Genomic DNA, 57,671 nt, shown 5'->3' on the forward strand with positions numbered 1-57,671 from the left:
GCCCAGTTAAACTGGCACAGTGTGAAGCATGAAATGGGCTTCTTCACCCCAGAAAAAACCGGCAAGATGCCAATGAATACAGAGGGTAGCGATTACAGCTATCAACTGCATTGGCGCTTACCTATGGGCGATAACAGCACACTACTCGTTGGGCAGGAATATTATAACTATCAACTCGATGATACTTGGCCAGCCGTGCCCGGCACTATGATGGCACCCAATGACTATATCAACATCAACGACGGTGAACGCCGCCGCGCCGCAGTTTATGGCGAATGGCAGCAAAACCTCACGCCACTCTGGTGGTTGTCTGCTGGGGTGCGTTATGAATATGTCACCACAGATACGGGCGAAGTGCAGGCCTACAGCAATATGCCCATGATGGGCATGCCGAATATGGATGCCGAAGCGGCAAAAGCCTTTAATGCTATGGATAGAAGCCGTGACGACAACCTTATCGATGCGACATTGCTGGCACGCTATCAATTGTCGGCCAAGCAACAATTGGAATTTGGCTTAGCCCGTAAAAACCGCGCGCCAAACCTGTATGAGCGTTACAGCTGGGGCCGTGGCGTGATGGCAACGACAATGATCGGCTGGTATGGCGACGGTAACGGTTATGTGGGCAATCCCGATCTTAAGCCTGAAACCGCGCACACCCTGAGCGCGGCCTACAAGTTTGCGGGCGATGAATGGCAATTCTCAACCACGGCTTGGTATAGCGCAGTCGCCGATTATATTGATGCCGAGGTGATTGGTAGCTTTAACCGTAGCGGCCTTGCCAACGGTAAACGCAATATCCTTAAATTCACCAACGAAGATGCCCATCTATATGGCGCTAAGTTGAGTGCGAACTACCTATTAGCCGATACCGACAGCGGTAAATGGCAGATGCAGGGCAAGCTGAATATCACCCGTGGCGAGCGCGATGAGGGTAACGAGCCGCTTTATCAAATCAAACCGCTACAAACCGAGTTAGCCCTTAGCCATCAACTGGGTGATTGGGAAAACCGCCTGTCATGGCAATGGGTAGCGACTAAGGATAAGGTCGATGAGCGCCGTTTAGAAAATGAGACCGACAGTTATTCGCTGTTAAATTTAAGCAGCAGCATCAAGTGGCAAGAGCTGAGTTTAACCTTTGCGATCAACAACCTGTTTGATACTTACTACGAACTACCACTGGGTGGTGTCAACCTTGCCGAATTTAAGGCCGATAGCAGTGGTGGCTTTAGCCAAGTCGCAGGCTCGGGTCGCTCATTTGAATTAGGTGCCAGCTACAAATTCTAATGACTACCGCCGCTAACAAGTGGTGATGCAATTTAGGGCGGGTCAGTTAAATCAAAAAGGGCAAATGCGAACGCATTTGCCCTTTTGTTTAAAGCTCATTCCGTTAACGCTGAACCGTTAGACTGAATGACTCAATTGGGTCAACTCAATCAGTTACCCGCGACCTTCATCTCGGATAATAAGATCCCGCCGGTGCGGATAGACGAACGTAAATCGAAGTCTTTACTGACCGCCTGAATCCCACGGAACATATCCTTCAAGTTGCCCGCGATAGTGATCTCTTCGACGGGGAACTGCACTTCGCCATTTTCGACGTAAAAACCAGCGGCGCCGCGGGAATAATCCCCCGTCACCATATTCACGCCTTGGCCCATCACTTCAGTGACAATCAGGCCAGTGCCCATGCCTTTGACTAGCTCATCGAAACTTTGGCCGGTGTGCGCCAGCGTCCAGTTGTAGATGCCGCCCGCATGGCCTGTGTTGGTTAAGCCTAGTTTGCGCGCCGAATAGCTAGTCAGCAGATAGCTTTCTAACATACCCCGGTCGATGATGCGTCTATCTTGCGTCGCTACACCTTCGCTATCGTAGTTGGCACTGGCAAGCGCGCCCAGCAGATGCGGCTGTTCTTCAATGTTGAACCAATCGGGGAAGATTTGGGTGTGAATCGCATCCAACAGGAAGCTGGATTTACGGTATAAGCTACCACCGCTGATCGCGCCGACTAAATGGCCGATAAGCCCTGTGGCGATTTCAGGCGAAAGCAGAATAGGTAAACGCGAAGTCGCAATTTTACGTGCGCCTAAACGGCTCACTGTCTTTTGTGCGGTTTTCAAGCCAACGGATTCAGGAGATAGCATCTCACTGAATTTACGGGCGATAGTGTAATCGTAATCCCGCTGCATGCTGCCATCTGAGTCTTCACCGATCACGCTGCAACTTAAGCTGTAGCGCGAGCTGCAATAACCATTTAAAAAGCCGTGGCTATTGCCGTAAACCTTGACCGAAGTGTGGGCGTTTGCGCTGGCGCCGTCAGAGTTATTGATGCGCGGATCGGCATCGAGCGCCGCAGTTTCGGCTCGAATCGCCAATTGGGCTAATTCGTCGGGAGAAATCTCTTCAGGATAATAGAGCTTAAGATCGCGGATCTCTGTCGCCATTAAGGCTTTGTCGGCTAAACCGCTAAAGGGGTCGGCAGAGGTGTAACGGGCGATATCGTCCGCCGCTTTCACCGCCAGGGCAATGGCTTCGGGGCTGAGATCGGAAGTCGATGAACTGCCCTTGCAACCATCGCGATAAACCGTAATTCCTAGGGCGCCATCTTTATTAAATTCAACCGTTTCCACTTCTTTTAAGCGGGTTGAAACCGATAATCCCTGTTGTTTACTGATCGCCACTTCGGCGGCATTTGTCCCTAATTTATTGGCATATTCGAGGGCCACGGCAACCGCATCTTTCAGCGCGGTCAATTCACTATCGATTCTGTTCAAAGACACAAAGCTACTCTTTCGTTGTCGGCAATGGCGTTAGCATAACAAACACCCATGCCATTCTCATTATTTATTGCGCGCTTATTTCGTCAATCTCAGCCATGGCGCACGCGCTTTCGTTAGGCGATTTTTGGCGGGAGATGTTATTATTAGGCCGTTATTTAACTGAGGTTTTATCTATATGAAGATTGTTGGTGATTCAGAGCATTTTAAACAACCCTATGACAGTGACGAAGAGTATGTCAGCAAAACCGAGGACAAGCGTGACTGCGAAGCTGCTCAAAAAGTCGGTATGGAATTGGTGTCGCTCAGCAAGACCCAGCTAGATAAAATCGAGCTGGACGAGCACTTGTACGACAGCATCCAGCAAGCCCATAAGATTAAGCCGAAGACCGAAGCCTATCGCCGCCATATGCAATATATCGGTAAGTTGATGCGTCACGTCGATATTGAGCCGATTAAAGCGGCGCTCGCTGTCGTGCTGAACAAAAACAGCAACGAGACAGCTAAGCTGCAAATATTCGAGAAAATGCGCGAGCGTTTACTGAGCCAAGGCGACAGCGAAATTCAAACCTTAGTGGAACATTACCCACAGTTGGACAGACAGAAGCTGCGTACCTTAGTGCGCCAAGCCACAAAAGAGTTGGCAAAAGGCCCTGAGTCCAAATCATCAAAAGAGCTGTTTAAATACCTACGCAGCGAAATCCAAGACTAATTAACTCAGCACCAACAAGGATGTTTGCTTATGCGATTTAGCAACACGTTTTGCAATCTTACTTTGCTTTCTATTGGTTTATTTGGACTTTGGGGCTGTAACGGCCCCTCTGACGAAGACAACGGTGGCACAGATGCCAGCGACGGTATTTACAAACTGTCTATCGACTTTAAAACCTTATCGGGTAGTCAATGCGGCAGTTTTACCTCACTTCAAAGTTTCCCTAAAGACGCAGGTTTTTGTGCTGTCGCCAAGTTAAACAAAGGTTCTGCAAAAGTCAGTAACCAGAGAGTTAACTTTACGACCGACCTTGGGGCGCTAACACCGGAAAGCAAACTCACGGATAGCAATGGTGAAGCCGTTGTTATTGTGAGTAATCCAGATTTGCTTATCAATGCAGGAACGATTACGGCAACCACCACCCCAAGTGATTCCAGCACAGCGCTATCGGCGACTCGCAACTTTGAATTTACAGGCACTATCGACGGCACTGGCGCATCCATCGCCCCAAAACTCAGCGCCAGTATTCAAAGCGGCGCGAATGTAGTGACTCGCTTTAAAGTTGATGAAGCCGTACAACTGCAAGCCATTTTCCTCGATGCCGAGAGTAAAGGCATTGCCGATGCTAAGGTCAGCTTCAGTGCGGGGTCAGCGACCTTAACCCCCACCAGCACGCTAACCGATGAGCAAGGTATTGCTCAGGTCAGTTATACTCCGAGCGCCACCGAATTAGGCGCCAACGCCTTAACGGTAACAGTGGAGTATCAAGGGCAATCGCTACAAAGCAGCAGCTTATATGAAGTACTCAGCAAAGATGCGGTTAACGAAGCCGGCACCTTAAAATTAGGCTCCTTTAATGGCAGCAGTTTTACAGAAGGAAAACTGGCCAGTACGTTAACGGCGCAGGCCGATGGCAGCTATAAAATCAGCGCAGGCGGCAGCTTTGGCGTGACTGCAAGCTTAGTGTTAGAGGCCAGCGATGGCACTGTCACTCGCGTACAGACGCCGTCATCCATCAGTTTCAGCTCTGACTGTACTGCCAGCAATAATGCGAGCTTAGACTCGCCTGTCACGACGCTATCGGGCAATGCCAGCTCGACCTTCCAAGACACCAGTTGCAGTGGGAATAGCGAACGTAACGATCAAATCGTCGCGACCACAGTCGTGGGTAATCAAACGCTGACGGCGAACTTCCCCTTTACGCTTCAACGTCAAACCTTAGCCAGTCTGAGCTTTGAAGCGGCCGAGCCCAACCAAATTCGCATTAAAGGCGCGGGCGGAACTGGGTCGAGCGAATCATCACTGGTGAGCTTTAAAGTCACCAGCGCCAATGGCCAGCCAGCAGCACAGCAAAAGGTTAGTTTTAGTTTAGATACTGTGGTCGGCGGTTTAAGTTTTGCCAATGGCAGCGCCAGCGCTGAGAGCCTGACAAACTCGCAAGGCATTGCGAGTGTACGTGTGCTCTCAGGCACTGTGCCGACCCCAGTTCGCGTGGTCGCCAGCGCAGTGGATGCCGATACCAAGGAAGTAATCACTAGCCAATCTGAGCAATTAACGGTTAATACCGGCCTGCCACAGCAACTTGGCTTTAGTCTTTCGACGACGATATTTAACCCCGAAGCGGGCGATTATGACGGTGAAACCGCGACTATTACTGCCAGACTGTCGGACAGCTTTGGTAACCCAGCGCCCGACAATACTACGGTTAACTTTACGACTGAAGGCGGTGGTATTACATCTTCATGCTTAACACTAGATGGTGCTTGTAGTGTTATTTGGACGTCTAAAAACGCACGCCTCACCGACCACCGTAGTACTATTCTTGCGTATGCCTTAGGTCACGAGACCTTCTTCGATACCAATGGCAATAACATCTTTGATGATGCAGATATCAGCAAAGATATCAATGGCGCGCCAGTGACAGATTTGGCTTGTTTAAATCGTGCGGGCATTGCCACAAAATGTACTGGCAACGGGATGGATATCGAAACCTATCTGCCTAAAGGCTTCAGTGATTTAGGAGATGCCTTCAGGGATGATAATGAAGATGGTATCTGGAATTCAGGCGAAAAATATTTAAATACTCAAAACAGTGGGACTTACCTTGCCGCCGATGGCAAGTTTAACGGCCCTCAATGTGAAGGCAGCCTCTGTGGCACTGGTCAAGCGAATAAAATCTACATTCGTAAGGCATTGGTGCTAAGCATGTCTGGTTCGCAAGCTTATATCAGTGTGCAGCAGGATGGCGTGTTACTCGCAAGCGTTAATGATATTAAACCCGTTGCCGCAGGTAGCGAGTCTGAGTTTGTGGTGTTTGTACATGACAATGCTAAACAAATTATGCCTGCTAAGACTCAAATCGAGCTCTGCGTTGATTGTAACGGTACGCCAGATATCATTGAGGTCGCTAACACTCTCACTGGCAAGAATGGCTTAGGCACACCACTCAGTTTCACCGCCTCTGCGGGGAGTCAAATCAGTGTCGTGACCACTACGCCCAAGCAAGTTAAGACCTCCCTCAGCTTTACAGTGCCGACACTGTAAAAACTAAAAGACCCGCAACTGCGGGTCTTTTACTTTCTAGCTCAATCTATTGGTTAATTCTGTAACTCTACCGCCTTGCGTAAACGCAGGCTTCGCAGTGCCAAGTACAAGACCCCAACTGCTGCCCAAATCAAGCCAAGCTCTAGGGACTGAGGTTCAAGGTTAAGCCACAGCACGCCAATCGTCGCCGCACCGCACAAGGGTAAGACGAAGTACTGAAAGTGGTCTTTCAAGGATTGGTTACGTTTCTCTTTGATATAAAACTGCACTATTACCGACAAGTTCACAAAGGTAAAAGCCACCAGCGCCCCGAAGTTGACCAGCGCCAATGCCATTTCGAGATCGAAGGACACCGCCGAAAGCGCCAGTAACCCCACCAAAATCACGTTAAATGCCGGCGTGCGCCATTTGGGGTGAATATAGCCAAAGCCTTTATTGGGCAGCATATTGTCGCGACCCATCACGTAGAGAATACGTGCCACCCCCGCATGGGCGGCCATGCCCGAGGCCAACACCGCAATGGTGGTTGCCACCAGCACCACTGACTGGAATAAATTACCGCCCACATACAGGGCAATCTCAGGCAGCACAGCATCTAACTGCTGGAAGCGAGAAATATCTGGGAAAAACAGCTGCAAGAAATAGGACACGCTGACAAAAATCACCCCGCCAATCAAAGCAGTTAGCACGATAGCGCGAGGGATGACTCGCTTAGCGTCCTTGGTTTCTTCACTCAAAGAGCTTAAGCCATCGAAACCTAAGAAGGAGAAACACAGAATAGTCGCGCCAGTAAACAGCGGCGCAAGGGTTATCTCTTCGGAATAGAATGGACGCACACTGGCAATCACACCTTCACCTTCGCCAAGGGACAAACTGTGGGCCATTAGACCGATAAACACTAAGATAATGGCTATCTGGGCGAATACGATAACGCCATTAAAATTCGCCACTAAATCTATGCCCCTCAGGTTTAATACCGTCATCACAGCGACTAAACCAAAGATAAAAATCCACGGCTCGACGTTAGGGAACATGGCCGTGAGGTAAATCTTTGCCAGCAACATATTGATCATCGGCATAAACATATAATCGAGCAGCGATGACCAGCCCACCATAAAGCCGACATTCGGGCTAAAGGTTTTTTGCGCATAGGTATAGGCCGAGCCCGCATAGGGATATTTACGCACTAAGTGACCGTAGCTAAAGGCGGTAAACAGGATCCCCGCTAACGCGAGCAGGTAAGAGGTGGCCACATGGCCTGAGGTGATCTCGGAGACAATGCCAAAGGTGTCAAACACGGCCATTGGCGTGAGATAGGCTAATCCCATCACAACCACTTGCCACAGACTAAGGCTTTGCTTTAAGCCAGGATTTTGTTGGCTCATATCCAACCTCCTTTTGCAGCAGGTGGAATTGCAAACGCAACAGATTGATTTACGGCAACTACCGAACATCCGGTAAACAACAGCCCCATTGAATTGTCCTCAGTAAAGTAGGTTCAAACGAACCTCATATCATTTCCGGATGTTTACCGGCCTCAATTGGTTTAAAACCTATACACACAAAAAGAAAATAACCGGGATACTGAATACCCCGGTTATTTTTGCGGCGCGCATTCTCCCCCAAAACAGAGTCGAAGACAACCCAATAAGGGCATTAAGTTGCCTATCTGTGTCGTCTGTACGGTAAAGGGAGCAAAGATATGTAAAAAGCCCCGCGTGTTGAGGCGAACAGCGCGAATAAACTCAACCCTAGTGGCACGCAATGAGGACTTATTGCTTGGAGACTTTTAGCAAAGTGACTTACCCCGGCATGGTCATTATGATGACCATGGGACATATAAAAGATACAGGGGCCATGTAGCGATATGTGGGATGCTTAGAAGTACAGGCTTTCGACGATTTTACCGTTAACCAGCATGTCGCATTTATCGCCAGAGCTGGATTTTGTCGATTGGATCACCCCAGCAATCGCACCAAATGCGCCACCTTGGCTACTCAGCACTGAGCCGAAATAACATTGGCTAGAGATGGTGTAACCCTTGTATTTACCACTGAGGTTTTGGGTTGGTGTGTACGGTGGGAAAGTGCCTTTCATCACTGAGTCGCCATTCACCGACAGTGAAATATTTTTGCGTTCAGTATCGTAGCTACCGCCAAAAACGAGGTTGATACCATCGACTTCAACGGTTTTTTCTTGTGCAACTATGGGAGGTTTAGCGGCGCAGGCGGCCAACAAACAAGTACCCATGGCCAAAGAGAGTAAAGTAATTTTACGCATTTCATCTTCCTTTTGATGCGATAAAAAAATGAAGCAACTGCTTCGAAATTAAACGGCCCCTGTTTAATTTTTTGCCGGACGATTATATCTATATCTGCCTAATATCCAATAACAAATTTAATACAAACATAAAAATCAGTATTCTGTCGGTACGAATAACAGCGCCGCCTAAGATGTACTGGGTTCAGCCAATGCCCGCGCACGACGTTTGATCCCAAAAACCGCAAGACCAAAAAACAGCACAAACAAGCCCCAAAGCTGTAACCATTTTGGCAGCACACTCGCCCAGCTTGCGCCCATTTGGTTCAACTCCAACATCCCCATAATAGCGGGCACCGCAGGGATTATCTGCGAGCCCAGCACCAAAGGCTCAGGGATTAAGGCAATCGGCCAGACAAAGCCGGAGACAAACAGAATCGGCATAGAAATCAACAGCAATACTTGAGTCGGTAGGTCACGGCGGCTAAACAGCGTGCTCATCGCAACCCCAGCCGCCGCCGTCGCCAATAAAAATGGCAGCAACCATAGCGCTACTAAACCAAGACTCGCCTGAATACTCACCTTATACCAGTGGTAGCAATACCCTACATAAAAGCTGGTAAACACCATATAAATCAACATAAAGGCGAGAATACGACCGCAGACTAATTGCAGCGGCGACACCTGCTGCCAATAGCTGCGGCTGCGCCACTGCCCCGCACCGAGGATCCCGGTTCCAATCAACAAGGTTTGATGCAGGATAAGTAAGAAGAGTCCAGGCACCACGTAGGGGGTATAACCTAGGCTAGGGTTAAAGGCGGGCACGCTGTTTAAATGCAGCGAGTTTAGGTTCTGCTCGGCTTCTTTTGGATTTTTCCCCTGCGCGAGCATTCCAATTAATTGCACTTGCTTACCCGCATCCATTCCCGCGCTGACAAGTCCCTCGGCCACCGCCGAATAAATCAAGAAGTAACTGGCATCGCCGCCGTAACTTAAGGTCACGCCCTTGCCCAGCAGCAAGTCGCGGCGAAATCCTTCGGGGATCACCAATAAACCATGGGCTTTGCCGGTTTCGATAAAACGCTTCGCCTCGGTAATGGAGCCCACTTGGCCTATCACTTGGATTTTAGCGCTGGCATCCGCATGGCGAATAAGTTGACGGCTCAGGGAGGAATGATCTAAATCCACCACGATAAGCTGTTGTTCTGTTGGGACTTGGTGCAAGTAAGGCAAAGGGTAGAGCACCGAATAAAACAGCACACCGCCGAATAGGGTCACGGCAATTGCCTTGTCGCTCACAATCGCCTTTAATTCTGTCAGCACTAACTGCCATAAATTCATGTTATTGCCCCTTCGCAGGCAGAGGCGCCACGTGGTGTTCCGCCGCTTCAGCCTGAGCTTTTACCGTCATCGGCAGTAATTTGTGAGCCAAGAGATAAATCAGCGGCAATAAACCGATAAAACCCCAATAACTACTCAATTGCTGCGCCACCGTCGGCCACGCCGCGCCATAACTCACCACGCTCACATGGGACTCAATATAATGGCTCGATGGCATGATGAGTCGCCACCACTGTGCCAATTGCGGCATTTCATGGGTGGGGAAAGTGATCCCCATAAAGGCAAAGGCTGGCGCAAACAGCGCAGTACAAAAACTGATGACCCGCGCGCTATCACGCATCAGCACAAAGATAAACAACACAAGGCTCCACACCGCCAGCAGCATGAACAACTGAGCAAACAGCAGCAGCGCTAAACTACCCGCAAAAGGCAAAGCCAAATACAGATATAACCAAGCGAGGATAAACCCACCTTGGAGCATCAATATCGGGGTAAACAACAGGATTTTAGCTAACACCTTAGGCCAAAAATGCTCAGTCAATCGATTGGAGATCCCCTCCTCTGACTGCGCGGCATTAAGGTGCAACTCGCGATTTAAGCTGTTGGCCATCACCAACATAGATAACAACTGCCACAGTGCGACCAATACCGGCGGCACTAAAAAACCTATGTAGTTATTGTTACGGTTAAACAGTGCGGTCGTTTGGCTTTTCACTGGGCTTAAGTTCACCGCCACTTGGGATTTTGGCGTACCCGTCATCAGCTGCTTAAGGCCTGCGACCTGCAACAACCCATCGCCTAGACTCAACTGAATTTGACTCGACAACAGCTTACCCACCAGTAAAAACTGGCTGTTGTAACGCACATCGATTGTTGGTTTATGACCGGTGAGTAAATCCTTTTTCATATCATGGGGAAACACCACCACGGCATAGACCTGCGCCTGCTGCATAGCCGCAACAGCCGAAGGGAGATCGGTAAAACTTCGCGGCTCGGTGACAGGGTTGGCTTTGAGTTGACGGGTCAACATTCGGCTCAGCTGGCTGTGGTCTTGGTCAACAATCGCCACGGGTAATTGCCGAGGTAATCCAGCACTAAATAACCACCAGAGACATAAGATGCCCAGCAGCGGGATGTAACTGATCAGGGCCAGTTGCCAAGGATCGCGCCATAGCGCCCTAAGCTCGCGGCGCACGAGTGCCACTAACTGCGCCAGCAAGCCAGAAGAGACAGGATGCGCCGCATTCTGAGCCCCATTCAACGGCTTAGGCTCGCTCACATGCGTTTGCTCGCTCGGTGACTTGGCCACTGTCGTTACTCAGCACTGAGCAAAACAGACATACCGACACGCAGATCGGGGATCGGCGCAATTGGGCGCAGCTCTACCTCGAAGGTGCGCATATCGAAATCGTGGCCACTTTCGGTTGAACGCCAAGTCGCAAAGTCGCCCATCACACTAATATGGGTAACGGTAAACTCCACGGTTTTATCCAGCGCAGGAATAGTTAATGGCAGTTTGTCGCCCTTTTTAAAGCGTTTGAGTTGGTCCTCACGCACTTGGAATACCGCCCAAGCGTCCTGCATGTCGACAAGGCTGACCACTGGGAAGCCGCTCGGTGCTAACTCTCCCGCTTGCAACAATACTTCGCTAATTTCCCCAGACTTAGGCGCACGCATTTGGCTATCGGCCATAATGGCACTGACTTCTTTCACCGCGCCCTCGGCCATACGAGCATTACCCGCTGCAGCGGCTTTGGTTTCGACCCGCGCACCTTCTTCGGCCATTTGATACATGGCTAAGGCAGCTTGCTCTGTGTACTTGGCCGCTTGCCACTGAGTAAAGGCTTCATCGCGTTTTTGTCTTGCGGCAACCCCTTCGTTGAAGAGATTTTCCACTCGGGTATAGGTGGTTTTCGCCAGCGTTGCCGCCGCTTGCGCCTTGAGCCATTGCTCTTTAGCCGCCATTACCTCTTGGGTGCGGGCGCCGTTATTCGCCTCCTGTTGCAGGGCTTTGGCCGCATCTCGGCCGCCTTCAGCCTGCATCAACTTGGCATCGAGCTCTGGACTATGAATGGCAAATAACAAATCGCCTTCGCTGACGCTATCGCCACGGCGCACAAGGACCTGCTCGACACGCCCTGGCACTTTGGATGATACGTTATATTCACGGGCTTCGATTTGCCCCTGTAACAGGCTCGGCGCTGGGCTGTAAGCCAGTTTGAGTCCATAGGCTAAGATAAGGCCTAATGCGACCAACGCCGTTAGGGCAAGGATTCTGTTAGCGCGCATTGATAATCTCCTGCGATTGAGCGCCTGTGGCACTGCGACCGATAAATTCATCTAATTGACCACTGATGGCCATTAATCTGGCATAGGCTTGCACATAGCGATAACTGGCGCCAAGCTGCTGAGTTTTAACGGCGCTCAGTTTTAATTCGGCATCGACCCTGTCGATAGAAGTGGACAGCCCTTGGTTAAAGGCGATTTCCCTTAAACGCAGGTTTTCACTCGCCAGTTCGAGTGAGGTATTCAGTGCCTTGACCTCTTCCTCGGCCTGCAATAACTGGCGATAACTTTGGTCGAGCAGCAAACTTAAGTCCTGTCGGGTCTGCGCCTTAGTGTAACGGGCTTGCAGCAAGGCACTCTTAGCCGCTTCCACTTTACCACTGCGACCATCACGGCTTAGCAAGGGCACTTTTACGCCGACCCCCACCATCCAGTCCGGCTCCACCTTAGAAAATAAGCTGTCATCTTCGTATAAGGTGTAATTACCAAAGAGGAACACAGTCGGGTGATATTTGCCTTTCTCTAAGGAAACCAAGCCATTCGCCTGCGCTTCTTTAGCCTCGAGCAGTTTAAGTGCGGGATGTTGGCTCAGGGTCACTTGGGTCAAATCCCCCAATGAAGGTGCCTGCGGCAACACAAATAGGGGTGAGTTAGTGCTGACATCGCTCTGCTGCAACATGCGCGATAGGGCGATCACGGCCATTTCATGTTGACGACGGGCGCTGCCTAAATTGACCTTAGCGTTATCTAAGGCCACTTGAGCATTCAGGCGCTCGACCTTAGCAATTTGCCCTTCGCGCTCCAGCGCTAGCGCGTGGTCAACATGCTTAGTTAAGGAGACCACCAGCTCGGTTTGGGTGCTGACGAGGGATTGAGTCACATCGACGGCATAATAACGGTCAACCAACTGAGTGAATAAGTCGCGGGTCGCTAACTGTAATTCCTGTTGCTTCTCGGCCACCATGGCGGCATGAATACCTTGCGCCGCGGTGATCTGGCCGCCGGTATAAATCGGCCACATCGCCTGTAAGCTGGCGCGGAAAATATCTTGCTCGGTAAAGGGCGTGACAAATAATGAACCCGGAATACTCGCCAAGGCGCCGCCGAGTGCGGGTGGCAAGGTCGCAGGGTCAAGCGAAGCTAAGGGATTAAGATCCCTTAAATCTAATTCAATTGGTTTTTCGAGGTGGGTATAACTGCCATTCAGGCTGAGGGACGGCAGATTTAAACTCTCGCCAGCCTCTTGCTCGCCCTTGGCGCGATTCACCTCTTGGGATTGGGCCTGGAGTTTATCGCTCACCTTAAGCACTTGCTGCCAAGCCTCAGTAAAGCTACTAGGCTGGGCATTGGCCGCTAACGGCAATAGCGAGGGCAAAGGCAATAAACACAGCCATGCCAAACGTGATAGTTTCATTAACACCTCTAGAGTAGTTACTCTAATTTCCTTTGCGAATGATAACATCCATCATGGAAGGCGGCTAGAACCCACCGCCTTAAGTGCTGCCTAGACAGTAAACAAGCGGGTTATGCCGTACCTCCAACGGTTAAACGGTCAAGTTTGAGGGTCGGTTGACCGACACCCACAGGTACGCTTTGACCATCCTTACCACACACACCAACGCCCTTATCTAGGGCCATGTCGTTACCCACCATGGAGATCTGACTCATGGCCTCTGGGCCATTACCAATCAGGGTAGCGCCCTTAATCGCTTGAGTCACTTCACCATTTTCAATCAGATAGGCTTCAGAAGCGGAGAACACGAACTTGCCCGAGGTGATATCCACCTGACCGCCGCCAAAGTTAGGCGCATAAATGCCCTTCTTCACCGACTTGATGATCTCGCTCGGATCAGACTCGCCCGCCGTCATATAAGTGTTGGTCATGCGAGGCATAGGCAGATGCGCATAGGATTCACGGCGGCCATTCCCCGTCGGCGCCACGCCCATCAGGCGAGCATTTAATTTATCTTGTATGTAGCCTTTAAGAATACCGTCTTCGATTAACACGGTTCTCTGGGTTTGTACGCCTTCATCGTCGATGCTCAGTGAACCACGGCGATTCGCAAGCGTGCCATCGTCCACCACAGTCACCAGTTTCGAAGCTACTTGTTCGCCGACCATGCCACTAAAGGCGCTGCTGCCCTTGCGGTTAAAGTCACCTTCTAGGCCATGACCCACGGCCTCGTGCAATAACACGCCCGGCCAACCATTACCGAGCACCACAGGCATCTCTCCGGCTGGCGCATCGATGGCATTGAGGTTGACTTGCGCCTGACGAACCGCTTCACGGGCGAAGGCAAAGCACATAGGTAAACCGGTTTCATCCGTCACCATAAACACGCTGTAATCGTGACGACCACCGCCACCGGCGCTGCCACGTTCACGCTTGCCATTTTCTTCTAAAATAACGCTGCAATTAAAGCGTACTAGCGGGCGAATATCGGCGGCCAAAGTACCGTCACTGGCGGCAACCAGAATTTCTTCGTGCACACCCGCTAGGCTAATGACCACTTGGATAATGCGGCTGTCGAGGCTACGAATATAGGCATCGGCCTCTTTCAGTAGATTGATTTTTTTCACTTCTTCCATGGCGGCGATAGGGTCGAGACTATCGTACAGCGCCAAGGCTTGTCGACGTTTGAAAGCCTGCACCTTGGCCTGCTCACCCGCCCCAGCAATACCACGCGCCGCCTCGGCCGCAGCGCTTAAAGCCGCTGGCGTAATATCATCGGCATAGGCAAAACCGGTTTTCTCGCCGCTGATGGCACGCACACCGACGCCGCGTTCGATATGGAAGCTACCATCTTTAATAATGCCATCTTCGAGCACCCAAGATTCGTGGCGACTACCTTGGAAATAGAGATCGGAAAAATCGACTTTATGTTGATGTATGGTGTTTAAATAACTCTGTAACCCATCGAGGGCTAAGCCACCCTTTAATAAACTTTGCTCTACTTGTGCTAAAAAAGGCATCGCGGTTCTCTCTGAAAGCTTGGCTAAAATTGGCAACTCACTCATTTTTAAAATAACTTAAATTCGCTGTGAGTCTATTTCATCTAAATCTGTTGAAGGCTTAATCTGTTGAAGGCTTAATCTGTTCAAGGTTTAAGGTTCGGTGCAGTAAAGCGATTATGTTGCGCCACGGGCATTTTACTGCGGATGCTGTGCACCTCGGCCACATCGATATCGGCATGCACCCAACCTGTACCGGTTTTCTGCTCGGCAATCACCTCGCCCCAAGGACCTATTACCGTGCTCTGCCCCCAGGTCTCGCGACTGCCTTCGTTATGGGCGCCCCATTGGGCGGCGGCTAAAATAAAGCATTGGGTTTCAATGGCTCTGGCCTGTAATAACACCTGCCAATGGGCTTCTCCCGTGACCTTAGTAAAGGCCGAAGGCACGGTAATAATCTCGGCTCCCGCGAGGCGCAGCGCCCTGAATAAATCCGGAAAGCGTAAATCATAACAGATGGTCAAGCCAATTTTGCCAAACGGGGTGTCGATGACGCTGATATGATTGCCGGGGCAGAAGGTTTCACTCTCGCGGTATTGCTTAGTGCCGTCGGCCACATCCACGTCAAACAGATGCAGTTTATCGTATTGCCCTAAGGTATCACCTTTATCATCAAACAGATAACAACGGCTGTAGACGCGCCCATCCTCCGCCAGCGCAGGGATGGTTCCCGCCACCATATACACGTAGTAACGGGCGGCTAAGGCACTTAAGGCCGATTTTAACGGGCTAAGATGACTGTCGCCGGCATAGGCGAGTTGCTGACTCTCATGGCCACCAAACAGCAGGCTGCATTCTGGCAGCACCACTAAATGAGGGGCATCTTTATCCCATTGCAGACGCTGACGGGTTAATTCCTCAAGCTGCGATTCGATAAACAACAGATTCGCGCTGACGTCGCGACTGCTCTGACATTGCAACAGGCTGATGCGCATGACTATCTCCTTGAATTGTGTTTATCGAAAATACTACCTTAGTGCTCAAAGGCTTAGGCTGTTCGGGTTCGGCTTTGGGCGGCTCTGCAGGTTCGACCTTGGGGAGAATCGGCGCTTGCGGCGATGCTTCTTCCTCAACCGCTTTTACTGGTTCCACTTTAGGTTTATCAGCATCTGGCGCAGGCTGCTCATTGTTTTTTTCAGGCTCGACGGGCGGTGTAGCCTCTGTTTTAGTTGGAGCGCTATTCTTGATGGGCACCGCATCAGCCTTAGGCTCAGCGCCCTCGGTAGGCACTGGCAATTCGCCTCCCACCATAGGCAGAATCGACTCGGGGATCTCAATCTCTTTGCTCTTACGTTCGAGTTCTTCCACCACAGGGTCGGACATAGTACCTGTCACTCGGAAGCGGATTTCCGAAATCACCTCAATCACAGGTTCGAGCACTTTGGTCAGTGCAAATGCACCAAGCCCCAACGTCCACGCACTGGTACTGAGCAGCACCACGGTCGGCACACTCGACGCCAATTGCGGCACAAATCGGATATCGTAGTTTAAGCTTTCGCTGGTCAGATCCGTATAGCCGCGCACCTTCATATTGCCCGCAATTGCATCCATTTCGGTATCCGTGGTTTTAACCACACCATTATCAATTTGAAGATTACCGCTAAAGGAATTGAAGTACATGCCCTGGCCGAACACATCACTGAAATCTAAGGATAACTTACGCACCAAGGAGTCGAGGCTGAACAGGGAGAAAATCCGCGCGCCCTTATCGCTCACTTGGGATAAGTGCCCCTTACCCAGCTCAAACTTCACCTTGCCGTTTAAGGTATCGAGGGAAAACGCATAGGGCGCCCCCTGCCAAGCTAGCTCGGCATTCACCTTCAAAGGCGCCTCATTCACACCCGGGTCTATGCCCAATTGCTGACTCAAATAATTAAACTGGCTGGCGTTTAAACTCACCGTTAATTCTGTCTGGTTTTGACCATTCTGCTGCTGCCAAATGCCGTTACCCTGTAAAGACACTTCAGGCGTCGTCAATGACAGGGTTTGAATTCGATAGCCCGAAGCTTGTGGGCTCGCCTGCAGCACCAGCTTGCCAAAGGGTTTATCGAAGAAACGAAAATCTTCCACATTCACGGCAACCGGCGGTAAATTGGTCAGCACCTCGTCCGCGGCGAAATCGCCTTCCCCCTCGGGTTTTACTTCGGGGGAGAAATAAAACTTACTAGCGGTGACTTTTAATCCTTGGGTCATCCAGTTGGGATAAAAATCGACCCAGCCTTCAAACTCGCTGGCCTTAGCATCGAAGCGCCAACCATGTTCGTTCGGCTTAGCATTTAATCTGAGCTCGGTCAGCCCTTGTCCTAATAAATCAAACTTGCCGATATTGGCGTCTATCCCAACCACCGAAGGAAACAAGGCGGAGTGGCTCGCCTCTTCGACTAAAATGCCTGCGCGGGGAGGCTTGTTGTCTGTGCCGACAAAGGCATTAATTACCGGCAGCCAATTGGCAAGCTTGCCGCTGGTCACATCAATCTTGATATGCCCAAGCTCGGTATTGGGCACCTCGGCCGCATCGAAGAGTCGGCCCAATAACAAGTCAAAATAGCTGAATTGAGTGCCCTTTTCGGCCTCGAAGCCACCGATAAATTCGGCCTGTTTATCCAGTTTTACGCTTAGCGTCGCCGTTTGCTGATCGCCAGAAAACACCGCCATTAAGGGTCTAGGCTCATCTTCGGGTTTGGCAAAGGCACCTGGCAATGTCAGAGTCGCGCCGACGAGATCGGAGCCGACATTGGCCTGAATTTGATAGCCTTGATCGTCGAACACCATATTCAAGTTGCCACCCCAAGCGACTTTACCTTGGTAAAATTCACTCAAGGGATTTTGCAGCTCTTGTGGTAATCGGCTGAGATCCCAACGGCTCTTCATATCTACATTGAGCGCAAAGTCTTTGCCTTCGGGTTTAGTGGCAAAACTGAACTCGAAGGGCTGCTCAAATAAGCGGGATTTAATGCCTTTGCCTTCAACAATCTCATTCGCAAACTGCACTGTGCCCGTCACAGCCTTGAGCTGTAACCCGGGCTGGGCAATAAATACGGGCGTATTTTCAAAGGCAATTTGCCCACGGATATCCTCGGCCTCACCCTCGTACAAGGGAATGCTGATATCTAAATTCCCCGTCACCGCGCCCTGCACTTGCACAACGCTTAAGGTCTTGCCCACAGTATCGGCGAGCGGTGATGCCTGCAACACTTGGGTGGCGGCGCTACCATTGGTCGCAAGATCGGCCTGAATTTTTAACAGCGAATGCTCGCCTAATTCGGGGATAAACACATGGGCACCATCGGCCACCACATTCATCAATTTGCCTTGGTTAACCCAGATATCCATACGGGCATTTTCAAATAAGGCATCGAGAGAAAGCTCAGTCACCGCTGGCCAATCGGGTTGAAATTGATACTCGGCGTTATCTAAGGTAAAGGCCGCTTGGAAGACCCCGCTATTATCCTCAAAGGGAAAATGCGCTAAGGCGCCCTGCCATAATACCTGCGCATTTTGGCTCTGGCCTGCCTTGATAGCGCCATCCAAATACTCCACCAACGCCTCGCCCATGGCTTTGACGGGGAAGTATCTGTCCGCATTGGCGGCATTTTTAACGGCCACATTAGCGGCGAGTGACATGCTGGCTTCGGCGCTAAAATCCAGTTTTAGGGCGGCGGAAACACCAATATCCTCGTTTTCGAGCTGAACCTCAGGCACGGATAAGGTGGCCCTTTGGGTATCGAAGGCGCCCGTTAACGCCGCGCCATGCAGCACTAGAGGGGCTGAAAATTGATCGCCAAAATCGAGGGTATAGGTCTGTTCAGGCAGCGAAAACACTAAGCTGTCATTCTGCCATTGCAATGCTAAATCTAGAGGATTGGTGTTAGGTATGCCTTCGGCTTTCTGCCAACGCAATTGCTTGATATACGTACTGGCCAGCAAGGGTTGCTTGGCGCTTTGATAGAGGCGAATCGGCCCAATACTGCCTTCGGGTGCCAGCTGAAACCATTGCTTAAGGACGGCTAAATCGACGCCCGGAAATAATGGCAAGAGTGGGAATAGGGTCGGTAAATCCAAGCGACTCACATAGGCATAAAAAGCATCGTCTTGCTGCTTGGCCGCAAGCTTAAGGTCAGGCCAATGCTCGCCATTGGTCACAAAATCCAAATCCGCACTGCGGATCTCCCAGCCTGTTTCCTTAGGTAGCCAGCTAATGCTGCCGGACTGGATTTCAAACTTTTGCGGCTCACCTTCCATCGACCATTGCAGCCAACTAGGTTCAAACTGCACTAAGCCCGCGCTGATGCTACGATGGGCAAAATCAAACCACGCCTTGAGATTGACCACCCCTTCTAAGGGTAACTTCTTGCTTGGATCATAGGGATTAGGTTGACGCGATGCCCATTCGCCCAAATCTAAGGACTGGGCCGCAAGATAGATTTGCCCCTTCAACGTATCAGGCGCAGTTGCGTCCCCCTGAAGATCGAGTTGCAAACCCAGCGACTCATTTACCATGGCATTATTATCGAGGTAAATTTCCCCCGCGCCGCGGTGGCGCTCACCACTATTACGCCAATTAAGGTGGCGAATGTGGATGGGTCGATATTCATGCTGCAAGCTCAACAGCTGCACCGAGGCATCCGTCAGCGAGAAACGTTCAAGCTGCTTTAGGAGTAATTTATATAACCAATCGGTTTGCGAAGTTTGATTGGCCGCGCCCTGCGCCTTATTACCCGATAATTTGTCGATATCGAGGGCAATATGAACACCATCGAAATTCACATCTTCGATGCGTGGGCTGGTCGTCAGTAGCGATTGCCAAAAATCCAATTTAATTTGAACGTTCTTGACCAGCACAGTGACGGGGAGTTTTTCCTGCGGCGGGATCACCAGATTATCAACCGTCACGGCCGGGCCAAAGGCTTGCCACTGGGCGGATAACTCACCGACTTGCACATCAATTTGATATTCGCTTTTTACATACTCAACTAACTGCTGACGCACACCGTCGACTTGGGGCAATAAGCCGCGGATCAAGCTTACCGTCAGGGCAAACAAGACTAAGATCAGCGCCAGTAATTGCCAGCAAAAACGGCTTAGTTTTTTCGCAGTAAAAAGCGTTGCCACTACATCATCACCACGTCGTATTTATGCTGGGAATACATGGGCTCATTTTGCAGGCGAATGCGTTTACCTATGTAGACCTCAAGCTCAGCGACCAGATGACTTTCATCGCCACTTAAGCTGTTATACACAGCGGGCGAGCAGTAAAGCAAAAACTCATCGGCGTCATAGGCTCGATTCAAGCGGATGATTTCGCGGAAGATTTCGTAGGAAACCGTTTCAACCGTCTTCATGCTACCCGTGCTCTGACAGGCAGGGCATTCACCGCACAGCACATGCTCCAAGCTTTCTCGGGTGCGCTTACGGGTCATTTCGACTAACCCCAGACCCGAGAAGCCACTGACATTCGTCTTGACTCTGTCTTTAGCGAGCGCGCTATTTAAGCTATTGAGTACCCGCGTTTTATGCTCGTCACTCAGCATATCGATAAAGTCGATAATGATGATGCCGCCGAGATTACGTAGCCGCAGTTGCCGCGCAATCGCTTGGGTCGCTTCGAGGTTAGTGTTGAAGATGGTTTCTTCAAGATTACGGTGGCCGACAAAGGCACCAGTGTTGATATCGACCGTGGTCATGGCCTCGGTCTGATCGATAATCAGATAGCCACCCGATTTGAGTTCGACCTTGCGACCCAGGGCGCGCTGGATTTCATTCTCCACATCGTAGAGATCGAAAATTGGTGCCGGCCCTGAGTAGTGCTCAATCTTGTCGGCGATTTCCGGCATAAACTCTTGGGCGAAGGCTTGCAGCTCGGCAAAAGTGCGGCGCGAATCGACTTGAATTCTATCGAGCTCGGTTCCGACAAAGTCGCGCACAATCCGCACCGGCAAGGCGAGGTCTTGATACAAGAGTGCCACGCCACGGCGCTGACGACGCTCGGAGACCTTAGACCATACCCGACGCAGGAAGGCCGCATCCTGAGCAAGTTCATCTTCACCTACGCCTTCGGCGGCGGTGCGGATAATAAAGCCGCCGTCTTCATCGACGAAAGGCAGAGTGATTTTCTTAAGACGACTGCGCTCTTCTTCCTGCTCAATCCGCTGGGACACCCCAACATGGCTTGAGCCGGGCATAAATACCAGATAACGGGAAGGCAGGGTGATATCTGTGGTCAGGCGCGCACCTTTAGTGCCGAGCGGATCTTTTACCACCTGCACCATAATATCTTGCCCTTGGCGAACCAACTCGGCGATATCACGGACTACAAAATGGCCTTTTTCCACATCGGCCACGCATTCGGTGTGCGGCACTATGTCGGAGGCATGTAAAAATGCGGCTTTATCTAAGCCAATATCCACAAAGGCGGCTTGCATGCCGGGCAACACACGGCTGATTTTGCCCTTGTAAATATTGCCCACTAGACCGCGCTTCATGCGCCTCTCGATATGGACTTCTTGCAGCACGCCATGCTCAACCAGAGCTACACGTGCCTCAGATGGGGTTACGTTAATCAGTAATTCTGAACCCATCTTGCGCTGAACTTTATTCGGATTTAAGCGACCGGTATTCACGACTCACCCCATTAGGGAAATTAAATTAATCTCAGTATGTGTTAAGCCTGAAAACCTATATCACAGAAGTTTGTCTAGCGGATACTCAACTAAGGCCTCATATTGCGCCCGTTAACGAGTCGCTTAATCCATGGATTAGCCTATGCCCGCCTCGGATAACAGCTCGCGGGTTTCCACTAAGGGCAGGCCCACGACGCAGGAGTAACTCCCCTCAATGGATTCGACAAAACAACCGCCCAAACCTTGGATCCCATAGCTGCCCGCCTTATCCATTGGCTCCTGTGAGGCAACGTAGGCATCGATGTCGGCGTCCGTCAGCACGCAAAAACGCACTAATGTTTCGACTAAACGTACAGAGGTTTGGTCAGTCATAGCTAAGGCGACAGCTGTCATCACAGTGTGCGCCTTACCCGAAAGTGCGCGCAGTACCCGCTTGGCATCGGCCTCATCTACAGGCTTACCTAATATTTCGTTTTCAAGCACGACGATAGTATCAGAACCTAATACAGCTGGCTGTGACATGCCTGAGCATAATGCAAGCCCTGCCTGGGCTTTTTCGGCCGCGAGGCGCTGAACATAGTCGCGTGGTAACTCACCTGTCCTCGGGGTTTCGTCGATATCCGGTGCCACTTGGGTAAAGCTAAACTCGGCGCGGCCTAAACCTATGTGGGTCAATAACTCTTTACGGCGCGGCGAGGTTGAGGCTAAAACTAAATTCACGGCTAACGAACCTTATAATGACGTCGAATTCGACGCAAAATCCAAAAAATCCATGGCCAAAATGCCAGCCCCGATAGTGCGGGTAAGAACAGATCCGTATGGAACTTAGCACCATCCATCACAAACTCGACCCAGTAGATGATCAGGTGATAGATGACGATCAGCACCATCACCACCAGCGACTGTTGCCACTTAGGGAAGTTACGTAAACGCTGGCAATGCAAAATCGCAATATAAATCACCAGCGACATGGCGAGCGAGCGCACGCCTAAGGTGGCGCCGAGTAGAATATCGAGGGCTAATCCCATCAGCCAGGCCGTGAGAATGTTATATCTGTGGGGCAGCGCAATTGACCAATAAATTAAGACCATCAATAGCCAATCGGGACGCCAGGCATCGACAATCGAAGGCAGCGGCATAATCTGACTCAAGAGCCCGACAAAGAGGGTCAGCCATACCACGAGTCTGCCATTAGCAGCTTGTAAACTCATTAGTGCACCTCGGCTGGCGGTTGAGTGGTGGCAGCATTCGATGCACCATTAGCATTGCTTGGCGTCGCACCAGTATTAGGCACTGTCGTATTAGGAGCAGTGGTATTAGGTGCAGTGGTATTAGGTGCTGAGGTATTAGGCACGCTCGCATTAGCAGCCGCGCCTTGAGGATTAGCACTGCCAGTGCCGGCATCGGGCTTAGCTTCTTCCGCAGGATGATCTGCCGCGGGTACAGAGAGTTGGTTCGGTAAAGTCACGCCAGAATCTGGGGATGGCCAAATCAACAGCAGATAACGAATCCTATCGAGCGCCGCTAACGGCTGAGCCGTGACACGCGCATAGCTCTGACCATCTTCGGTTAAGACTTCCATGACCCTCGCCACCGGATAACCTTCAGGGAAACGATTACCAAGACCTGAGGTCACTAATAAATCGCCAACGCGAATATCGGTACTCTTGGCCACATGGCGCAGTTCAATCTCATCGAGCTCACCAGTACCGTTAGCCACTAAGCGCACATCGTTACGGGTAATTCGCACGGGTAAACCGTGGGACACATCGGAGAGCAAGAGCACACGGCTGGTCATCTCACTGACCTGTACAACCTGGCCGACGACGCCCTGAGCATCAACAACGGGTTGACCGACAAATACCCCACTTCGCGAGCCGTGATTAAGTACAACATAATGATGGGAAGGATCGCTGGCGACCTCCATCACTTCGGCCACCATCTTGCGGGAATCCTGATAGGCAGGCGACCCCAACAGGGCGCGTAAACGCTCGTTTTCCTGACGCAGATGCTCGAAACGCTGCAGACGCTCACTCATTAATAATTGCTGCCTTAACAACTCTTTATTTTGCAATGCCAGCATATTACGGGTAGCAAAACTCTCCGATGACCAATCGAGGATCGCACTGGGCACACTCGCAAGGTATTGGATAGGACTTAAGGCAGATGAAAGGGATTCACGGGCAGGCTCGAGACGGTGATTTGCGGCGAGCAAAATCACCGACAGGATAATTGCCAGTGTTAAACGGAACTGGTTCGAAATACCACGAACAAAAATAGGCTTCATAAGAAAGCTAAGGCGGTGATTAACCGCCCCATACCGAAGTTAGATTAGGTTTCTTCGGAGAACAGATCGCCGCCGTGCATATCAATCATTTCAAGGGCTTTACCACCACCACGCGCTACGCAGGTCAGAGGATCGTCCGCCACCATGACTGGAATTCCAGTTTCTTGCATCAATAAACGGTCTAAATCACGCAGTAAGGCACCACCACCGGTTAATACCATGCCGCGCTCAGAGATATCAGACGCTAATTCTGGCGGCGATTGCTCTAATGCCACCATGACTGCACTCACAATGCCTGATAATGGCTCTTGCAGTGCTTCTAAAATTTCGTTGCTGTTCAGCGTGAAACTACGAGGTACACCTTCGGCCAAGTTACGACCGCGGACTTCAATCTCTAATACTTCATCGCCTGGGTAAGCAGTACCGATAGTGTGCTTGATGCGCTCAGCCGTTGCTTCACCAATCAAGCTGCCGTAGTTACGGCGTACATAGTTGATGATGGCATCATCAAACTTGTCACCGCCGATACGTACAGAAGAGGAATACACCACACCGTTCAAGGAGATAATCGCGACTTCAGTGGTACCACCACCGATGTCCACAACCATAGAACCTGTGGCTTCAGATACAGGTAAACCCGCACCAATTGCTGCGGCCATTGGCTCTTCAATCAAATAGACTTCACGGGCACCTGCGCCCATGGCTGACTCGCGAATCGCACGGCGTTCAACTTGGGTTGCACCAACAGGAACACAGACTAAAACACGTGGGCTTGGACGAAAAAAGCTGTTGTTATGCACTTGTTTAATAAAGTGCTGCAACATTTTCTCTGTCACATAAAAGTCGGCAATCACACCGTCTTTCATCGGACGGATTGCTTGGATATTGCCTGGGGTACGGCCTAACATTTGTTTGGCTTCTGTACCGACAGCGGCAACAGACTTCTGACCAGAACTACTACGCTCACCACGTATAGCAACAACAGAAGGCTCATTGAGGACTATGCCTTCATCACGAACATAAATTAAGGTGTTAGCTGTACCCAAATCGATCGATAGATCATTAGAAAAAATGCCACGCAGCTTCTTGAACATGTAACTAGCCTGTATTCTGTGGAGTCAGAAGAAAAGAAAAATCAGCTAACTTTATCAATGCCACCCTGATTCCACAAGACCGTTGAGGTTAACAATCGCTAATGGAGTGATTTTTTTTCAAATGTGCCGCTCAAAAACACTATTTAATCGAAAAAAGCGCTTTATTGATGAAAAATCCAACAGTTAAAAACCACTCTCAATACAAGTTAGCAACATTAGTAAAACCTGTTTCTTGCATTTTTCCTCTGTATCACACTTTGCAACGTCACCTCAAAAACCATCTCCTCATGATCAATCACCAAAGTAGAAACCCAATTCAGCAAAATCAAATTGAAAACCGCTTTAATTGACCTCTCGCCAGTAGATGATTCTGTCATGACCACGGTAACGACCAAAAAATGCACTCGCACGGGGATCGGATAAGCTAGTTGGAGATACCCCATTCCAGTTCCAATACCATTCTAACCAAGTCGGTACATCTAAAGGCGCGGTCACTTGGCCGCGATATAAATTGCCACTTGAGGTGAGTGCTCGCCACAGCAAATCAAATTGCCCCGCTTGGAATGCGGATGTAGCGCCGGAGCGATTAATGCTCTGCCCTGTGGTCAAATCCGGATCAAAGTGATAACCCAGCCCTGCATTATCCACCTGCGACCCAAGGCCATAGGTAGCAATAGTGCAGCTATCATCGCCATTTAATACCCAATTAGTCCCATTCCAATATTCGGCTCGGGTCGGCATCCTAAGGATTTCAGTTTCTGGACCATAGGTATTGTCCATCACCACCCTGCCGTGGCGCAGGATCTGTGTGGAGATTTTCTTGGCATTACAGTTAGTGCAATTACCCGTGGTTGCTGCATTCATATCAGGCGATGCCACATAGCTGAAAAGTCCATTAGGCCGAGGATCGTTATCCATCAACTGCACACCAATATCGAGCAGCTCGAAGGGACCATCTTGATAGAGATTCGTCGTCACATTCGGAGTCACTCGGTTTAAATAAGCTCGGTAAGTGCCATCGACCGTCGCCACACCTTGATCCCAACTATCAGCCTTAATGTGTAAGGAACTTAAGCGACTCTGTAAGTCGATACCATTGTTATTGTTCTCCCCCACCAATTTGGCGGTCGCGAGGGAAAATGGCGGGAAATAGTTGTATGTTCTATCGCCGCCGATATTTAAGGCTGTGAGGCTCATCGACATAGGAAAGGGTTGATCCATATAGCTAAAACTGCCACAGGCAGGCACGACAGAAATATCGCCCACTAAAAATCTGTCGGGCACAAAGCGGCCAATATTGGCCGAATAGCCAATTGGAATATTTAAGCTGCTGGCCACCCCGAGATAATTAGGACTCGCCTGCGCCGCGATTTGGAATACCCCCACTTCGCTAATCGTCTGGTTGGTGATGCTATTAAGGTTATTGGCTTGGATAGCATGACTATAGGATGCCACGCCTAATGCGCCATCATGGCCGCCGCTAGCAATACTTGGCGCCACGACCTTACTGGTTAGCGTCATGGCTTGGTCACTAAAGTTAGGCGTAGGTAAGTTGCCCAAGCAAAAGTCCGTATCGCGGTCGTCTTCCCAAGCCATAGCTTGGACCGTCATACCAAAATTCTGCCCCGCTTTACGGTAGGCATTACAGCTCATATCCGCACTTGGGCAACTGGCGCTGGCGTCCACGTGTTTGACGCACAACCCCGCTGGCACACTAACAAATTGATCCGAGCCTGTCATCACCAGGCCTTGCTCGTTGCCACTGCCGATATATTGGGCATCGAGTTGTAACTTACCCGCATCGGGGTAATTCACTGAAATACTTGCCTGTCCGTTAGTATCAAACACCAGATTCAGCGCCGTAGGCGAGGCGCTTGAAGTGCCAATGGCCGTATTGTTGATGGTGACGGCTTTTGGCGAGATAGGCGCACTCGGAGTGTGATAACTGCTCCAGAAATTCAATGTCTTGGTCTGGCTCTGAAAGCTTGGAACACACTGCTGAGTCACATCGGACTTTTTCACCGCTTTAACTAACACTTGCTCGGGACGATTCGCACGCTTATCGGGCACATCGAAGACAAAACCACTGTCGGCGAAGGTAAGTGAACAGTTGTTTTCACTCAGGCCCCCATTCCCGATACGGCATAGGGTTTTACTTAAAGGTTTGGTTGTCGGGCTCGAACCTTTCACCCCCAAGGTCACAACGCCAGGGGTGTTACGTCTTAGCTGCAACTGAGTGCTGCCATTGCTAAAGCTCACCTGATTGCCGCCAATCCATATGCCTTCGGAGGCGGATTCGGGTAACAAGGTCGCCGCTAAAGGATCGGTAAAAAGCTGACTACAACTGGCGTTGGCACAGGCTCGAATCGTCACAGTTTCTGGGTTACAGGTTAATCCCTGCCCCGTATGGTCAAACTCAAAATGATCGATTTGCGCGCCAATTGGATTAGACCTCAAGGCACAAATTTGAACGTTATCAATTTCATGGTTGTTATTCGAGCCACCGGTTGACCCAGTAAGCGACAGCAAGAAATCACTCGGCGTCGCCGCTTGCCCCGTTTGCGCGATAGCATTAAAAGCAGGGATTAAGGTGACAAATCCCGACCCCGTATTACGCTCAATCTTCACCATCGACTGACCAGATACCTGCGAGTCGATAGTGATTTTATAGCGGTGCGCAGGCGAGACATTGTTGCCATCGACCGTGGGTGATAAACAGTTGCCACTGGTATTGCTGGTACCGTTATTACAGGTGCCCCGCAAATAGCGGTATCCCGAGGTGCCAGCACCAGAACCACGTACTGCAACCGACTGGCGGCGCTGGCCAATATTGTAACTACCGCCTTCGCCGGAGAAGTTACCAAATTCATCGATCCCGACACCTAACCAACCGCCAGCAAAACCATTGATACCGGGTTTAAATCCATAACCTAAAGGCCCACCAAAGGCGCCGGGCTGGGGGGTGATAGCAGCATCTGATAACACCAACGCGATACCGTCAGCACCATTGCCACCATAGGCATAGTGGTCAAATTGGATCTCGACTAAGTTATTGGCTGCGGGGAATAATCTTTGATAGGTCGAGGCCGTGGATTGATTGGATTTAGCCTCGGTTAAGCGCATACGACCACTGACAATGGCAGGAGTAAAAGTACCACTACTACGGGATACTACCCAGTCGTTACTTAAGGCACTCTGGGAGAAATTATCGTTAAAACACTGAAGCGGTGGCGCTCCTTCATTGATTTGACCATTCGAGTTGATCACTAAGTAGCGACTCGTCACTCGACCATTAATGACGGAACTATTATCTAGGGTGAGCGTGTCATCACTATACACCAACGCATTAACGAGCGATGAACCAGTTAAATGCACATTATCGTAGCCAATAATCAACGCATTGGCGTTATTCGCTTCGTTGAAAGCGGCACCATTAATGTTAAATTCCTGCCGAACGAAAATGCGCACATTGCCCTGCAAAACTACCTTGGCATTTTGATTTAAGGTAAAACTATTGATCCAATAGTCCCCTTCGGGCAGTACCAAGGTAGCGCCACCACCGACTGCAATAGAGTCAAATCGGTACTCATTGTAATTTGGCGATAACGTCAGAGTACAAGCAGAGTAGAGGGAAACATTAGAGTACTGATTATAGTACCCCGTACCTAAGGTAAGCTGCTGACCATTAGTACAATAACCTATGCTACCGCCGTAACCATTACTCCATTGGAAAACATTAGACCCAGTTAACTTTAATCCGCGAATATCACTTCCATCGACAGTACATCGACGAGTACCGCCCGCACCATCATCACAGGTGGTATTAGGAAGGCTGCCAGAATTCACAGAGCAATAATCCAGCCTGTCGCCACCCGTACCATTGATTATGCCGCTGTTATTGATCTTAAGCTGTGGAGAGGAGATCTGGTGGCACACATTCGAGTTATCCCCATGATGCCCCTGCGCAACATTAGGAAAAATGACGCTCTGGTCGATATTATCAAACGCATAGGTTGCGCCTGACACAGCTAACAGCGCGCTAGAGAGCACAATTCGATATAACCAGTTAATTGCCACGGGCTTCTACCTCGACTTGACGGCTCACGCGGGTATCCCCACTCTCACATACCGCTTTGCTATTTATCCGAAACTGAGTGACAGTACCGACGGAATAGGATGCACAACTTAAACTCACGCTACAGGCATGAAACCCCACCACATTGGGTGGCGTCCAAGAGCTTGCAACACTGGTACATGTCGCCGTCGCATTAACGGGGGCATTTAATGGGAATAATTGCGCCAGCGCCGCATCGGCACCGCTGTTCGCCGCCGCTAAGGCGCGAGTTCCCCACACTTCTTGAGTTAATCCGGTATCGGCATCTTCCACTATATTGATTAAGGCGGCGGCCAATAAAAACATCACGGTAATGACAAAAATACCGATGATTAAAGCGCTGCCACCTTGGCGGCGAGCCGCACACTGACGATATGCTGGGCGCGATAGGCTAAATAAGTTAGGGGACATTAATCACCTGCACTTGATGTCGATATTGAAATGTCTCGCCGTTGACATTAAATCGCGGTTGTAAATGCACCATAGCATTATTGACTAAACTCGATGGCGTTAATATCAGCGGTAAATCGGCACTGTCGTTCAATGCATTGGCCACATTCTGCGCCATTAACACTCCTGCGCTCATGCTGCTAGGCGTGGGTTGGCTGACATTCAACCCATAACCAGTATAACGCTTTAGGGTTAACTCATTGCTGGATGGTGATTTTTCAAAACAATAACTCACAGGGCTCGAACCAAAATAAACTCGCTGCCGCGGTGATGCTTCGGCAAATCTCACATTGGCAGTAAAGGTTAAGGTTACTTGGTTTGCGGCGCTGCTAATGCTGTTAATCTGCGCGCGTTTTAGCTTAGTGCTGTCATAGACATCACGGTCGGTTAAGGGATAAAGCCACACATACTGGTTAGCCACAATCTTGCTGGTCACATTATCTACAATCACAGTCCCCGTTAGGGCTGCAGCACTCGGCACAATCGGCATAGCTAAATAGGTGGTACTCGCCTCAATGGGGACAAACTCAACGCACTGATAGGTCAAGCCATTACCATTGAGCCGCACACTGTTAGGCACGGCGCTGCGCAGCTCACGGGTCATACGCTCGACAGCGAAACGACTCTGGCTTAGCACTTGATCAACCGAACTCGACTCCACAAAAATCCGCGTACCGAAAATAATAAAGCTACTCACGCCCACCACCAGAATCCCTAAGATAAGGATCACAGTGACCATTTCGACTAAGGTAAAACCCCGTAGGGAGCGCGCCATGCGCTTTGCGGATAACGCGACCATTAGTAATTGCTCCTCACCAGATTGTAAGTGATCACTTCGTTATCTGGGGTAGTCACATTAATGGTCACTAACTTGGTATTGGGTGCAGAACCATAGGCGACAGAGACACTTAATTGATAGTTCGGGTACGCCTGCGCATAAGTTTGACTGGAATTGAGCATAGTGGCATTTTGAGTTAAGCCGTGATAGTCATCCACATCGTTAAAATCGTTACGCCCTTCGCCAGCCTCAGGCCCTAATACGGTCGAGCAACTACTGCCTAATGGACTCCCGCAAGCAGGCACACCGCCATTGGCATTGGTATTTTGATCATAACGCTTACCCCAAATCTCATTCATCACCGAGTGGGCAAGTTCGGCACTCTTGACTCGATGCAAGGTCTTAACGGCGCGATCCGCCTGCGGAAATAACATGCTACTGAGCATCACGATAGCAATGGCAATGACTAACATGCCCACCACTAATTCGATTAAGGTAAACCCCTGTTGTTTAGCTTTTGAGGATGCTTTTACTGATGTGCTTATCGAAAACAGCCGAGGATTAATTCGCATAAATATAGCCCTCGCTGGAGATATTAATCGCCACAGTATCATTGGCAATCACATTGATACATGGCCCATTACACGCAAGCGATGCTCGACCATTGATATCAAAATCAAGGTAAAAGCTCTTGGCATTGTTACTGATAAGCACTAACTGCGAGCCACCTTGAAAAGCTTGGCTGGATAAAGGGTTAGGAGACAATGGCGAGCCCGTACAACCAGTGCTATCCCGACTGGCAAACTGACTCACTTGGTAACCCGTCGCCGACACGACAACGCGGTAACATCTATCGGTATTATTCAAGGCTTTTTGCTGAACCTGGCGCAGCTCGGCCATAAATTCATTGCGCAGACTAAAGGCGCTATAGGATGACTGGCTAAATAAGCGCGGCAATACCGTCACCGATAGTATCCCAATCAGGATAATAGTGGTCACGAGTTCGACTAAGGTAAACCCAAACTGTCTGCCGCTGGAAAATCTACGCATTGTCCGCTTTGCCGTGATGCTAGGTTCTAGGTTCTAGGTTCTAGGTTCTAGGTTCTAGGTTCTAGGTTCTAGGTTCTAGGTTCTAGGTTCTAGGTTCTAGGTTCTAGGTTCTAGGTTCTAGGTTCTAGGTTCAGTTTCTGCCAACTTGATTCGTAAGGCAAATATTTCGCCTAAACAAAAGAAATAATTAGCAAATTCATTTTATTACAGCCAACACTCCGATTGATTGCTGACCTAAAAAAAAGGCCTGCTAGGCAGGCCTTGTAATGGAACATTTTCTAACAGCCAGATACATCAGTATTAACAGTGATAGGACCGTATGCAGTCAGACCATTCACATACTGAACATAACAAGTGCCAGGATTATTGGCAGCTTTAGGGCTAACTTGTCCTTGAGGGTAAAAGTAAATACTCGTGCTTGCGCTATCCTCAAGATAAATCCACTCGCTTGATGTTCCACTAGCGGCAGCATTGATATCTAATGCGTTCTCAAGAGAGTCTGTCCATACTGGCGTTGCATGGCCGTAGTTAATCAAAACTGTTTTACCGGTTTCAACAGTTACTGTCGGAGGTGTTGCTGCCGTAGAAGCCACTGTATTATTGCCCGCAATTAACGATTTTGAGTTAATGAGGGTATCTGCACCTTTAATCGCAGCCTCCAATCCTTTCACAGTTGAAGCGCGTGCATCTGATTGTAGATTGATAAATTTAGGCGCTGCAGTAACAGCTAAAATACCTAAAATAATAATCACAACCACTAATTCGATTAATGTAAAACCACTCTGCTTTTTCATTCTCTAAGACTCCATTAACACGCAGTAGCTACAACGTTATACACTGGTAATGCAGTATTCGTTGCAGGTGTATATTCCAAACGACAAGCATCCGTATCTTTCTTGCCCTTAGGAACAATAATGAAAGATGTTGCACTCTTATAGACCACGCCAAAGTCATTCACTGTGCCCACAGTATCTGTAGCTAAGGCATCAAACTGCATGTCCAATGCTTTTTCAAGGTTAGCTTTCACAGCAGCAGAACTTGTTGCGCTGTTGAGATACCCATAATCTGTAGTGACCTTAACATTAGGAGTGACACTAGAATCAATTGTTACATCTTCGCCAGTCGCCTTTCCTAAACCTTGAATAGCTGCTTTCGAGTAGATCAATGTATTCGCGCCTTGTAAGGCCGCTTTCACACCCTCAACTGTCGATTTACGCGCATCTGACTGAAGATTAATAAACTTAGGCGCCGCTGTGACTGCAAGAATACCTAAGATAATGATCACTACGACTAACTCAATTAAGGTAAAACCTTGTTGTCTTTTCATCATTAACTACCTATGTAATAACAATTCGAAATACTGGAACTTCACGCCAATACTATTAAGGCGTAAATGGTGTTTGAGTGAAACTTAATACTTTGCCCGTACCTGGGTTATACACCACCCCTTTTGCACCCGCAGTCGATAAATCTGGCGCTGGCGTCGGTACACCTGTGGTTTGGTTTAGCACCAGTGAAGCCACTTGGTGATATACACATAGATCTAAACCGCTTACGGATGTGCCATTAATCGCATTTGAGCTTCCGCCCGCACCATCGATAACGCGCACTGTATAACGTTGATTGCGCGCATCTTGCGAATAAAGCACGTTACGCGGTGCACTTTGCAACACAGTATTAAATACCTGCTGGCAGCTTGCATCGGTCATCGCCGTCGCATCGGTACCAGAGGTGCCCGTTGGATAACCAAAACGCGGGTCGAGAGACACTGAGGTACCGTCTAAGATCACACTGCTATTTTGGCGACCATCGACTTCCCATTGTGAACGCACAAAACTCACTGCGGTGGATAAACCACCCGCGACTCCGTCCACACTGGCATCTTCAGCATCATCGGTGACATTTAAAAAACGAGGGATCGCGGTTGCGGCCAACAGACCCAAAATTACGATCACTATGACCAGTTCAATCAATGAAAAACCATCTTGCTTAGTCTTCATTCGTCTCTCCCTATCTTGATGAAAGTCCATTCTAACAGCTAAATCAGTTTAAAAAAGCCCGTTACTTAACAATATTTTACGGAAACGTCAAAAAAATGACCCTGCCAGAGTTGAGCTGATAGCCGATACTATCCCCATTTTGCGCGCGGTAACGGCAGCTATTATCCTTAGCAAAATACGAGCCGATAAGGGATTCGTCCCCCTGCTCCTGCCCCATTAATTGTTGCCACAATCGCTGACACGCTTGGTCATCCAACTGGCTAGGTTGTGGCCAACCCTGCGCATTCATCATCACAAAAGTTTGTTCGTTATTTGTGCTTTGTTCGCTAAACACTTCCCAATCTAGTCGCATTTGCGGCGGTTTGCCAAGGGACAACCATTGAGAACGCACCATAGCCAACACGTTTAAGAAGCGCGTATGCTCTAACTCCACATTGCGGGCGGCAAGTTGTGGCATAGTCGCAAAATATTTAAATCCAATCACCGCGAGAATAATCAAGATCAAGGTCAGGCTAACGAGCCGCCCATACACACGTAATAGATCGCTTTCGGCCTTCTGTTGGCTCTGCATCTATTTGATCCTAATTGAGTTAAATTCTCGATTCGGCATTATTTCCCGCCTTTGACTACGTTGAGCATGTCCCACATCGGTAGATAAATACCCAGCGCCAGCACCAATACAATCGCAGCCACTATTCCGATCAGAATCGGTTCTAACTTAGCAGTGAGATTTTTAAGATCGTAGTCGACCTCACCTTCGTAAAAATCGGCGGCATCATTTAATAGTTGGTCAATTTGTCCGGTTTCTTCGCCTACCGCGACCATTTGCAACACCAGTGGCGTAAACAATTTACTCTGGTTCGAAACCCTCAGCATAGATTCGCCAGACTCAATACCACGGCGCATCCCGACAATTTTGTCGTGCATATACGCATTATCCACCGCATCGGCCACCAGACTGAGCGCCTGCGTCATCGGCACACCCGCGCTCAACATCATCGAAAAACTGCGGCAATAACGGGAGAGGGTCGAGCGCTCAATAATCGAACCTACGGCGGGAATGTGTAACTTCCACTGGTCCCATTGTTTCTCGCCTTTTTCCGTATGGTGCCAGTAGCGGATCCCAATAACGGTTCCGAGCAGTATTATCAGCATCAGGGGCCAGTAGTTTACAAACAGGTTTGATGTGCCGATTAACACCTTAGTCGCCCAAGGCAAGTCGGCACCAAAGCGGGCAAACATCTCGGCGAATTTCGGGATCACCATGATATTTAAAATCACCATCGCCAGCGCGATAGCAATCAATACAAATATGGGATAACGCATCGCGGCTTTGATTCGGCGGCGAGTTTCCTGCTCACGCTCGATATAACCCGAGAGCTGAATAAAAGCGTCCTCTAACTTACCGGTGTTTTCCCCCACATGCACCATAGAAACAAACAGAGAATCAAACACATCTGGATGTTGGTTCATGGCCGATGACAGTGGGCGCCCCGCAGTTAACTGCTCTGAAATATCATTCAGCGCATCTTTCATTCGTTGGGAGTGGGCGGTTTCGGATAAGCCTGCAATGGCGCGCAGGATAGGGATCCCCGAGCGCGTTAACGAGTACATTTGCCGGGTAAAAATTTGTAATTCATCCAAGCCGACTTTGCGCTTAAACAACTGCGCCAAGGTAAAGGACTTAGCTTCTTTAGCGACTTTGACTTCTAACGGGATAATGCCGCGGGCTAACAACATATCGGCCGCCGCCCCCTCGGAGGCAGCATCGAGCTGACCCGTTACGGCCTGACCTTGTCCACTGCGTCCACGGTATTGATAAACCGGCATAATTACGCCTCAACGCCTTGCTGACTGATAATATCCCGCGAGAGTGGCACCTGTGACTCACTCACATCCTCAACAAGCTTAGCCACCTCTTCAATGGTCGTCATACCTTCGCTCAAATATTGCAGTGCCGACTCGGCGAGCGGGGTAAAGTTAGGGCTTTGCAGGGCTGCACGGGCAAAATCCTGTGGATTACCAGTACGCATCGCATCGATCATCTTTTCATCCAATTCGAGGATCTCAAAAATACCGATACGGCCGCGATAACCACTGCCGTTACAGCTTTGGCAGCCAGTACCAATGCGGAACTTGGCGGATGAAAAATCCTGACGACTCACACTATTCAACCAGGCTTTTTCCTGAGCCGTAGGTTGATATTCCACCCCACAGTTATGGCATACGCGGCGCACTAGGCGCTGGGCGATAATCACCCTTAGCGCACTCGCAACTAAGTAACTGGCCGCGCCCATATCAAGCAAACGTAGCGCGCTGGTCACCGCATCGTTAGTGTGCAATGTAGACAACACAAAGTGACCCGTAAGTGCGCCCCGAAGACCAATTTCCACCGTTTCTTGGTCACGCATCTCACCGACCATGATAATGTCCGGGTCTTGACGCAAAGTAGTGCGCAGCACGTTCGAAAAATCGAGTCCAATTTTATGGTTAACTTGAACTTGGTTGATCCTTGGCAATTGGTATTCGACCGGATCTTCTACCGTAATAATTTTGCGATCCGCAGTATTGAGCTCACTTAAGATGCCATACAAGGTGGTGGTTTTACCGCTACCCGTAGGCCCTGTTACCAGCAACATGCCGTGGGGACGTTTAATCTGCTTACGGATACGCGCCAAAATATGCGGCGGCATCCCTGTCTCATTTAAGGTCAACAAGCCTGCGGATTGGTCGAGTAGACGCATTACCACAGATTCGCCGTGGTAAATCGGCATAGTCGACATACGCACGTCAATCTTGTGGCCCTTAATTTCCATATGGAAACGTCCATCCTGCGGCAGACGTTTTTCAGAAATATCTAGCCCAGCCATAAGCTTAAGGCGCAAGACTAAGGCCGCCGCGATATTGACCTCATTTAGAATGGTCTCGTGTAACTGGCCATCGATACGTTGGCGGATCCGCAGAGCTTTTTCGCCAGGCTCAATATGAATATCCGAGGCACGCATTTGTACCGCGTCTTCAAAAATCGACTGCAGCAGCTTAACGACTGTGGTTTCATTATCGCTATCGCTTGAGGTCAGGCTCGCCAGATCAAACATTTGATCTGCAGCATATTCCTCTTCGAGCTTACCGGCGATTTGCGCGATTTGGTCGGTGCGACGATACAGGTTATCGAAGGCTTGCAGTAATTGCTGCTCGGGGGCGACCGCAACACTGAGCTTTTTCGGTGCGATTAAAATTTCTAAATGGTCGAGCGCCTGCAAGTCCGCCGGGTCGCTCATGGCCACTAATACCGTATCACCCCGATCTTCCACCGCGAGGGCGCGAAAACGCCGCGCTTGCACCTCGGGGATAAGGCTCACCACTTCGGCGGGGATGGGGCGTTTGCTGATATCCAGCAGCGGCAGATTGAGCTGCTGCGACAAAAATTGCAGTAGTTGGGTTTCGGTAATAGAGCGCAGCTCAATCAGGGTGCGGCCGAGCTTGTGCCCTGTCTTGCGCTGCTCTCCCAAAGCTTGTTGTAGCTGCTCTTCGGTAATAATCGATTCTTGAACTAACAGATCGCCCAAACGCATCTTTAATCTGGGTTTCATTGGCTATCTCCTAGTTGTTGTAAACGTTGTTCAATAAAAGCCGTGGCTTGGGTCGACAGGCCTGAATAACTTAAGGCGGTGCGATAGGCCTGACTGGCGGGGCCGAATTGCTGCTGTGAATCGAGGGCATAGGCTAATCCCATCCACCATTTTCCCTGCTGTGGCTCCTGCTGCAATAACTTGCGGTAAGCCTGCTCGACTAAAGGATATTGGCCTTGTTTTTGGGCCAAATCCGTTTGCGCTAACCACTTTTGCCTCGCCAAGCTATGGCTATCGGGGATTTGAGCAAGGCTAGCAAGAGCCGAATCTGTCTCACCCATAGCATGTTGCACCCTTGCCAATAGCAAAGCAAATTCAAACTCTTGCGGATAAAGCAATCGTCCCTGCGCCAACACTTCGGCTGCTTGCGCCAGCTCACCTTGACCATAATGCAGCGCCGCCAGTTGTTTGCGCGACTCATGCAAACTTGGATCGAGCTTGAGTGCTTTAGCGTAGTAATCCATCGCCTTAACCAGCTGCCCCTGCTTTTCGGCATCCGCCGCTAACACTAACTGCTTTTGCGCGAGTTGGCTTGGGGATAACTTCACTTCTCGAATCGCCATTTGCCCCGCAGACTGAGCCTGAGCCGCAGTTTGGCTCGAAGCCTGGGGCGAAGTTTGACTCGAAACCTGAGTCGCAGCAGGCGCGACTGACTCACTCGCCTTGGTCTCTGTTTGAGTTATTTTTACTTCGCTCTGATTTGCGTTAACGTCTGCTTGATTTGCTTTAACCGCAACCTGTTGTGACTCAGCCTGTGTTTGCGCCGACTCTTGGGTTAATGCAGCCTTGTTAGGCGTATTGCTTGAAGTGTTTGCCGCAATCGACACAGTTGTCTGTTCACTCATTGGCTCAACGGCCGCCGCGTTGACACGGGAAGATTGAGCCACACTTGGGGCAGATTCTGCTGACGCAGAGATCTCCTTTGCAGGAGCTGCTGTTGACGGCGGACTCACTTGCACCATCTCGGCAGTTGTCTCAGTTGGTGTCGTCGTTTCTGTTGATTTAGTCGTTTCTGTTTCCAGAGGACTCGTATCTGTCTTTGGGCTGGCGTTATCCGGCTCAGTTTGCGCACTCGCTACAGGATTTACACTGTCATCCGCGACGCTCTTTACGCCGTAACTCGCCTGAAAGGCATATACCGATAAGCCGCCCACTAGCAGCGACACTAAGCTGATTACTAACCATTTGCGTGATGGATTGGGGCGCCCTAAATACTGCGCCTGATGCACAGCGACATTGCTAAGGGAATGCCCCTGCTGGCGCTTGTCGAGATCCTGCAGCATCTTGTTGATCACACTCATGCTGCGCCTCCCCACAACTGTTGCAGGTTAACGCCAGAGAGCAGTAATGCCCCAATTGCCGCTGCACATGCTATCAGGGCGATCGCCATATACGCTGGCCACCTTTGTGAGCCGCGACTGGCATCTTCGGTATCCTGTATCGCGCCCTTGATATGTGCCATACGTACCTGAGTTGCGCCTTCGCCGAAACTGAGCATCAAGGCCTTATGGGCTAAAATATTGATCAATCTTGGAATACCACGTGATGCCTCGGCGATCTTACGGGTGAGTTTAGGGCCAAATAAGGCTTGTCCCGCATAGCCAGCTACCGCTAAGCGGTAACGAATGTAGGCATCGGTTTCATCCCAGGTTAACGGCCGCAGACTGTAGCTAAAGGTGATGCGCTGCCGCAGTTGTCTAAAGGCTTGACGCTTTAATCGCTCATCCAACTCGGGCTGACCAAAGAGCACCACTTGCAGCAGCTTACGGCTTTCGGTTTCAAGATTGGTAAACAGTCGCAGCGCTTCGAGGCTCTCATCGGGCAAGGCCTGCGCTTCGTCCAACACTAATACGATGGCGTGACCATGGGCACTTAAGGCGAGTAATTGCTGCTGGATAAGTCCGGTAAGTTGCTGCTGATCGATTTCGCTGGTGTATTTTAATCCAAGTTCATTGGCCACCGCCCAGCGCAGCTCGGCGGGGGTGAGATAAGGATTAGGAAGATATGCACAATGGAAGCCCTGCGGCAGCTCATTAATCAACTTACGGCAGATTAAGGTTTTGCCCGTGCCCACTTCGCCAGTGACTTTGATAAAACCCTCCCCGGTTTGTAGGGCGGTCTGCAACACTTGCAGCGCCTCTACGTGCGGGGATAACCCGAAAAAAAATCCGGTATTAGGTGTTAACGAAAATGGCGTTTGACTGAGTCCAAAGTGCTTCAAATACATGGAAGCTTACTTATTTTCTGGATACCAACGGTCGAGTAAGGTCTTAGAACGCTCCAACTCGTTTTTCCAAGTATCATTACCTACTACGGTAGGCTTTAACATAATAATCAGCTCGGTTTTCTTTTTCTGCTTGCTGCGGTTTTTAAATAATTCGCCGACGAGCGGAATATCACCGAGCAGGGGTACTTGAGAAACCACTTCGGTATTTTCGCTCTTCATCAAACCACCGATCACCACCACATCGCCTGAGGCTGCGCGGATAACGGTATCGGATTCACGGATCTCGCTCTGTGCCAACGGCAGTTCTAAGGATTCGCTGCTGACCTTAATGTCCTTGGTTTGTTCTTTTACATCAATAACGGAAGGATGCACATGGAGCAGCACATTGCCGTCTTTGTCGATTTGCGGCGTCACATCCAACGCGATGCCCGAGAAAAACGGCGTTAACTCAACCTGAGGCGTGGTTACAGGTGTAGTGCCCGCCACTGTGGTCGATGACACGTCGGTGACAAAGTACTCGTCGGTACCGACCTTAATCACCGCTTTTTGGTTGTTCGATGCCGTCACCCTTGGGCTAGACAGCACGTCCACATCGCCTTGGGTATCGAGCAGGCTAATCATGGTCTTGAAATCTGAACCTTTAATGCTCAAGGAAGTCACGCCACCGAGGGAGGCGGTGATTTTATCGCTCAAGCCTGCACCCCCAGAGGTGCCGAAATTAATATCAGTGTTACCAACATGGCCTAATACGTTATCCCATTGAATACCTTGCTGATAACCATCAGACAAAGTGACTTCGAGGATCTTCGCCTCGAGGATCACTTGGCGCTGCAGATGGCTCTCGGCGGAATTTAAAAAGGCACGTACCTGACGTAACTCATTAGGATAGGCACGAATAGTCACTAATCCCGCCTGTGGCGTCACCACCACCTGACGACCACCGCCAGTGTCACCAATAATGGCGCTCAAGGTTTCTTTCAATTCACCCCAAAAATCGGTCTTAGTGCGCGAACGAATAAAGGTGCCGTTAGTGCTATCGCTGCTGTTATTGTTGCCGTAATTACCGTTGTTGGAATTGTTATTGTTGCTGTTATTGCCAAAATTGCCGTTGTTCGAATTGTTGTTATTGGAGTTATTGTTATTAGAGTTGTTATTGTCGGAGATCCGGCCAGAACTCACAGAGGTCAGCGATAGACCATCGCGCTCCATGTATAAGTAATTTAATGGGAAAGTCTCAGTCCGCATGCCCGCAGGGAACACGCGCAGGATGCGCCCTTCACGGCTCACCTCATAACCATAAATATCTTCCACCACTTGAATGGCTTCACTCAGTGTCACACCTTTAAGTGACAATGAAATCGTGCCCTGCACATCGGGGTGCACAGCCACGCTAAAGGGAGTGCCCTGCACTAGGCTTGGGAAAAACACCCTCGCATCCACATCATGGGCAGACACATCGATACGACGCTCTGTTTCCATTGGCGGAGTTAACCCACCCATCATGGCATTGGCGTTCAGCTCACGCTGCACCGCATCGGGCATAGTGGCCGGTGGTGGAGGCGTTGGCTGACTCGCGGTTTGCATCGAGGTGGCCAGCGCTTCTTTTGAAGCAACGGGCTGCGGTCTATCCGTGGTTTGGCAGGCCATAAGGCAAAGTGAGAGTAGAGGCGTAATATATTTAATGGCTGTCATCTGAGTGTTATTCCCTATCTCTCTATTATTGCTTGAAATAATGCTAATTTCCGTCCGTCAGACAAGGAGACCGACGAGGGGGTGATACGCACCACTTTGACCCCTTGAATACTGTCTCCCACGGACACAATCTTATTGTTGATCACGGCATAGGCCGTGTTGCCCGAGCTGACAATGCTGTTAAGCACTAGGGCTTTGTTTTGGTTCTGAGTCACGGCGCCGGCGGCCGAGTAGCCTTTGCCGGGCAAGGTCGGATCCCTTAAGGTTTCGGCCGATACATGGGCAGACAACCCCAATAATGCAATGAAAATATAAGGCTTATTTAGCGACACTGATAAAGTCCTTATTGATACTCAAGGTATAAAGCTCAATATCGATTTTCCCCTTAGGGTATTCGGCTACTTTATAGTCGAGTCGTTTCCAGTAAAGTTTGTCGGGCATGGCCTCTACCGCTTCAACAAAGCGCAGCACAGAAAAATAATCCCCCTCCAAGCTCATGCGTATTCCATGGCTGTAGAGATTCAGCTTTTTCTCTTCACCCACGGCAAGGAGTGGCACGGGCGTAACCGAGGTAAACTTAAGTAATTTAATGCCTTGAACCTGTCCAAGCAGATTACCTAATAGCTCAGGCATATAATCGGCGGGCACCATGTCCACCATCTGCTCATTAAGCTGAGCATCAATCTCTTGATTCTGTTGCTGCAACAAGTTTAAACGCTGGCGATAGTCCTGATTAGGATCCATCGCCAGTCGCTGCTGATATAAATCAATCTGTTGCATCGAAATCTTGTTTTCTTGCTCTAACGCCTTCACTTGCTGCGCCGTCGAATGCTGTTGTTTCCACAGCGACTCGATAGGCATATAGGCCGACATGGCGACCAGCACTAACACGGCGAGAGCGATAAGTCCGCGCTCACGCTGGCTGAGAACATCAAACTTTTGCGCTAACTGTTCAAATCGGGCTTTCATCGCGCCTGCTCCTCTGGGGTCTCACTCGTCAGCGTGAAAGCCAGCGGTTTATCCTCACCGCGATCCATGGTCATAGACGAAAAAGCCTGACCTTTTAAGGTGTTCGTTGTTTTTAACTTGCCCACCCATTGCGGAATGCTCTGCGGATGATCGGCAAAGCCTTCAAACATAAAGTGCTGCTCGTTAATCACAATATGGTTCAGCCAAACACTCGCATCGGCCACCATTGCTAAATCCTTCAGCACGGGCGCAAAACCTCGACTGGTGAGGGATGAGCGCAGTGCCAGCTCATTCATCAATAATTGTTTTAACTCGAGCTGCTGCGACTCTAGCTCGACGCGCGCGACTAACTCAGCATCGGGTTTGCGGGCGGCGATTTGCGTTTCCAGTTCCGCTTTTTGCTGATCGAATTGTTGTTTTTGCGCCGAGGCTTGGCTTAGCGCCCGCTGAGACTCGGCCAATTGCCAATAGCTAAAGGCCGCAAGTGTGGCGCAGACCAGTACCAAGCCTAGGGTATAACTCATTAATTTCGAAAAGGTTAGGCTCTGCTTTGGGGGTAATAATGCCGCAGAATATAGATTGACTCTCGATTTTATCACTCGGCACCTCGTGAAAGTTCACTAAAGGCTAATCCCGCCATGCTCGCGCCCACGGCACGCTTATTAACGACATTAACGGCTTGGTTAAAGTTAGCCGATACCAACTTAGCCAAAGCATCCACTGCGCCGTCGGCAAATAATTCAATTGAGGCGACTGGAGGCTGACGCAATTGGCTTTCAAAGTAATCCATAGAACGCTGAATTTCTAGGCTTAAGTTATCCGCCAGTCCGTAGTTAAGCTCATCCACTTCGGCCTTATCCAGCTCGGTAAAACCGCGCACTCGACGCTGCATATACAGCTGACCTTGCTTGACCACAGTCAGCAACAACTCTTGGCCTGTATGATGGCTCACGACTAATCTCGCCTGATTATCCTCATCAAACAGGTTAGTCATGGCTAATTCTTCGATGCTAATGCCTAGCACACTTAAACCTTGATCGCTGATGGCCTGCACCATAGCGCGCAACTTTTCTTTATCCACCACAACCACACTGAGCTTATTGCTCGGCAGGGGCGACTCAAAGTAATCCAAGTGAATTTGCGGCACAGGGATATTAACCATGTCTTTGATAGACCAGAGTAAAGCTTGGGATAATTCGTCACTATCGACATTCGGTTTGTCGGCCACGAGCAACTGATAGCGGCCACTACCGAGGACTATTTGCAAAGAGGCGTGGGGAAAGGCATTGGCAAGTTCGGCGAAGGCCTGTTGCCACAGATCCTGTTGCAGCTCATAGGAAACCCATTGTTCTGCAAGACTTTCAGTCGCGGGAGCATAGACCCACAGCTTATCGGCACAGACATAAACACCGAGCGCCGAGCCAGCCTGTTTGGCTCGCCAAAAGGCTAACCGAGCAAAAAGTCCTTTATCCATAAAAATGCCTGTCTTCCGATAAAGTTAAAGCTTGAGTCATAAGAGCGCGAATAACAAACGTCCAAAACTGAAATAAGGATAAAGCGCATCACCTATAAAATGTGAAACCCATCATATCCAGCGTCATAATTTTGGCACAGGCTAGTTTAGCCGCTAATCAGTGAATTATATAGAGAAATCCGACATTTCGGCCCTATTCTTCCACAGTGATCACATACGCAGAGGAAAAAATTCCCCGCTATTGCACCTCAATCGGCTCACTAAAATACATGCCCTGCGCCATACCCACACCGAGAATTTGTAGTGTTTGCCATTCTTCAAACACTTCAATCCCCTCAGCACAGACTTGCACTTCGGTGCGATATAAGCCACCGATAAGGCTCCGAATAAATAATTGATTTTCTGGACGTAAATGAATATGACGCACAATCGACCTATGCAGTTTAATCATGTCGAAATGGCACTCGCGAATATAGTAAGTACCCACCACCTGCTGACCCACATGGTCGACACACAGTCGCGCGCCCATCTTACGGATCATATCCAGCTTAGGCATAAGCTTATCTTGGTGTTGGATAACGATATCCTCGGACACCTCAAAAATCAGTTGCGGCGTCAGGTGACGATATTCGAGCAGAGTGGTTTTAAGCCACTGGGTAAAGGCGCGGCTCATTAAGGTATCCAGGCTCAGGTTCACACTATAGACTTGATTATTATGTTTCTCCTGCGCCAACAAACCTAATACTCGCTCAATCATCTGCCGCTCAATCTGGGGCATCAAACCGCATTTGTTTGCCATAGGAATGAAGAGCGTCGCCCGCACTAACGCGCCCTGATTATCCCGCGCCCGGGTAAAGATTTCTTTGTGATGCTCAACGCCGTCTGAATCCATCACTGGCTGACTAAAGGGATAAAAACGTCGCTGGACTAAGGCATTCTCTAGGAAGCTGCGCCAACGCACCGAGCCTTTAGCAAACTCCTCATCAATCGCGCCCTTGTCGTACATAAACCAATTACTGTTACCTTGTAATTGCGCGGCGCGTAATGCCATATCGGCCTCATCGAGCAACTGATTAACATTATCCCCGGCGGTAAAGTAAGCGCAGCCTAAATGATAAAAGTTATCTTGATTCTCCACATCGTCGGGCAAAGGTTGGCTCAAACAGACTTTGAGTAATTTACTGGCAAGCTGATCGGCCTCAATCAAAGACACATGGGGTACGACTATCGCAAATTGATTATGGGAGCGGCGTGCAAAGATACTGTTGGGTAAGGTCTGCAAAATAGAATTAATGCTGTTGACTGTCGCATGGAGCAACTCTTTAACTGCGCTCTCACCTTTGGCCTGTTGCAATAAATCGAGGTCGTCCATCTCCAACAGATAAATCACCCCGTGGGCCACCATGCCTTGGTCATGACTCAAGGCGTCGAGGCGGTTGTTTAAAAACAACCGATTACCGATACGGGTTTGCGCATCTAAAAAAGTGTTGGAGCGAATAAACTTATCGAAACGGCCGCGCTCTTTATGGGCGTCCTGCAACTCTTCGAGCAGTTTAGTTAAGGCTCGGTTGATGAGCCTAGGTTTACCATTGCCCGGCGTTGCGAGTGCTTGCTCGTGTTTGCCTTGCAAAATCAGTCGGCTACGCTGGGCAAGCTCTTCAATCCCATCTAACTGCTGCGAAAACCACACATGGCCAAAACGCACCAGTGCAATCACCGCCAGTAAGCCTACACCTAAAATAAGCAGTTCATACCAACTGACGCTGTAATGCTCGAAGGGTTGTGGCAGCGTGAGGGTCATATTCAATCCCGACTGGGGATCGAGCAAATGGGTATAGACCATGGCATTTTGCGTTTGCACGTTGCCCTGATAGGCGAAGAGCACTTCGCTCTTCATGGTCAAACGGAATTCGACGGCGTTGTACGCCAGCAGCATAGGCGGCAACCAAGACTCTAACTCCCAATCGGGCTGAGTTTGGTAATGTTCAATCAGCAGGGATTCCAGCTCAGTCACTTTTTGCTGTTGAAACTTATAGGTCAACTGCACAAAGCTCATCATGGCGCTGAGTAAAAAGACAAAGGCGATAGCGGCCAAGGACATTAACCAAAAACTGGTTAATTTTGTAGTTAACATTCGAGTGAATTTCATCGAGCCGCTATCCTGCAGGATTATTATAATTATCGGTGCACTCTTAACACGAGTTAAACAAATGCTACTCAAGATTATTCAGTAGCATAAGCCAAAAGGCAACCAAGGATTGCTTTTCAACGCCGCGCAAAGCATTCACATGGCAGAATTTTTATCCCGAGTAAAAACAAAAAAGAGGCTAATTAGCCTCTTTTGGGTTTTAGTCGAACTCGCTCTTAATCGGCGTAGTGTGGCAGCGTAGTGATTGCCGCAACACCCGAATCAATCGCAGCCTGCGCGACCGCGCGGGCAACGCGAGGTAATAAACGTGGGTCCATAGGTTTTGGTAGCACATATTCAGGGCCAAAACTTAATGAACTCACCTTTGGATAAGCCTTAAGCACGCTCGCTGGGACTTCTTCTTTGGCTAAGCCAGCAATCGCATGTACAGCAGCCACTTTCATTTCATCGTTAATGCACGATGCACGCACATCCAAGGCACCACGGAAAATGAATGGGAAACACAGAACGTTGTTCACTTGGTTTGGATAATCACTGCGACCAGTACCCATGATTAAATCGCTGCGCGTCGCGTGGGCAAGCTCTGGTTTGATTTCAGGATCTGGGTTTGAACAGGCAAAAATCACTGGTTTATCCGCCATCATGGCCACTTCTTCAGCGCCAATCACGTTCGGGCCAGATAAACCTAAGAATACGTCGGCACCTTTAATCACATCTTGCAAAGTGCGCTTGTCGGTATCGTTTGCAAACAAGGCTTTGTATTCATTCAGATCGGTACGACCTGTATGGATAACACCTTTGGTATCTAACATGTAGATGTTGGCACGGTTTGCACCACATTTTACCAGCATGGTCATACAGGCGATCGCAGCAGCGCCAGCACCCATACATACAAAGGTCGCATCGCTGATCAGTTTGCCTTGGATTTCTAAGGCGTTGATCATACCCGCAGCCGTCACAATCGCAGTGCCGTGCTGGTCATCATGGAACACAGGCACATTACAACGCTCAATTAATTCGCGCTCGATAACAAAGCACTCTGGCGCCTTGATGTCTTCGAGGTTAATACCACCAAAGGTGCCAGCGATAGCCGCAACAGTGTTAATAAACTCTTCAGTGGTGTTGTGGGTCACTTCGATATCGGTCGAGTCGATATTCGCAAAGTGTTTAAACAACAGAGCCTTACCTTCCATCACCGGTTTTGACGCTAATGGGCCTAAGTTACCTAAACCCAGAATCGCCGTGCCGTTGGTGATAACAGCGACAGTGTTACCTTTGTTGGTGTAACGATAGGCATTGTCAGGATCAGCAGCAATTTCACGTACCGGTTCAGCAACACCTGGGCTGTAGGCTAGCGCGAGGTCATGGCTGGTTTCAGCAGGTTTAGTGAGGCAGACTGCGGTTTTACCGGGAACGGGGAATTCATGATAATCGAGTGCTTGTTGACGAATATCTGACATTTTAACATCCTGAAATGCGACATTTATAAGTATGGAAGTAAGGCCGACCAACCCAAAATCACCTCATTTACGGGCGATTTAAACAGTGTGGCAGGTCGGGGTAAGATACGCCAATTGGGTTAATTTTTAAATAAGATATTGAGAAATTTCGCCTTTGCGACAGATTTATCTCTCTAAGCCAAGTTTTATAAACTTATCTCTGCCAATAAAGGATGATTATCTGTTTAAATTTGTAGGAAACAAACGAACATAACCCGCTAAAGCAATGAAAAAACGCCTGATAAAGCAAGAAATGTTGATTAAATTACAATAGAGATAGCTAACTGCGTTATCTTATAGTTAATTGCTATAAATAAGTCGATTTAGGCGGCTTTAGCCTACTATTAAGTGACTTTGATGCTTTTTTAAGTGAAGTCGTACCAGAAAGGCAGAAGAGTAGCGATTTTGTGCCAGAAGGCCAGAAAGCAAAAAGGCGCCATATGCGCCTTTTTTAGAAACATTGCTAACGCAATTATTTCTTGCCAAGCATACCGAAACGCTTGTTGAACTTGTCGATACGACCGCCTGTATCAACAACTTTTTGTGTACCTGTGTAGAATGGGTGACATGCACCACAAACGTCTAAGTGCAGGTCTTTACCAGCAGTAGAGTTTACTTTGATTACGTTGCCACAAGTACAGTTTGCAGTGATTACTGCATATTCTGGGTGGATACCTGGTTTCATTGGGATTACCTCAAATGTAAGGCCATGTCGCTCTTCCAACCCGAAGTCGGACACCACATGCAGTTAATAACGATATGTTAGGGCGCAGAATAATACAGTACCACCTACGCGGATACAAGTAGATTATCTGAGCATTTTCACGATAATCTACTTGCTCTCGAACATTTATCTGCCTGCCTCTCTATCTTCGAAACTTGTCTTAGCCGCCTGCGCTTCGGGATAACGGGCAAGTATCTCTGCCGATGGACAATAAAGCGTGGCGTCTTTCTTCAGCGCGTTAATTCGATTCTTTGAAAATGCCTTAGGGTTAGCATCGTGGATCGCCAGCATGGCACCATAGACACTCACTTTCCATTCAGGGGCATAGCGATTGGCAATGCGCCATAGGGTCTCGTTGTGATAATCCAACAGACACTCACCCGAATTTGTTGACTGAGCATTTGTTGAACTTACCGTCTTAACCTCGGTTGCAGTTGCTTCGCCAGCCTTAACTTCGGGCGCATCAATCGCAGTCTTGCTCTTATCCACTCTTGGCAGATCAGCAGACGCTTGTGCAACCGCCGGCTCACTCGCGACTTCTGGTGTCGACGGCTCAGGTGTAGACATCTCAGCTTTAGCAGCTTCAGTTTTAGATGGCTCAGATTTATCCACTTCTGCTTTAGCAGATGCCACTACCGACGAACTCGAGGTGGAGGATGCTTTCACATCAGACTTATCCTCAGGGAAGGTAAATCCAGAGGCGCGAGGCGCAGCGGCAACTTCTGTCGTCACCGCAGCCACAACAACGGAAGTAACGGGCGCAACATCAGCTTCAGCGGTGACTAAATTAACCTCTTGCACAACCTTAGTTGATTTAACTGGGGTTTTGTCACTTTTAGCAGAGCTTGCCACCCGCTGACGGGTCTCGGCTGTGGCCGCTTTACTCGATTTCACAACCGCCGTTTTTGCTTGCGACACTGAAGACGCCGCAGAGGAAGCAGTATCAAACAGCGGCAGGTTTTTCACTTCATACCAACGATCGACACGGTATTCGCGTACCAACAGCCGAGCTTTAGGATCCGTTACATCTTCCACGCCCGTCAGCAAAACCAAGAAACGGTTAAGCTGCTCGGCCATGAGTTTTTCTTCACCACCGGACTGCTGCACCGCAAATTCGAGCCGAGTCATATCCTGATTATCAGTGATCACATTGACGCGCATTTTGGGGTAAGCGCCCAAATCAAACATGCGGCTATTGATACTCACATGGGAAACTTGCGCCTGTACACAAGCGCTACACACTAAGGCGAATAGTCCTAATGATTTCGCTATTTTAGTCATTTACTTACTCTCAACTATCCTTGGATAAACTGTCATTAGGACTAGCCCTCGCTAGCCGTGCTGAGTACACTAAACCTCATTTCCCTTAAGACTCGCCCTGCATATGTCACTGTTTGTTGAAGTTGCGTTACCTGTGCCTATGCGGCAAAACTTTACCTATCGAGTGGATACCGATGAACAAGGTAAGGAAAGCGCTCAGCAACCTCAGATTGGGATAAGAGTAAAAGTCCCCTTTGGGCGCCAGCAACTGATTGGCCTTGTTACCGCCATTACCGACAGCTGTGAACTGGCCCCCGCACAACTTAAATCTGTCATAGAGTTTATTGATGACGCGCCCTTATTGCCAGAATCGCTTTATAAATTAACCCTCTGGGCCGCAAGATATTACTTTTGCAGCCAAGGACAAATGCTGACACAGGCGCTCCCCGTGGCGCTGCGTAAGGGGCTCGATGCCGCGCCGCAAAAAATTCAGTACTGGCAAATCACAGAGCTGGGCAGCAATATTGCGCCTGAGACATTAAAACGCGCCCCGGCGCAAAAACGCTTACTCGAACGCTTACAGCAAACCAGCCTGACGCAGGAAGACGTCATCAGTTTAGAACTGAATAAAGCCGCGCTCAAAACCTTAGAGGATAAGGGCTGGATTGCCAGACACGAGAAACTCGCCGAGCTCAATCTCGATTGGCGCAGCCAACTGGAACTCGATGAAGCCCCCCATAGACTCAATAAGGAACAAGCAGTTGCCGTTACCCTGCTCACCCAACAGCAAGGATACCACTGCACTCTGCTCGAGGGCATTACCGGTTCGGGTAAAACCGAGGTCTATTTAGCTGTACTCGAACATATCCTTAAGCAAGGTAAGCAAGCGCTGATCCTCGTACCTGAGATTGGCCTGACACCGCAAACCATCAATCGTTTTAAGCGCCGCTTTAAAGTCAATGTGGCCGTGCTACATTCGGGACTGACCGACAACCAGCGCCTCGAAGCCTGGCGACAGGCTCGCTGCGGCCAAGCCGCCATCATCATTGGCACCCGCTCTGCCCTGTTTACGCCCATGGCTTTTCCCGGCGTAATCATCCTCGACGAAGAGCACGACAGCAGCTTTAAACAGCAGGAAGGCGTTGGCTATCACGCCCGCGACCTCGCCGTGATGCGCGGACATTTAGAATCGATCCCAGTGATTTTAGGTTCGGCGACGCCCTCGTTAGAAACCCTGCAGAATGCCCTCAGTGGTCGATATCATCATCTGCAACTCGGGGAACGAGCGGGTAATGCGAAAAAAGTGCGCCAAGGGATTATCGATATCAAAAACCTCCCCCTAAAAGCGGGGATGTCGGCGCCACTCATCAACGAAATCCGCAGCCATTTAGAGGCCGGGAATCAGGTATTACTGTTTTTGAACCGCCGCGGCTTTGCACCTGCACTGCTGTGCCACGAGTGCGGACACTTACACGAGTGTGACCGCTGCGATGCGTTTTTTACTGTGCATCAATCCCTTGGAGAAATCCGCTGCCACCACTGTGGCAACCAATATGCCATTCCAAGGCAGTGCCACAACTGCGGTAGCACCATGTTGATGGGCCAAGGTATCGGCACTGAGCAACTCGCCGAAGCGCTGCAACAGGAGTTCCCGAAATATCCAGTGGTGCGAATCGATCGCGATACCACCCGCCTTAAGGGGTCGCTCGAAAGCCACTTAAGCGCGATCCATAAGGGCGAATACAAGATCTTGGTCGGCACCCAAATGCTTGCCAAAGGGCACCACTTTCCTGATGTGACCCTAGTGGGATTACTGGATGTCGATGGCGCGCTCTTTAGCGCCGACTTTAGGGCGCCAGAGCGCTTCGGCCAGCTCTATACTCAGGTCGCTGGTCGTGCTGGCCGCGCCAACAAACCCGGCACTGTGTTGCTGCAAACTCACCAGAGCGATAACCCGATACTGAGGGATTTACTCCACCGGGGTTATGGCGAGTTTGCCCGCAGTCAATTAAAGGAGCGGCAAATGGCGCTGCTGCCTCCCGCTTGGCATATGGTGCTGGTGCGTGCAGAAGCCCACTCAGCCGTGGATGCCGATAACTTTCTTAATGCGTTTGCAGCACTGCTGCCCCAAGATAAAGAGTTTGAAATCATCGGCCCAATGCCTGCGCCACTCGACAGAAAAGCCGGCAAGTTTCGCCGTCAATTGATGTTTCAAGCCAAGCACAGACATAGATTACAGCAGGAATTTGAGCGTATTTATCCCCTTGTCGAACAGCTGCCAGAGGCCAAACGTTGTCGCTGGAGCCTAGATAGGGATCCGCAGGATCTGTTGTGATTCAATAATTTGATAAAAAATCATCGGGAAGATAGCAATTAGTCACCACAAACGGCTAAAATACGCGGTTATTCCCTGTATTCATTCTTAAAGTTAGTAGCTAATTAATCCATGAAATCACATATCCAATCATTACTTGAACAAACTATCGAATCCTTTAAACAACAAGGTATTTTGCCTGCGGATTTTGAGGCGCGAATTCAAGTAGATCGAACCAAGGATAAGAGCCATGGCGATCTGGCAACCAACTTAGCCATGATGCTAACCAAAGCGGCGGGTAAAAATCCCCGCGAATTGGCGCAGCTGATCATCGACAACTTACCCGCCTCAGCCTATGTGGCGAAAGTTGAAATCGCAGGCCCTGGTTTTATCAACTTCTTCATTGATGACAGCGCGTTAGCGAACCAATTACAGGCTGCAATTAGCGATGAGCATTTAGGGATTAAGCTACCAACGCCACAAACTATCGTCGTGGATTACTCTTCACCTAACCTCGCCAAAGAGATGCACGTCGGCCACCTGCGTTCGACCATCATTGGTGACAGCGTGGTGCGTACCCTCGAGTTTTTAGGCCATAAAGTGATCCGCCAAAACCACGTAGGCGACTGGGGCACCCAGTTTGGTATGCTGCTGGCTTACATGGAAGAATTGCGCGCACAAAATGGCGAACAAGCCCAATTAGAATTATCGGATCTCGAAACCTTCTACCGCGCCGCCAAACTGCGTTTTGACGAATCGGCAGAGTTCGCGACCCGTGCCCGTCAACTTGTAGTTGAACTGCAATCAGGTGACGAATACTGCAACAAACTATGGCGTGAATTTAACGACATTTCTTTAAGCCACTGCCACGAAGTGTACGAGCGTTTAGGGGTGAGCTTAACCCGCGCCGATGTGCACGGTGAAAGCGCCTATAACGCCGACTTAGAACAAGTAGTTAAAGATTTAGACGCCCAAGGTTTACTGACCCAAAGCAACGGCGCCAAAGTGGTCTTCCAAGAAGAATTCCGTAACAAAGAAGGCGAGGCGCTGCCTGTTATCATTCAAAAGGCCGATGGTGGTTACCTCTATGCCACCACCGACTTAGCCGCTATGCGTTACCGTTCAAGTGTGCTAAAAGCCGACCGCGTACTGTACTTTGTCGATTTGCGCCAAGCACTGCACTTCCAACAAGTGTTTAGCCTTGCCAAGCTGGCCAAATTTGTCCGTAACGATATGTCACTGGAGCACTTAGGCTTCGGCACAATGAATGGCGAAGATGGTCGTCCGTTCAAAACCCGTACCGGTGGCGTAGTGAAACTGGTTGATCTACTGGATGAAGCCAATACTCGCGCACTTGAGCTGGTTCGCAGCAAAAACCCAGATATGGATGAAGCGACCTTAGCTGAAATTGCCCGCGTTGTGGGGATCAGCGCTGTCAAATACGCCGATCTATCGAAAAACCGTACCAGCGATTACATCTTCAGCTTCGAGCAAATGCTGAGCTTTGAAGGCAATACTGCGCCTTACCTGCTATACGCTTACACCCGCGTTGCAGGTATCTTCAAACGTGCGACCGATATTGACTTAAGCCAAGCCAAGATCGTACTCGAACATGAAAAAGAGAAAGACTTAGGTAACAAACTGGCGCAGTTTGGTGAAATCCTCAGCCGCGTGATCGACAAGGGTCAACCACATGTACTTTGCGGTTACCTCTATGAATTAGCGGGTGCTTTCTCTAGCTTCTACGAGGCCTGCCCAGTGCTTGCCGCCGATAACGACGAGCAAAAGCATAGCCGTTTACTGCTGTCACAACTGACGGCCAACACACTGCAAAAAGGCCTAAATCTACTAGGTATCGAAACCCTAGAACGGATGTAAGCCATGAGCAATCGTGACTATGCCAACAGAAGACCGCAAGCGGGCGCGAAACAGCGCCCCATTCGCGCGACACGAGCGAGGCCTGCCGCTAAAAAAGCTGCGCCTCGCCGTAAGCTCCCGATCCCGTTGATCCTGTTCGCCTTTATTGCTGTCGGCAGTTTTGGCTATTTTCTGTTTAGCATTAAAGATACCGCCAAGCAGGAAACGCCTGTCGAGGTGAAAACCGAGAAACCGACTAAGGCAAAAGAACCAGCAACGATTCTCACGCCTAAGGTGAAAGAGGCCGAGCGCCAAGCCGTGGTCGTGACTGCGCCCGTGGAAGAAAAGCCCGTCGTTGAAGCGCCGAAGAAAGATCCAAACGCCTTGCCACCTAAGCCTAAGGAAGAATGGACCTATCTGGACGAGCTTGAGAATAAAAACGTCGAAGTGGATATTCCCGATGTCGTGGCGACGCGTACACCACAGCAATATCAATTGCAGTGCGCCTCATTCCGTCAGGAGTCTCAGGCGAACCAGATGAAGGCCGTGATTGCGTTCCAAGGGTTAGAAGCGCAGGTCAGGCAAATTGAGGGCACCTCAGGCACTTGGTACAAGGTTATCCTCGGCCCCTACGAACGTAGGCGCGATGCCGAGCGTAAACGCCACACCTTGCAAAATGCAGGGATCAATGGCTGCCAGCTGTTAGCCGTTCCAAAATAATCCTGCTTGCAAAATCAGTCTGGACATCGCGGCGCGTGACCCATCACGCGCCGCGATTTTTTTATCTTCTTGCCAGCTAACTCCTACTCCAACAACCCTGTTTTGCCCCGTTTCAAACATTGAGCTAATACCAATCGTATTAAATATCTGTTCATTCAGCGGGAGTTAAACGGGCTTTAGACAAGGCGAAGGCTTGAAGGCATAGTGGCGCTCTGTCGAAAGCCTTAAACGCAGTATAAAGCCCGTTTAACCCCGCCCTTCGGGAGCCTCACAGGCATCTCACTCCCGTGTTACATTGACTTAAAAGGGAATAACCATTTCTTCGTCAATGCGCCTTGGATTGAGATGCCTGTGAGGCTCTGAACTGATTAGATATTTAATGTGATTGGTATTAACCCTATAGCGGTTAAGTTCAAGTGAGGGATCTTCCATGTCGCAGATAAAACTCTATGTCGCCACCATGAATTGTGCTGGTTGTGTGGCCAAAATTGAAAAGGCCTTTGCGGCCGAGCCGAATGTGAGTGCCCGTATCAATCTCGCCGATAAGCAAGTGACTGTGGATGGCAAGATGAGCAGCGATGCGGCGCTGGCAGTGATGGATAAGGCGGGCTATCCCGCCCAGTTGATTGTGGACGCAAAGGCGGCCGCTGAGGAAAAGCGGGTCGAAGATGCGGCGGAGTATCGCCTGCGGATGCGTCAGGCCACCGCCGCGCTCGCTGTCGGTATCCCTATGATGTTATGGGGATTACTGGGCGGCGAAATGATGATTAATAGTCCTAGCATGCAGCTTGGCTGGGGCATTATGGGCGTAGTTACCCTAGCTCTTTTAGTCGGTACCGGGCGCCATTTCTATCAGGGAATGTGGCGTGCGCTTAAAGCCAAAACCACCAATATGGATACTTTAATCGTGTTAGGTACGAGTACGGCATGGCTCTATTCCATGCTGGTGGTGCTTATCCCGAGTGCGTTCCCAATGGACACTCGCCACGTGTACTTTGAGGCGAGTGTGATGATCTTAGGCTTGATTAACTTAGGTCACGCCCTCGAGCTGAAAGCTCGGGGCAAGACCAGCGAAGCGGTGCAGCGCCTACTCGGCCTGCAATCTTCTACCGCGATTCGTATTGGCGACAATGGCGATGAAGAGGTGGAAATCGATAAGCTTAAACTAGGGGATAAACTCAGACTTCGCCCGGGCGACAGGGTCGCACTCGATGGCGTGGTAGAATCCGGCCAGTCATTACTCGATGAGGCCATGCTGACGGGTGAACCTATCCCCGTGCCTAAGCATGTTGGCGATAATCTGAGTGCGGGGACAGTCAATGGTAACGGCAGTTTAGTCTATCGGGTAACCGCTGGGCAGCAGGATACGCGCCTTGCCAAAATCATCGCACTGGTGCAGGAGGCGCAAACCTCTAAGATGCCGATTGGTCGTCTGGCCGATAAAATTTCGGCGGTGTTTGTGCCAACGGTCGTGGTCATCGCCTTACTCGCGGCGGCGATTTGGTATTTTGTAGGGCCAGAACCCGCGCTCAGCCATGCGCTTGTGGTGCTCACTAGCGTGCTGATCATCGCCTGTCCCTGCGCTTTAGGGTTAGCCACACCTATGTCTATTATGGTGTCCGTTGGCCGCGCCGCTCAAATGGGCGTATTGGTTAAAAATGGTGAAGCACTGCAAAGCGCCAGCAAGGTCGATTGCGTGGTGCTGGATAAAACCGGCACAGTGACTCAGGGGAAACCCCAAGTGACTGATATCCATTGGATTGAAGGTAATGACCAAGCTCCTAATGACCAAGCACTCAGTGATGAAGACAAGCGCGCACTCCTTGGCGCTATCGCCAGTCTTGAGCAGCATTCGGAGCATCCGCTGGCCAGCGCAATTGTCAGCCATGTTAAGCAAGCCTCGATTCCATTGCCTGTGACCGAGATTTTTACCAATCATCAAGGTAAGGGCATCGAAGGGCGAGTCGATGGCGCCGACTTTTTAGTGGGCAATCAAGCCTTAATGGCGGCATTTGATGTGCAGTCAGAGAAGGGCGTGACAGGCAGCCACTCAGGCTTTGCGGTAGAAGCCGCCGCGCAATTTGCCAAACAGGGTAAGACGGCGATTTATGTCGCCAAGGCGGGCAAGTTAGTGGCCACTATCGCGATTGCCGATCCGATCAAGGCCGACGCCAAAGAAGCGATCAGCGCTATCCGCTCACAGGGGATTCGCGTGGTGCTGCTGACCGGAGATAATCCGCAAACGGCGCAGGCGGTAGCTGCTCAAGTGGGCATCGAAGAAGTGATTGCGGGCGTATTGCCCGAGCAAAAACAGCAGCATATTAAAGCCTTACAACAGCAAGGCCATGTGGTTGCCATGGTGGGGGACGGTATCAACGATGCCCCCGCCCTGATGAGCGCCGATGTGGGGATCGCCATGGGATCGGGCACTGAGGTGGCGATCGAAAGCGCGGATATGACTCTGCTGTCCCAGCAGCTGATAGTGATTGCTAACTTATTGGCACTTTCCCGCGCGACCATTCGCAATATTAAACAAAACCTGTTTGGGGCCTTTATCTACAACAGTTTAGGTATTCCAGTGGCGGCGGGTGTTCTTTATCCGCTCACGGGTATGCTGTTAAGCCCTGTGATTGCCGGGGCGGCGATGGCGCTGTCTTCCTTAACTGTGGTCACCAATGCGAACCGATTAAGACAGCAAAAGTTATAACGCTTGCGCTCGCATGAGTGATAACACTTTGCCTCGCAAATCAGCAGACGAGTGAGTAAGCACTCCCAATCCAGCCCGCATTTTGCGGGCTGTATTGTTTGAACATAAATCTACACTTCAGCCTACACACCTGTACAAACCTTACATTTCCCTCACATCTAAATAGCTAATCACTTTGCGAATTCATCCTGCTGTCATCCCATTCCATTAACTTGGATCATCCGGTAAAAATGTTGCTGAAATAAGTCGTTAGCTTAGGTTAATGCCAGCACTAAAATAAGCGTTATAGTCCGTTATTTTGCTTGACGATTCGCGGCTAAGTAGGCCTTTTTAGTTGATAATTTAGCCCAAACTGCTATAGTGCCACGTTTATTTTTACCCCCTCAGGTTAGACAGCTTGGCTTTCGCAAATAGGGTTATACTTAGTTGCCTTGCCAGACGTCCGGCCAACCTAACTCGATTTGGAAGTTCATTTTGATCACTACAGCGAATATCACCATGCAGTTTGGCTCTAAGCCACTGTTTGAAAACATCTCAGTTAAATTCGGCGGCGGTAACCGTTACGGTCTTATCGGTGCGAACGGCTGCGGTAAATCAACCTTCATGAAGATCCTTTGCGGTGATCTAGAGCCGAGCAGCGGTAACGTATCCTTAGACGTCAACGAGCGTCTGGGTAAGTTAAGCCAGAACCAATTCGGTTATGAGGAATTCACCCTCATCGATACAGTGATCATGGGCCACCGTGAACTGTGGAAGGTGAAGCAAGAGCGTGACCGTATTTATTCTCTGCCAGAAATGAGCGAAGAAGACGGCATTGCCGTGGCAAACCTTGAGATGGAATTTGCCGAAATGGACGGTTACACCGCCGAATCTCGCGCCGGTGAGCTGTTGCTCGGTGTCGGTATTGGTATCGAAAGCCATTTCGGTCTGATGTCTGAAATCGCGCCAGGTTTAAAACTGCGGGTGTTATTGGCGCAGGCGCTGTTCTCTGATCCAGACGTACTGCTGCTCGACGAACCCACCAACAACTTGGACATCGACACTATCCGCTGGTTACAGGACGTACTGAACCAACGCGACAGCACCATGATCATCATTTCGCACGACCGTTACTTCTTAAACT

At 49.9% G+C, this 57,671-nt stretch carries 45 protein-coding genes (2 of these 45 only partly in view); 8 read left to right on the forward strand and 37 right to left on the reverse strand.

Features of this window, described 5'->3' with window-relative positions; translation table 11 throughout:
- Positions 1-1,287: the 3' portion of a TonB-dependent receptor plug domain-containing protein gene (locus L2713_RS04845; protein ID WP_380823570.1), read on the forward strand. 855 nt of this gene lie to the left of the window's left edge; 1,287 of the gene's 2,142 nt are visible here — the last part of the coding sequence; the start codon falls outside the window, past its left edge; it ends in the stop codon at positions 1,285-1,287.
- A gap of 149 nt (positions 1,288-1,436) precedes the next feature.
- Here the strand turns inward: L2713_RS04845 and pmbA are convergent, their stop codons facing one another.
- Positions 1,437-2,780 carry a metalloprotease PmbA gene (pmbA, locus tag L2713_RS04850; RefSeq protein ID WP_248967134.1) on the reverse strand — a complete coding sequence of 448 codons (1,344 nt, stop codon included), beginning with the start codon at positions 2,778-2,780 and terminating at the stop codon, positions 1,437-1,439.
- Positions 2,781-2,955: 175 nt separating this feature from the next.
- On the opposite strand from pmbA, the gene yjgA reads away from it, so the two are divergent.
- Positions 2,956-3,489 (forward strand): ribosome biogenesis factor YjgA, encoded by a 534-nt coding sequence (yjgA, locus tag L2713_RS04855; protein WP_248967135.1) that lies wholly within the window; start codon positions 2,956-2,958, stop codon positions 3,487-3,489.
- Between the two features lie 30 nt (positions 3,490-3,519).
- Entirely contained in the window at positions 3,520-6,033 is a 2,514-nt protein-coding gene (locus L2713_RS04860) for an Ig-like domain-containing protein (RefSeq protein WP_248967136.1), read from the forward strand.
- Positions 6,034-6,086: 53 nt separating this feature from the next.
- On the opposite strand, the gene L2713_RS04865 is transcribed toward L2713_RS04860, so the two are convergent.
- The 36 genes from L2713_RS04865 to L2713_RS05040 form a co-directional block, all read right to left on the reverse strand.
- Positions 6,087-7,418 carry an APC family permease gene (locus L2713_RS04865; protein WP_248967137.1) on the reverse strand — a complete coding sequence of 444 codons (1,332 nt, stop codon included), beginning with the start codon at positions 7,416-7,418 and terminating at the stop codon, positions 6,087-6,089.
- 493 nt (positions 7,419-7,911) lie between these two features.
- Positions 7,912-8,313 (reverse strand): hypothetical protein, encoded by a 402-nt coding sequence (locus tag L2713_RS04870; RefSeq protein WP_086902227.1) that lies wholly within the window; start codon positions 8,311-8,313, stop codon positions 7,912-7,914.
- Between the two features lie 168 nt (positions 8,314-8,481).
- Positions 8,482-9,633 (reverse strand): ABC transporter permease, encoded by a 1,152-nt coding sequence (locus L2713_RS04875; protein WP_248967138.1) that lies wholly within the window; start codon positions 9,631-9,633, stop codon positions 8,482-8,484.
- 1 nt (position 9,634) lies between these two features.
- Positions 9,635-10,849, reverse strand: coding sequence for an ABC transporter permease (locus L2713_RS04880; protein ID WP_248967218.1), 1,215 nt, complete (start codon positions 10,847-10,849; stop codon positions 9,635-9,637).
- Positions 10,850-10,947: 98 nt separating this feature from the next.
- The gene (locus L2713_RS04885) at positions 10,948-11,922 is read right to left on the reverse strand and encodes an HlyD family secretion protein (RefSeq protein WP_248967139.1); all 975 of its coding nucleotides are present in this window, start codon (positions 11,920-11,922) and stop codon (positions 10,948-10,950) included.
- Positions 11,912-13,333: a TolC family protein gene (locus L2713_RS04890; RefSeq protein WP_248967140.1), complete on the reverse strand. Its 1,422-nt coding sequence runs from the start codon at positions 13,331-13,333 to the stop codon at positions 11,912-11,914. Before L2713_RS04890 ends, L2713_RS04885 begins: the two co-directional genes overlap by 11 nt.
- A gap of 110 nt (positions 13,334-13,443) precedes the next feature.
- Positions 13,444-14,892, reverse strand: coding sequence for a metalloprotease TldD (gene tldD / locus L2713_RS04895; protein WP_248967141.1), 1,449 nt, complete (start codon positions 14,890-14,892; stop codon positions 13,444-13,446).
- A gap of 125 nt (positions 14,893-15,017) precedes the next feature.
- Positions 15,018-15,866: a carbon-nitrogen hydrolase family protein gene (locus L2713_RS04900; protein WP_248967142.1), complete on the reverse strand. Its 849-nt coding sequence runs from the start codon at positions 15,864-15,866 to the stop codon at positions 15,018-15,020.
- The gene (locus tag L2713_RS04905) at positions 15,790-20,043 is read right to left on the reverse strand and encodes a YhdP family protein (RefSeq protein ID WP_248967143.1); all 4,254 of its coding nucleotides are present in this window, start codon (positions 20,041-20,043) and stop codon (positions 15,790-15,792) included. The genes L2713_RS04900 and L2713_RS04905 overlap by 77 nt, the downstream gene beginning before the upstream one ends.
- A complete protein-coding gene (rng, locus tag L2713_RS04910) occupies positions 20,043-21,509 on the reverse strand; it encodes a ribonuclease G (protein WP_049764552.1) in 1,467 nt (488 codons plus the stop codon). The genes L2713_RS04905 and rng overlap by 1 nt, the downstream gene beginning before the upstream one ends.
- A 177-nt stretch (positions 21,510-21,686) precedes the next feature.
- Positions 21,687-22,271 carry a Maf family protein gene (locus L2713_RS04915; protein ID WP_248967144.1) on the reverse strand — a complete coding sequence of 195 codons (585 nt, stop codon included), beginning with the start codon at positions 22,269-22,271 and terminating at the stop codon, positions 21,687-21,689.
- Positions 22,272-22,273: 2 nt separating this feature from the next.
- Positions 22,274-22,762, reverse strand: a complete 489-nt coding sequence (gene mreD, locus L2713_RS04920) for a rod shape-determining protein MreD (protein ID WP_248967145.1) — start codon at positions 22,760-22,762, stop codon at positions 22,274-22,276.
- Positions 22,762-23,838, reverse strand: a complete 1,077-nt coding sequence (mreC, locus tag L2713_RS04925) for a rod shape-determining protein MreC (protein ID WP_248967146.1) — start codon at positions 23,836-23,838, stop codon at positions 22,762-22,764. Before mreC ends, mreD begins: the two co-directional genes overlap by 1 nt.
- Positions 23,839-23,882: 44 nt before the next feature.
- Positions 23,883-24,932, reverse strand: a complete 1,050-nt coding sequence (locus L2713_RS04930) for a rod shape-determining protein (protein WP_011624203.1) — start codon at positions 24,930-24,932, stop codon at positions 23,883-23,885.
- A gap of 342 nt (positions 24,933-25,274) precedes the next feature.
- Complete coding sequence (locus L2713_RS04935) at positions 25,275-29,009, reverse strand: DUF6701 domain-containing protein (RefSeq protein WP_248967147.1); 3,735 nt, start codon at positions 29,007-29,009, stop codon at positions 25,275-25,277.
- A complete protein-coding gene (locus L2713_RS04940; RefSeq protein WP_248967148.1) occupies positions 28,999-29,457 on the reverse strand; it encodes an MSHA biogenesis protein MshP in 459 nt (152 codons plus the stop codon). Before L2713_RS04940 ends, L2713_RS04935 begins: the two co-directional genes overlap by 11 nt.
- A complete protein-coding gene (locus L2713_RS04945; protein WP_248967149.1) occupies positions 29,447-30,295 on the reverse strand; it encodes a PilW family protein in 849 nt (282 codons plus the stop codon). Before L2713_RS04945 ends, L2713_RS04940 begins: the two co-directional genes overlap by 11 nt.
- Positions 30,295-30,846, reverse strand: a complete 552-nt coding sequence (locus L2713_RS04950) for a prepilin-type N-terminal cleavage/methylation domain-containing protein (protein WP_248967150.1) — start codon at positions 30,844-30,846, stop codon at positions 30,295-30,297. Before L2713_RS04950 ends, L2713_RS04945 begins: the two co-directional genes overlap by 1 nt.
- Positions 30,836-31,324 carry a prepilin-type N-terminal cleavage/methylation domain-containing protein gene (locus L2713_RS04955; protein WP_248967151.1) on the reverse strand — a complete coding sequence of 163 codons (489 nt, stop codon included), beginning with the start codon at positions 31,322-31,324 and terminating at the stop codon, positions 30,836-30,838. The genes L2713_RS04950 and L2713_RS04955 overlap by 11 nt, the downstream gene beginning before the upstream one ends.
- Positions 31,325-31,602: 278 nt before the next feature.
- A complete protein-coding gene (locus L2713_RS04960) occupies positions 31,603-32,118 on the reverse strand; it encodes a type II secretion system protein (RefSeq protein ID WP_248967152.1) in 516 nt (171 codons plus the stop codon).
- A 14-nt stretch (positions 32,119-32,132) separates the two neighbouring features.
- Complete coding sequence (locus tag L2713_RS04965; RefSeq protein ID WP_283105209.1) at positions 32,133-32,651, reverse strand: type II secretion system protein; 519 nt, start codon at positions 32,649-32,651, stop codon at positions 32,133-32,135.
- A gap of 55 nt (positions 32,652-32,706) precedes the next feature.
- Positions 32,707-33,324 carry a prepilin-type N-terminal cleavage/methylation domain-containing protein gene (locus L2713_RS04970; RefSeq protein WP_011624994.1) on the reverse strand — a complete coding sequence of 206 codons (618 nt, stop codon included), beginning with the start codon at positions 33,322-33,324 and terminating at the stop codon, positions 32,707-32,709.
- Between the two features lie 76 nt (positions 33,325-33,400).
- On the reverse strand, positions 33,401-33,895 hold the full coding sequence (locus L2713_RS04975; RefSeq protein WP_089066853.1) for an MSHA biogenesis protein MshF: 495 nt from the start codon (positions 33,893-33,895) through the stop codon (positions 33,401-33,403).
- Positions 33,896-33,933: 38 nt separating this feature from the next.
- Positions 33,934-35,154, reverse strand: coding sequence for a type II secretion system F family protein (locus L2713_RS04980; protein WP_248967154.1), 1,221 nt, complete (start codon positions 35,152-35,154; stop codon positions 33,934-33,936).
- Between the two features lie 2 nt (positions 35,155-35,156).
- Positions 35,157-36,917, reverse strand: a complete 1,761-nt coding sequence (locus L2713_RS04985; RefSeq protein WP_011624214.1) for a GspE/PulE family protein — start codon at positions 36,915-36,917, stop codon at positions 35,157-35,159.
- Positions 36,914-38,257: a tetratricopeptide repeat protein gene (locus tag L2713_RS04990; RefSeq protein ID WP_248967155.1), complete on the reverse strand. Its 1,344-nt coding sequence runs from the start codon at positions 38,255-38,257 to the stop codon at positions 36,914-36,916. Before L2713_RS04990 ends, L2713_RS04985 begins: the two co-directional genes overlap by 4 nt.
- Positions 38,254-39,183: an ExeA family protein gene (locus L2713_RS04995; RefSeq protein ID WP_248967156.1), complete on the reverse strand. Its 930-nt coding sequence runs from the start codon at positions 39,181-39,183 to the stop codon at positions 38,254-38,256. The genes L2713_RS04990 and L2713_RS04995 overlap by 4 nt, the downstream gene beginning before the upstream one ends.
- Before the next feature lie 6 nt (positions 39,184-39,189).
- Positions 39,190-40,875 carry a pilus (MSHA type) biogenesis protein MshL gene (mshL, locus tag L2713_RS05000; RefSeq protein ID WP_109287503.1) on the reverse strand — a complete coding sequence of 562 codons (1,686 nt, stop codon included), beginning with the start codon at positions 40,873-40,875 and terminating at the stop codon, positions 39,190-39,192.
- Positions 40,876-40,889: 14 nt separating this feature from the next.
- Positions 40,890-41,207, reverse strand: a complete 318-nt coding sequence (locus L2713_RS05005; protein WP_011718433.1) for an MSHA biogenesis protein MshK — start codon at positions 41,205-41,207, stop codon at positions 40,890-40,892.
- Entirely contained in the window at positions 41,194-41,844 is a 651-nt protein-coding gene (locus tag L2713_RS05010; RefSeq protein ID WP_011718434.1) for an MSHA biogenesis protein MshJ, read from the reverse strand. The genes L2713_RS05005 and L2713_RS05010 overlap by 14 nt, the downstream gene beginning before the upstream one ends.
- On the reverse strand, positions 41,841-42,443 hold the full coding sequence (locus tag L2713_RS05015; RefSeq protein WP_248967157.1) for a DUF2681 domain-containing protein: 603 nt from the start codon (positions 42,441-42,443) through the stop codon (positions 41,841-41,843). Before L2713_RS05015 ends, L2713_RS05010 begins: the two co-directional genes overlap by 4 nt.
- A complete protein-coding gene (locus tag L2713_RS05020) occupies positions 42,440-43,318 on the reverse strand; it encodes a hypothetical protein (RefSeq protein WP_011718436.1) in 879 nt (292 codons plus the stop codon). The genes L2713_RS05015 and L2713_RS05020 overlap by 4 nt, the downstream gene beginning before the upstream one ends.
- Before the next feature lie 238 nt (positions 43,319-43,556).
- Positions 43,557-45,467, reverse strand: a complete 1,911-nt coding sequence (gene csrD / locus L2713_RS05025) for an RNase E specificity factor CsrD (protein WP_248967158.1) — start codon at positions 45,465-45,467, stop codon at positions 43,557-43,559.
- Between the two features lie 215 nt (positions 45,468-45,682).
- Positions 45,683-46,927, reverse strand: a complete 1,245-nt coding sequence (locus tag L2713_RS05030) for a malic enzyme-like NAD(P)-binding protein (RefSeq protein WP_248967159.1) — start codon at positions 46,925-46,927, stop codon at positions 45,683-45,685.
- Positions 46,928-47,438: 511 nt separating this feature from the next.
- Positions 47,439-47,651: a 50S ribosomal protein L31 gene (gene rpmE, locus L2713_RS05035; RefSeq protein ID WP_011624224.1), complete on the reverse strand. Its 213-nt coding sequence runs from the start codon at positions 47,649-47,651 to the stop codon at positions 47,439-47,441.
- A gap of 165 nt (positions 47,652-47,816) precedes the next feature.
- Positions 47,817-48,971, reverse strand: coding sequence for a FimV/HubP family polar landmark protein (locus L2713_RS05040; protein WP_248967160.1), 1,155 nt, complete (start codon positions 48,969-48,971; stop codon positions 47,817-47,819).
- 103 nt (positions 48,972-49,074) lie between these two features.
- Here L2713_RS05040 and priA point away from each other — a divergent pair, with 103 nt between their 5' ends.
- The 5 genes from priA to L2713_RS05065 all read left to right on the forward strand — a co-directional run.
- The gene (gene priA, locus L2713_RS05045; RefSeq protein WP_248967161.1) at positions 49,075-51,285 is read left to right on the forward strand and encodes a primosomal protein N'; all 2,211 of its coding nucleotides are present in this window, start codon (positions 49,075-49,077) and stop codon (positions 51,283-51,285) included.
- Positions 51,286-51,396: 111 nt separating this feature from the next.
- On the forward strand, positions 51,397-53,142 hold the full coding sequence (gene argS / locus L2713_RS05050; RefSeq protein ID WP_011624227.1) for an arginine--tRNA ligase: 1,746 nt from the start codon (positions 51,397-51,399) through the stop codon (positions 53,140-53,142).
- A gap of 3 nt (positions 53,143-53,145) precedes the next feature.
- A complete protein-coding gene (locus L2713_RS05055; RefSeq protein WP_109287496.1) occupies positions 53,146-53,841 on the forward strand; it encodes an SPOR domain-containing protein in 696 nt (231 codons plus the stop codon).
- A gap of 430 nt (positions 53,842-54,271) precedes the next feature.
- On the forward strand, positions 54,272-56,548 hold the full coding sequence (locus tag L2713_RS05060) for a heavy metal translocating P-type ATPase (RefSeq protein ID WP_248967162.1): 2,277 nt from the start codon (positions 54,272-54,274) through the stop codon (positions 56,546-56,548).
- Between the two features lie 474 nt (positions 56,549-57,022).
- Positions 57,023-57,671: the 5' end (the start) of an ABC-F family ATPase gene (locus tag L2713_RS05065; RefSeq protein WP_248967163.1), read on the forward strand. Its footprint extends 944 nt past the window's final position; the window shows 649 of its 1,593 coding nt (coding positions 1-649); the start codon lies at positions 57,023-57,025; its stop codon lies beyond the right edge, outside the window.

Origin of the sequence: Shewanella seohaensis (genome assembly GCF_023283775.1) — a bacterium.
Taxonomy (GTDB): domain Bacteria; phylum Pseudomonadota; class Gammaproteobacteria; order Enterobacterales; family Shewanellaceae; genus Shewanella; species Shewanella seohaensis.

Bases quoted from the DNA above. Each gene is read 5' to 3' on its own strand.
- L2713_RS04950 (WP_248967150.1), bottom strand. From the start codon at position 30,846: ATGCGAATTAATCCTCGGCTGTTTTCGATAAGCACATCAGTAAAAGCA.
- L2713_RS04875 (WP_248967138.1), bottom strand. From the start codon at position 9,633: ATGAATTTATGGCAGTTAGTGCTGACAGAATTAAAGGCGATTGTGAGC.
- L2713_RS04970 (WP_011624994.1), bottom strand. From the start codon at position 33,324: ATGAAGACTAAGCAAGATGGTTTTTCATTGATTGAACTGGTCATAGTG.
- csrD (WP_248967158.1), bottom strand. From the start codon at position 45,467: ATGAAATTCACTCGAATGTTAACTACAAAATTAACCAGTTTTTGGTTA.
- L2713_RS05040 (WP_248967160.1), bottom strand. From the start codon at position 48,971: ATGACTAAAATAGCGAAATCATTAGGACTATTCGCCTTAGTGTGTAGC.
- mshL (WP_109287503.1), bottom strand. From the start codon at position 40,875: ATGACAGCCATTAAATATATTACGCCTCTACTCTCACTTTGCCTTATG.
- L2713_RS04940 (WP_248967148.1), bottom strand. From the start codon at position 29,457: ATGTCCCCTAACTTATTTAGCCTATCGCGCCCAGCATATCGTCAGTGT.
- L2713_RS05060 (WP_248967162.1), top strand. From the start codon at position 54,272: ATGTCGCAGATAAAACTCTATGTCGCCACCATGAATTGTGCTGGTTGT.
- argS (WP_011624227.1), top strand. From the start codon at position 51,397: ATGAAATCACATATCCAATCATTACTTGAACAAACTATCGAATCCTTT.
- L2713_RS04985 (WP_011624214.1), bottom strand. From the start codon at position 36,917: ATGAAACCCAGATTAAAGATGCGTTTGGGCGATCTGTTAGTTCAAGAA.
- L2713_RS04965 (WP_283105209.1), bottom strand. From the start codon at position 32,651: ATGAAAAGACAACAAGGTTTTACCTTAATTGAGTTAGTCGTAGTGATC.
- yjgA (WP_248967135.1), top strand. From the start codon at position 2,956: ATGAAGATTGTTGGTGATTCAGAGCATTTTAAACAACCCTATGACAGT.
- mreD (WP_248967145.1), bottom strand. From the start codon at position 22,762: ATGAGTTTACAAGCTGCTAATGGCAGACTCGTGGTATGGCTGACCCTC.
- L2713_RS04860 (WP_248967136.1), top strand. From the start codon at position 3,520: ATGCGATTTAGCAACACGTTTTGCAATCTTACTTTGCTTTCTATTGGT.
- L2713_RS05030 (WP_248967159.1), bottom strand. From the start codon at position 46,927: ATGTCAGATATTCGTCAACAAGCACTCGATTATCATGAATTCCCCGTT.
- L2713_RS04980 (WP_248967154.1), bottom strand. From the start codon at position 35,154: ATGCCGGTTTATCAATACCGTGGACGCAGTGGACAAGGTCAGGCCGTA.
- L2713_RS05010 (WP_011718434.1), bottom strand. From the start codon at position 41,844: ATGAAAGCCCGATTTGAACAGTTAGCGCAAAAGTTTGATGTTCTCAGC.
- L2713_RS04960 (WP_248967152.1), bottom strand. From the start codon at position 32,118: ATGAAAAAGCAGAGTGGTTTTACATTAATCGAATTAGTGGTTGTGATT.
- L2713_RS05055 (WP_109287496.1), top strand. From the start codon at position 53,146: ATGAGCAATCGTGACTATGCCAACAGAAGACCGCAAGCGGGCGCGAAA.
- L2713_RS04955 (WP_248967151.1), bottom strand. From the start codon at position 31,324: ATGCGTAGATTTTCCAGCGGCAGACAGTTTGGGTTTACCTTAGTCGAA.
- mreC (WP_248967146.1), bottom strand. From the start codon at position 23,838: ATGAAGCCTATTTTTGTTCGTGGTATTTCGAACCAGTTCCGTTTAACA.
- rpmE (WP_011624224.1), bottom strand. From the start codon at position 47,651: ATGAAACCAGGTATCCACCCAGAATATGCAGTAATCACTGCAAACTGT.
- L2713_RS04930 (WP_011624203.1), bottom strand. From the start codon at position 24,932: ATGTTCAAGAAGCTGCGTGGCATTTTTTCTAATGATCTATCGATCGAT.
- L2713_RS04865 (WP_248967137.1), bottom strand. From the start codon at position 7,418: ATGAGCCAACAAAATCCTGGCTTAAAGCAAAGCCTTAGTCTGTGGCAA.
- L2713_RS04900 (WP_248967142.1), bottom strand. From the start codon at position 15,866: ATGCGCATCAGCCTGTTGCAATGTCAGAGCAGTCGCGACGTCAGCGCG.
- L2713_RS04945 (WP_248967149.1), bottom strand. From the start codon at position 30,295: ATGGTCGCGTTATCCGCAAAGCGCATGGCGCGCTCCCTACGGGGTTTT.
- L2713_RS04890 (WP_248967140.1), bottom strand. From the start codon at position 13,333: ATGAAACTATCACGTTTGGCATGGCTGTGTTTATTGCCTTTGCCCTCG.
- L2713_RS04995 (WP_248967156.1), bottom strand. From the start codon at position 39,183: ATGTATTTGAAGCACTTTGGACTCAGTCAAACGCCATTTTCGTTAACA.
- L2713_RS04990 (WP_248967155.1), bottom strand. From the start codon at position 38,257: ATGAGTGTGATCAACAAGATGCTGCAGGATCTCGACAAGCGCCAGCAG.
- L2713_RS05020 (WP_011718436.1), bottom strand. From the start codon at position 43,318: ATGGATAAAGGACTTTTTGCTCGGTTAGCCTTTTGGCGAGCCAAACAG.
- priA (WP_248967161.1), top strand. From the start codon at position 49,075: ATGTCACTGTTTGTTGAAGTTGCGTTACCTGTGCCTATGCGGCAAAAC.
- L2713_RS04885 (WP_248967139.1), bottom strand. From the start codon at position 11,922: ATGCGCGCTAACAGAATCCTTGCCCTAACGGCGTTGGTCGCATTAGGC.
- tldD (WP_248967141.1), bottom strand. From the start codon at position 14,892: ATGCCTTTTTTAGCACAAGTAGAGCAAAGTTTATTAAAGGGTGGCTTA.
- L2713_RS04870 (WP_086902227.1), bottom strand. From the start codon at position 8,313: ATGCGTAAAATTACTTTACTCTCTTTGGCCATGGGTACTTGTTTGTTG.
- L2713_RS04975 (WP_089066853.1), bottom strand. From the start codon at position 33,895: ATGCAGAGCCAACAGAAGGCCGAAAGCGATCTATTACGTGTGTATGGG.
- rng (WP_049764552.1), bottom strand. From the start codon at position 21,509: ATGGGTTCAGAATTACTGATTAACGTAACCCCATCTGAGGCACGTGTA.